Annotated in this window: 57 protein-coding genes (1 of these 57 only partly in view); 35 read left to right on the top strand and 22 right to left on the bottom strand. The window is 42.7% G+C overall.

All coding sequences use genetic code 11. From position 1 onward, the window contains the following. A partial coding sequence (locus BUB08_RS17325; RefSeq protein ID WP_175550036.1) for a transposase occupies positions 1-554 on the bottom strand: 554 nt, incomplete at its 3' end. Positions 555-641: 87 nt separating this feature from the next. Between BUB08_RS17325 and BUB08_RS17330 the strand changes: the two genes are divergently transcribed. From BUB08_RS17330 to BUB08_RS17340, 3 genes are all read left to right on the top strand, one after another. Further along, complete coding sequence (locus tag BUB08_RS17330) at positions 642-1,469, top strand: ATP-binding protein (RefSeq protein ID WP_073003184.1); 828 nt, start codon at positions 642-644, stop codon at positions 1,467-1,469. A 106-nt stretch (positions 1,470-1,575) separates the two neighbouring features. Beyond that, positions 1,576-2,544 (top strand): ATP-binding response regulator, encoded by a 969-nt coding sequence (locus BUB08_RS20395; protein WP_073003185.1) that lies wholly within the window; start codon positions 1,576-1,578, stop codon positions 2,542-2,544. 33 nt (positions 2,545-2,577) lie between these two features. Then, positions 2,578-2,772: a hypothetical protein gene (locus BUB08_RS17340; RefSeq protein ID WP_073003186.1), complete on the top strand. Its 195-nt coding sequence runs from the start codon at positions 2,578-2,580 to the stop codon at positions 2,770-2,772. Between the two features lie 39 nt (positions 2,773-2,811). Here BUB08_RS17340 and BUB08_RS17345 read toward each other — a convergent pair whose 3' ends face one another. Then, positions 2,812-4,395, bottom strand: a complete 1,584-nt coding sequence (locus BUB08_RS17345) for a hypothetical protein (RefSeq protein ID WP_073003187.1) — start codon at positions 4,393-4,395, stop codon at positions 2,812-2,814. A gap of 226 nt (positions 4,396-4,621) precedes the next feature. Here BUB08_RS17345 and BUB08_RS17350 point away from each other — a divergent pair, with 226 nt between their 5' ends. Together BUB08_RS17350 and BUB08_RS17355 are read left to right on the top strand one after the other, a co-directional pair. Beyond that, positions 4,622-5,005, top strand: a complete 384-nt coding sequence (locus BUB08_RS17350) for a co-chaperone GroES (protein WP_073003188.1) — start codon at positions 4,622-4,624, stop codon at positions 5,003-5,005. A 76-nt stretch (positions 5,006-5,081) separates the two neighbouring features. Next, positions 5,082-6,560, top strand: coding sequence for a hypothetical protein (locus BUB08_RS17355; RefSeq protein WP_073003189.1), 1,479 nt, complete (start codon positions 5,082-5,084; stop codon positions 6,558-6,560). A 25-nt stretch (positions 6,561-6,585) separates the two neighbouring features. Here BUB08_RS17355 and BUB08_RS17360 read toward each other — a convergent pair whose 3' ends face one another. Next, complete coding sequence (locus BUB08_RS17360; RefSeq protein WP_073003260.1) at positions 6,586-7,875, bottom strand: aminotransferase class I/II-fold pyridoxal phosphate-dependent enzyme; 1,290 nt, start codon at positions 7,873-7,875, stop codon at positions 6,586-6,588. A gap of 220 nt (positions 7,876-8,095) precedes the next feature. Between BUB08_RS17360 and BUB08_RS17365 the strand changes: the two genes are divergently transcribed. Beyond that, positions 8,096-9,328, top strand: a complete 1,233-nt coding sequence (locus BUB08_RS17365) for a PQQ-binding-like beta-propeller repeat protein (RefSeq protein ID WP_073003190.1) — start codon at positions 8,096-8,098, stop codon at positions 9,326-9,328. A 2-nt stretch (positions 9,329-9,330) separates the two neighbouring features. On the opposite strand, the gene BUB08_RS17370 is transcribed toward BUB08_RS17365, so the two are convergent. Further along, entirely contained in the window at positions 9,331-9,753 is a 423-nt protein-coding gene (locus BUB08_RS17370; protein ID WP_073003191.1) for a hypothetical protein, read from the bottom strand. Between the two features lie 101 nt (positions 9,754-9,854). On the opposite strand from BUB08_RS17370, the gene BUB08_RS17375 reads away from it, so the two are divergent. Continuing rightward, positions 9,855-10,466 (top strand): HAD family hydrolase, encoded by a 612-nt coding sequence (locus tag BUB08_RS17375; RefSeq protein ID WP_083570840.1) that lies wholly within the window; start codon positions 9,855-9,857, stop codon positions 10,464-10,466. A 26-nt stretch (positions 10,467-10,492) separates the two neighbouring features. Then, a complete protein-coding gene (locus BUB08_RS17380) occupies positions 10,493-11,548 on the top strand; it encodes an endonuclease/exonuclease/phosphatase family protein (protein WP_139249781.1) in 1,056 nt (351 codons plus the stop codon). 1 nt (position 11,549) lies between these two features. Here BUB08_RS17380 and BUB08_RS17385 read toward each other — a convergent pair whose 3' ends face one another. Together BUB08_RS17385 and BUB08_RS17390 are read right to left on the bottom strand one after the other, a co-directional pair. Then, entirely contained in the window at positions 11,550-13,196 is a 1,647-nt protein-coding gene (locus BUB08_RS17385; RefSeq protein ID WP_073003192.1) for a hypothetical protein, read from the bottom strand. Positions 13,197-13,220: 24 nt separating this feature from the next. After that, complete coding sequence (locus BUB08_RS17390) at positions 13,221-13,934, bottom strand: hypothetical protein (RefSeq protein ID WP_073003193.1); 714 nt, start codon at positions 13,932-13,934, stop codon at positions 13,221-13,223. 271 nt (positions 13,935-14,205) lie between these two features. Here BUB08_RS17390 and uvrB point away from each other — a divergent pair, with 271 nt between their 5' ends. The 3 genes from uvrB (at position 14,206) to smpB (ending at position 17,376) form a co-directional block, all read left to right on the top strand. Then, positions 14,206-16,239 carry an excinuclease ABC subunit UvrB gene (uvrB, locus tag BUB08_RS17395; protein ID WP_073003194.1) on the top strand — a complete coding sequence of 678 codons (2,034 nt, stop codon included), beginning with the start codon at positions 14,206-14,208 and terminating at the stop codon, positions 16,237-16,239. Positions 16,240-16,274: 35 nt separating this feature from the next. Then, positions 16,275-16,844 carry a Yip1 family protein gene (locus BUB08_RS17400; RefSeq protein ID WP_073003195.1) on the top strand — a complete coding sequence of 190 codons (570 nt, stop codon included), beginning with the start codon at positions 16,275-16,277 and terminating at the stop codon, positions 16,842-16,844. 73 nt (positions 16,845-16,917) lie between these two features. Continuing rightward, positions 16,918-17,376, top strand: coding sequence for an SsrA-binding protein SmpB (smpB, locus tag BUB08_RS17405; RefSeq protein WP_073003196.1), 459 nt, complete (start codon positions 16,918-16,920; stop codon positions 17,374-17,376). A gap of 20 nt (positions 17,377-17,396) precedes the next feature. On the opposite strand, the gene BUB08_RS17410 is transcribed toward smpB, so the two are convergent. After that, positions 17,397-18,119: a 3'-5' exonuclease gene (locus tag BUB08_RS17410; protein WP_073003197.1), complete on the bottom strand. Its 723-nt coding sequence runs from the start codon at positions 18,117-18,119 to the stop codon at positions 17,397-17,399. Beyond that, on the bottom strand, positions 18,120-18,734 hold the full coding sequence (udk, locus tag BUB08_RS17415; protein ID WP_073003198.1) for a uridine kinase: 615 nt from the start codon (positions 18,732-18,734) through the stop codon (positions 18,120-18,122). Between the two features lie 116 nt (positions 18,735-18,850). Here udk and BUB08_RS17420 point away from each other — a divergent pair, with 116 nt between their 5' ends. From BUB08_RS17420 to BUB08_RS17455, 8 genes are all read left to right on the top strand, one after another. Beyond that, positions 18,851-19,150: a Dabb family protein gene (locus BUB08_RS17420; protein WP_073003199.1), complete on the top strand. Its 300-nt coding sequence runs from the start codon at positions 18,851-18,853 to the stop codon at positions 19,148-19,150. Positions 19,151-19,220: 70 nt separating this feature from the next. After that, a complete protein-coding gene (locus BUB08_RS17425) occupies positions 19,221-20,204 on the top strand; it encodes a type I phosphomannose isomerase catalytic subunit (RefSeq protein ID WP_073003200.1) in 984 nt (327 codons plus the stop codon). A gap of 54 nt (positions 20,205-20,258) precedes the next feature. Next, entirely contained in the window at positions 20,259-20,858 is a 600-nt protein-coding gene (yihA, locus tag BUB08_RS17430) for a ribosome biogenesis GTP-binding protein YihA/YsxC (protein WP_073003201.1), read from the top strand. A 104-nt stretch (positions 20,859-20,962) separates the two neighbouring features. After that, on the top strand, positions 20,963-21,904 hold the full coding sequence (locus BUB08_RS17435; RefSeq protein WP_073003263.1) for a ribose-phosphate pyrophosphokinase: 942 nt from the start codon (positions 20,963-20,965) through the stop codon (positions 21,902-21,904). A 172-nt stretch (positions 21,905-22,076) separates the two neighbouring features. Further along, positions 22,077-22,703 (top strand): 50S ribosomal protein L25/general stress protein Ctc, encoded by a 627-nt coding sequence (locus BUB08_RS17440; RefSeq protein ID WP_073003202.1) that lies wholly within the window; start codon positions 22,077-22,079, stop codon positions 22,701-22,703. A gap of 12 nt (positions 22,704-22,715) precedes the next feature. After that, positions 22,716-23,282, top strand: coding sequence for an aminoacyl-tRNA hydrolase (gene pth / locus BUB08_RS17445; RefSeq protein WP_073003203.1), 567 nt, complete (start codon positions 22,716-22,718; stop codon positions 23,280-23,282). 1 nt (position 23,283) lies between these two features. Continuing rightward, complete coding sequence (locus tag BUB08_RS17450) at positions 23,284-23,661, top strand: RNA-binding S4 domain-containing protein (RefSeq protein WP_073003204.1); 378 nt, start codon at positions 23,284-23,286, stop codon at positions 23,659-23,661. A gap of 48 nt (positions 23,662-23,709) precedes the next feature. Then, a complete protein-coding gene (locus tag BUB08_RS17455; RefSeq protein WP_073003205.1) occupies positions 23,710-24,249 on the top strand; it encodes a DUF4924 family protein in 540 nt (179 codons plus the stop codon). On the opposite strand, the gene BUB08_RS17460 is transcribed toward BUB08_RS17455, so the two are convergent. The 6 genes from BUB08_RS17460 to BUB08_RS17485 all read right to left on the bottom strand — a co-directional run bounded on the left by BUB08_RS17460 (position 24,238) and on the right by BUB08_RS17485 (position 30,306). Beyond that, a complete protein-coding gene (locus tag BUB08_RS17460; RefSeq protein WP_073003206.1) occupies positions 24,238-24,663 on the bottom strand; it encodes a thiol-disulfide oxidoreductase DCC family protein in 426 nt (141 codons plus the stop codon). The genes BUB08_RS17455 and BUB08_RS17460 overlap by 12 nt on opposite strands. Positions 24,664-24,669: 6 nt before the next feature. Further along, complete coding sequence (locus tag BUB08_RS17465) at positions 24,670-25,575, bottom strand: mechanosensitive ion channel family protein (protein ID WP_073003207.1); 906 nt, start codon at positions 25,573-25,575, stop codon at positions 24,670-24,672. 36 nt (positions 25,576-25,611) lie between these two features. Then, positions 25,612-26,529 (bottom strand): NAD-dependent epimerase/dehydratase family protein, encoded by a 918-nt coding sequence (locus tag BUB08_RS17470; RefSeq protein WP_073003208.1) that lies wholly within the window; start codon positions 26,527-26,529, stop codon positions 25,612-25,614. 11 nt (positions 26,530-26,540) lie between these two features. After that, a complete protein-coding gene (gene corA / locus BUB08_RS17475; protein WP_073003209.1) occupies positions 26,541-27,605 on the bottom strand; it encodes a magnesium/cobalt transporter CorA in 1,065 nt (354 codons plus the stop codon). Then, positions 27,605-29,824 (bottom strand): APC family permease, encoded by a 2,220-nt coding sequence (locus BUB08_RS17480; RefSeq protein ID WP_073003210.1) that lies wholly within the window; start codon positions 29,822-29,824, stop codon positions 27,605-27,607. Before BUB08_RS17480 ends, corA begins: the two co-directional genes overlap by 1 nt. 131 nt (positions 29,825-29,955) lie before the next feature. After that, the gene (locus BUB08_RS17485; RefSeq protein ID WP_073003211.1) at positions 29,956-30,306 is read right to left on the bottom strand and encodes a thermonuclease family protein; all 351 of its coding nucleotides are present in this window, start codon (positions 30,304-30,306) and stop codon (positions 29,956-29,958) included. 72 nt (positions 30,307-30,378) lie between these two features. On the opposite strand from BUB08_RS17485, the gene BUB08_RS17490 reads away from it, so the two are divergent. From BUB08_RS17490 to BUB08_RS17500, 3 genes are all read left to right on the top strand, one after another. Then, the gene (locus tag BUB08_RS17490; RefSeq protein WP_073003212.1) at positions 30,379-30,693 is read left to right on the top strand and encodes a sll1863 family stress response protein; all 315 of its coding nucleotides are present in this window, start codon (positions 30,379-30,381) and stop codon (positions 30,691-30,693) included. A gap of 233 nt (positions 30,694-30,926) precedes the next feature. Continuing rightward, a complete protein-coding gene (locus BUB08_RS17495) occupies positions 30,927-32,231 on the top strand; it encodes a putative DNA modification/repair radical SAM protein (protein WP_073003213.1) in 1,305 nt (434 codons plus the stop codon). A 65-nt stretch (positions 32,232-32,296) separates the two neighbouring features. Beyond that, positions 32,297-33,472 carry a DUF5009 domain-containing protein gene (locus BUB08_RS17500; protein ID WP_217651648.1) on the top strand — a complete coding sequence of 392 codons (1,176 nt, stop codon included), beginning with the start codon at positions 32,297-32,299 and terminating at the stop codon, positions 33,470-33,472. A gap of 228 nt (positions 33,473-33,700) precedes the next feature. Here BUB08_RS17500 and BUB08_RS17505 read toward each other — a convergent pair whose 3' ends face one another. After that, a complete protein-coding gene (locus BUB08_RS17505; RefSeq protein ID WP_073003214.1) occupies positions 33,701-34,570 on the bottom strand; it encodes a PIG-L deacetylase family protein in 870 nt (289 codons plus the stop codon). A gap of 249 nt (positions 34,571-34,819) precedes the next feature. Here BUB08_RS17505 and BUB08_RS17510 point away from each other — a divergent pair, with 249 nt between their 5' ends. The 5 genes from BUB08_RS17510 to BUB08_RS17530 all read left to right on the top strand — a co-directional run bounded on the left by BUB08_RS17510 (position 34,820) and on the right by BUB08_RS17530 (position 45,214). Continuing rightward, a complete protein-coding gene (locus BUB08_RS17510; RefSeq protein WP_073003215.1) occupies positions 34,820-38,020 on the top strand; it encodes a SusC/RagA family TonB-linked outer membrane protein in 3,201 nt (1,066 codons plus the stop codon). A gap of 21 nt (positions 38,021-38,041) precedes the next feature. Further along, positions 38,042-39,574 carry a RagB/SusD family nutrient uptake outer membrane protein gene (locus BUB08_RS17515; protein WP_073003216.1) on the top strand — a complete coding sequence of 511 codons (1,533 nt, stop codon included), beginning with the start codon at positions 38,042-38,044 and terminating at the stop codon, positions 39,572-39,574. A 39-nt stretch (positions 39,575-39,613) separates the two neighbouring features. Beyond that, positions 39,614-40,537, top strand: coding sequence for a choice-of-anchor J domain-containing protein (locus BUB08_RS17520; protein ID WP_073003217.1), 924 nt, complete (start codon positions 39,614-39,616; stop codon positions 40,535-40,537). Positions 40,538-40,675: 138 nt separating this feature from the next. Next, positions 40,676-43,756, top strand: coding sequence for a SusC/RagA family TonB-linked outer membrane protein (locus BUB08_RS17525; protein WP_073003218.1), 3,081 nt, complete (start codon positions 40,676-40,678; stop codon positions 43,754-43,756). 9 nt (positions 43,757-43,765) lie between these two features. Beyond that, positions 43,766-45,214, top strand: coding sequence for a RagB/SusD family nutrient uptake outer membrane protein (locus BUB08_RS17530; protein WP_073003219.1), 1,449 nt, complete (start codon positions 43,766-43,768; stop codon positions 45,212-45,214). Between the two features lie 6 nt (positions 45,215-45,220). Here BUB08_RS17530 and BUB08_RS17535 read toward each other — a convergent pair whose 3' ends face one another. Beyond that, positions 45,221-45,889, bottom strand: a complete 669-nt coding sequence (locus BUB08_RS17535) for a hypothetical protein (RefSeq protein WP_073003220.1) — start codon at positions 45,887-45,889, stop codon at positions 45,221-45,223. A 162-nt stretch (positions 45,890-46,051) separates the two neighbouring features. Further along, positions 46,052-46,918: an enoyl-ACP reductase FabI gene (locus BUB08_RS17540; RefSeq protein ID WP_073003221.1), complete on the bottom strand. Its 867-nt coding sequence runs from the start codon at positions 46,916-46,918 to the stop codon at positions 46,052-46,054. A 415-nt stretch (positions 46,919-47,333) separates the two neighbouring features. On the opposite strand from BUB08_RS17540, the gene BUB08_RS17545 reads away from it, so the two are divergent. The 8 genes from BUB08_RS17545 (at position 47,334) to BUB08_RS17580 (ending at position 54,150) form a co-directional block, all read left to right on the top strand. Continuing rightward, positions 47,334-48,650, top strand: coding sequence for an ACT domain-containing protein (locus BUB08_RS17545; RefSeq protein WP_073003222.1), 1,317 nt, complete (start codon positions 47,334-47,336; stop codon positions 48,648-48,650). An 18-nt stretch (positions 48,651-48,668) separates the two neighbouring features. Continuing rightward, on the top strand, positions 48,669-49,973 hold the full coding sequence (locus BUB08_RS17550; RefSeq protein WP_073003223.1) for an O-acetylhomoserine aminocarboxypropyltransferase/cysteine synthase family protein: 1,305 nt from the start codon (positions 48,669-48,671) through the stop codon (positions 49,971-49,973). A gap of 82 nt (positions 49,974-50,055) precedes the next feature. After that, positions 50,056-50,973, top strand: coding sequence for a homoserine O-acetyltransferase MetA (gene metA / locus BUB08_RS17555; protein WP_073003224.1), 918 nt, complete (start codon positions 50,056-50,058; stop codon positions 50,971-50,973). A gap of 127 nt (positions 50,974-51,100) precedes the next feature. Next, positions 51,101-51,748 carry an isoprenoid biosynthesis glyoxalase ElbB gene (elbB, locus tag BUB08_RS17560; RefSeq protein WP_245820219.1) on the top strand — a complete coding sequence of 216 codons (648 nt, stop codon included), beginning with the start codon at positions 51,101-51,103 and terminating at the stop codon, positions 51,746-51,748. A gap of 11 nt (positions 51,749-51,759) precedes the next feature. Next, entirely contained in the window at positions 51,760-52,443 is a 684-nt protein-coding gene (locus BUB08_RS17565) for a TatD family hydrolase (RefSeq protein WP_073003226.1), read from the top strand. Between the two features lie 51 nt (positions 52,444-52,494). Next, positions 52,495-53,229 (top strand): tRNA threonylcarbamoyladenosine dehydratase, encoded by a 735-nt coding sequence (locus BUB08_RS17570; protein ID WP_073003227.1) that lies wholly within the window; start codon positions 52,495-52,497, stop codon positions 53,227-53,229. A 404-nt stretch (positions 53,230-53,633) separates the two neighbouring features. Then, complete coding sequence (locus tag BUB08_RS17575; protein ID WP_073003228.1) at positions 53,634-53,945, top strand: RNA recognition motif domain-containing protein; 312 nt, start codon at positions 53,634-53,636, stop codon at positions 53,943-53,945. Positions 53,946-53,955: 10 nt separating this feature from the next. Beyond that, positions 53,956-54,150, top strand: coding sequence for a cold-shock protein (locus BUB08_RS17580; RefSeq protein ID WP_073003229.1), 195 nt, complete (start codon positions 53,956-53,958; stop codon positions 54,148-54,150). 289 nt (positions 54,151-54,439) lie between these two features. Here BUB08_RS17580 and aqpZ read toward each other — a convergent pair whose 3' ends face one another. From aqpZ to BUB08_RS17605, 5 genes are all read right to left on the bottom strand, one after another. Then, positions 54,440-55,120 (bottom strand): aquaporin Z, encoded by a 681-nt coding sequence (gene aqpZ, locus BUB08_RS17585; protein ID WP_073003230.1) that lies wholly within the window; start codon positions 55,118-55,120, stop codon positions 54,440-54,442. 455 nt (positions 55,121-55,575) lie between these two features. After that, positions 55,576-55,764 carry a hypothetical protein gene (locus BUB08_RS17590; protein ID WP_217651649.1) on the bottom strand — a complete coding sequence of 63 codons (189 nt, stop codon included), beginning with the start codon at positions 55,762-55,764 and terminating at the stop codon, positions 55,576-55,578. Positions 55,765-56,083: 319 nt separating this feature from the next. Continuing rightward, a complete protein-coding gene (locus BUB08_RS17595; protein ID WP_139249782.1) occupies positions 56,084-56,467 on the bottom strand; it encodes a hypothetical protein in 384 nt (127 codons plus the stop codon). Positions 56,468-56,636: 169 nt separating this feature from the next. Beyond that, positions 56,637-57,032 (bottom strand): RidA family protein, encoded by a 396-nt coding sequence (locus BUB08_RS17600; RefSeq protein ID WP_073003232.1) that lies wholly within the window; start codon positions 57,030-57,032, stop codon positions 56,637-56,639. Positions 57,033-57,089: 57 nt separating this feature from the next. Continuing rightward, on the bottom strand, positions 57,090-57,432 hold the 3' portion of the coding sequence (locus BUB08_RS17605; protein ID WP_073003233.1) for an aminopeptidase P family protein. It continues 1,436 nt past the right edge of the window; 343 of the gene's 1,779 nt are visible here — the last part of the coding sequence; its start codon lies off the right edge, out of view; its stop codon occupies positions 57,090-57,092.

Genomic DNA, 57,432 nt, shown 5'->3' on the forward strand with positions numbered 1-57,432 from the left:
TATACTGCACGGCTTACCACTCGGCCTTCATCCCTGACTTTATAATGCATCGCATCGAGCCAAACAATCGGATACAACGATTCAAGCGGACGACTCTGCCAGGCTTTGACCTGTGGAATAACCCGGTCGGTTATCTCACTTAATGTAGAATGGGAGATTTCTACATCATACATCTCTTTAACATGATTAGAGATGTCCCGAAAGCTCATCCCCAGCCCATATAATCCAATGATTTTAGGGGCAAGGTTATCCGCCAGTACAGTCTCTCTCTTTTTTACAAGTTGTGGTTCAAAACTACTGTTGCGATCTTGCGGGGTGGTTATCTCAATTTCTCCCGAGTCGGTTTTGAGCGTTTTACTTTTCTTCCCATTACGTTTGTTGCCTGATAATCGTTCAAAATCATCCAAATGGGTACTCATCTCTGCTTCAAGGGCACTTTCGATAAACTCTTTTAACAAGGGCGCAAATACGCCATCTTTACCTGTTAGGGATTGTCCACTGCGTAACTGCTCAAGGGCTTTGTCACGCATCGCTTTAAATTCTTTACTTTCCATAATTACTCTGTCTTGCAAAATTAATACTGTTGGACAGAGTTCATTTTACAGTCTCTTAATCCGTTGGCGTACAAACGTCATATCTCCATGAAAACGAATAATGTGGATTATTTTCTGATTGCCGACTACCAGCGACTGAAACAGGTTCTGTTAAATCTGATAAACAATGCGATTAAGTACAATAAACCCAATGGTTTTGTTGAAACAACATGCGACCTAATCAGTAATGTTGCCGATGGTAGTGGCGATTGGGTGCGAATTAATATTACAGATTCAGGTAAAGGAATTGCTGAGGAAAATCTCTACAAAGTATTCGAACCTTTTGAGCGGGTTGGGGCCGAAATTACTGAAATTGAAGGATCGGGGTTGGGGCTTTCTATTGTTAAAAAACTGGTAGATGCAATGGGCGGAAAAGTGGGCGTGGCAAGCGAATTAGGAAAAGGAACTACATTCTGGCTGGAGCTGCCGCTTGCAGATAATCCTGCCAACCAAATTCAGCAGCATGAGTTCATTTCCGGAAAAATAAATGCGCCATCGCAAAAAGTGGGGAATTTGTTATATATAGAAGATAATTCTTCCAATATCGATCTGATGGTGCAGGTTTTGGAAGAATATCGGCCCTCTGTGAACCTGATAACCAACATGTATGGCAAAAACACAGTTCAGTTTGCCAAAGACTATTCGCCATTTCTCATATTGCTCGATCTTAATCTTCCCGATATTCATGGATATGAAATTGTGAAATTGCTGAAAGCAGATATGAAAACCAAAGATATTCCGGTAGTTATTGTGAGCGCAGATGCTATGGAAAAACAAGTGAAAAGGCTGATGGATGAAGGCGTTCAGGGGTATCTTACAAAACCGGTTGATATTGAACAGCTTCTTGATATTATTGATAAGAACCTTAATGTTTAGTGCCATAAGTATAATGAAACAGGCATGTGAAATAGTTGCACAGAAGGAGTGCAAAAATGAATCCGTGTTTTAAGCTACTAAATTGAATTCTAATAACCCAGAAAGGATGAAAAGTTTAGCGATAGAAAAAGCCAAAGTGTTAATTGTTGATGACCAGCAAGATAATATCGATGTTCTTAGCGGATTGCTCGAAATGAAGGGCTATTTTAATATCAAAACAACAACAGATTCCCGCCTCACAATAGAACTGTGTAAAACATTCTGCCCTGATATTATTCTGTTGGATTTAATGATGCCGTATTTCGACGGATTTCAGATAATGGAACAGCTAAAGGAGTGTATCGCTCCCGACGATTTTTTGCCTATTCTGGTGCTTACGGCAGACGTTTCGCAGGAGGCCAGGCAAAAAGCGCTGAATAGTGGCGCAAAAGATTTTGTTACGAAACCCTTCGATTTTCTTGAAGTGGATTTGAGAATTAGAAATTTACTGGAAACGCGGTTTTTGTACCTGCTGAAAAAAAATCAAAATAAGATATTGGAAGAAGAGGTGAAAAAACGTACTCTCGAACTTGAAAAAGCAAACAATGAATTAAAGCAGCTGGATGAAGCCAAATCAGATTTTTTAAACCTCATTAGCCACGAAATTAATACTCCGCTAAACGGTATTCTCGGGTTTATCAGTATTTTAAAAAGCGAACTGAAGGCAAGTCGACTTGTGGAAATGCTGAAATACCTCGAGGTTTCTGCCAGGCGGCTCGAACGTTTTGCCTGGGTGAGTTTGAATATTACCCGGTTAAAAACTCAAAATCTGGTAATTTACAGAGATAAAACCATCGGCAACCATTTCGTGAATCATGTGAAAAATAAATATGCAGAGCAGTTTCACGAAAAAGAAGTTTCCCTGAAGTGTATCGATGGATCATGCGAATCCAGAATATATGGCGACGTTGTTCTTACCGAATTTTGTTTCGACAGCATTGTGAAAAATGCGATACAATATTCGCCTAAAGGAGGAGAAATTACCATCGAAATTAAAAATGACGATCGTACTGCACAGTGTATTTTTTCTGACTAGGGAGCGGGATTTTCAGAAAAGGCGGTGTCCGGAATGCACAATCCTTTTTCCCCGGGCGAAGAACATGTTGATAAAAACAAGGGACTCGACCTTGTGTTGGTTGGACTTATAATGAAAGCGCACAAAGGGAAAATTGAAGTCAGTAATAACGCCCACGGAGCAATTGTAACGCTCACTTTTCCGTGCCCAAAGTATCAGAATATCCCGGTTAAGGAAATTGAGGGTTGAATGTAGTCGGGAAACGCGCTCGTGAAAACCGGGCGGTTTTTATTTTGTCGGAGAAATAGACCAGAGCAGCCCGCCTTTTATTCCGAATGAGTCGTATAAATCTCCTGAATCGAATCCAAACGAAACGTTGGCAGAGAAGTTACGTGGCAACTGTCGAAAAAATTCCAACAAAAAGTAATTTTGATTTTTACCTTCTTTGAAATAGTAGTTGGGGCGTTCGTTAAATCCGCTGGTGTAAAACCCGCTGTATGTTCCAAAGTTTTTGGTGAATGTAGCTTTTGCCCGGTACTTTAGTTTGGCACTGATTGTTCCCGACGCGGTAAAATGATGGCTTTGAAGACGATTGTTCCCAATTTTTCGGTAAGTCATATCGTCAATATTCTTGAAATATGAAATCTGCTTGTCTGAGTGCATAAGCGGGAAGCCCCAAAAATGTTCGTCATAAAAATGCCCCAATTTGTATAAGCCGTGATTGAAATAATTGTCGCGCCCAAACTCCGGATGACCCTGGTTTACTAATTCTACAAGGTAGGGGTAGAATTCCTCCCATGAGTTGATTTCAACATCAAGTCCGAATTTGTCTTTAAGAAAAGCCGAATAGTCATCAATATTTTTATAGCTTTTTAAGTGAAGTCCGGGACCACTCTGGTGCTTGGTGTAACCGTATTGGTACGAAAATTTTTCAATCCAGTTCTCCTTTTTCAGTTGTACTGCCAGGTGGATGAGCTTGTCTTTTGACCTGAACCACCCCGAAAAATCGGTAAAAGGGTCGTGTTTCGACAAACTAACAATTAGATCTTTTGTTTCCAGTTCCACGCCAATTTCGCTGAACGCAACGTGTTCTCCCGGGGTATTCACTCCTTCTCCGGGCATGAATTCTCCGACTTTTTCCGACGACTGTGCAGAAAACGTACTTAGCCAGTCCACCGGAATTTTAGTGCCGTCGCTCATGGTTCCACCAAAAAGAACAGAGTGGTTAAATCCCGCAAAAATATTCACCGGCAAATTACCTGATTTCAAATACAAATTTTTAAAATGATACCACGGGTTGGTAATTCCAGGCGCTTCCCGGTGGTCATTCAATTTCCCCAGGAGAAAAGCTCCCCTGAATTGAACGTAGTTTTTTGTGAAAGGTACCGGCGTGTAGTTGAAGAACCCGAGTGAAAATGCTGGCATTGGCCTGATGTTTTTGAAGTTTAAAAACACCGGTTCGCTTTCCTGCCCGGGAAGATAGTCGAGATTTTTCTTTCCGGCGATAACCGAGAAGTTTTGATACTTTGCTTCTGCGTAAATCTGCCCTGCTGTAACGTGTTTCAGAGTGTTGTCCATCCATAAATCCACTCCTGCCGATAGCGAAAGCTTGTTTTGCCAGGTCCGTTTAAAAACCGAATTTGTTCTTCCCAATATTTGTCCGTGGCCAAATTGGTCAATTCTGCCAAACTGGTTGGTGTGAATCCATAGCGGAACCAGTTCGTCTGAAGAGTAAACGGCAACTCCCTGCATTTCAATTTTTAAACTGTCGTTCTGGGCCGCCAACTGAAATGATATTCCATTGAACACTAGTAGAATTAGGAGTAATGAAAACCTGTTGTTTTTCCTGAAAGTATGAGGAGTTTTAAGCATTCAAAAAAGTTTTTGTAAAAGTAAACAAATAGTGTTGGGAATCAATTGTGATGAGCGACCCAAAATAATTTGTCAGGAGAAGGCCTTAATTTTCTTTTTTTGTGTGCACATGGCAGCGTAAAATTTTTAGTGTATAGTTTGCTGGTTCGACCGGTTGAAGTTGCTCTGTTGTGTTGAGTAAACAAGTAGGAAAGTGTTATCTTTGCCCATTAAAAGAAAAATTGACATGTCGTTGGTAATTGAAGAAAAAGACCTCGAAAAATTCATTATGGTAGGCGACCGGGTATTGGTTAAGCCTAAAACTCCGTCGAGTAAAACCAAAACCGGATTGTATTTGCCGCCAACTGTTCAGGAAAGCGAAAAAATTCAAAGCGGCTACATTGCAAAAGTCGGCCCGGGCTACCCAATTCCTGCAATTTCAGAAGAAGATGAAGCCTGGAAACAAAAGCAGGATGATGTGAAATACGTGCCGTTGCAGGCGCAGGTGGGAGATTTGGCCGTGTACCTGAACAAAAGCGGTTACGAAATCGAATTCAATAACGAGAAATATATTATTCTGCCACACTCAGCGATTTTAATGATAATTCGCGACGAAAGTCTGATGGTGTAAGGTGTTGTTACATAGTTTAAAAAACGTATTCAGCTTTTGTTTTTCCTAAAGGAGACCTATCTAATAACAGAAACGAATGAAGATTGGACGAACTTTATATTTTGCTGCTGCTTTAATTCTTGTTGTGCTTTCATTTTTTCTTTATTCTTCAAGGTATTACCCTCTGTTAAGTTCTGACGATGCCTTAAATGTTTTGATGACATACTATTACAGGCTTCCACACGATATTTATTGCTGGGGACAGGATCGAGGCGGAACGTTGATTCCTTTAATCAGTCAGGTGTTTCATAGGTGGTTGGGGTTTTCGCCCATTGTTTCGGTTTCTTTTTCAAACTACTTGGTGTTAATTTTGGGATACTGGGGGTTTTCAAGCCTTTTAAAAAATAGTTACACAAAATTATTGTTTGCCATAGTATGGTTTTTTCCACCGATCCGGTTTGTTGATTTAACAAGATTCCCTATTGGTGTTCAATACAGTCTGATCGGATTTTCAATTTATCTGATAAACAAGGTCAGGTTCAACCAACGAAATAGAATATTCAGTCATGTTTTAATGGTGTTAGTTGTTTTGATTCTGTGTATTTCTGTTTGGGTATCAGATTTATCTTTGGTTTCCATTACTTTGTTAATATTTACGCTTTTCTTTTTCCGTTATCGAGAAATCGGAAAATTAAGTATTCCTAAGTCGGTATTGTTTTATATAGTTGGAGGTGTTGCAGGAGTTTTTTTTATGCTGCGATTTGCCAAAAGGCATGCAACCGGTGTAACCGGAAATTATCTGGGAATTAACACGTGGGCTGAATTTTGGCAGGCGGTGGAGACGCTTGTTAATGAATTTCTTAGTGTCTATACATTTCAGAATGACGACATAATTTTTAGTATATATGCATGGTTCGTAATGATTAGTCTCTTGTTTTTGGCCTTTTGTGTGTTAAGAAGTTCATCTTTTGTTGTTCCTGAAAGAATACGTCCGTGGCTTGCCTTTTTTATTCTTGATTTTGTTGTCGTTTTGGGAGGAATGGCGTTTTCGAAATGGGTTCTTTTAAACGGTATGGGAAGATGGTACTTCGTTTCAAGTTACATATCATTGTCGTTAGTAGTGCTTATTTTACTCGATAATAATTCCATGAAGGATTTCAGAAATCGGGCTGTCCATGGAGTTATAGCGCTAACAATACTACTGGGAGCAGTAAGTACCCCTCATTATTTGAAGTTTGTACGACCCAAAACGCTGAAATCGAAAGTTGATATCAAAAGAGAATTTCTTACTTTGGGCGAGATTGGCATAATTGGGGAATTTTGGAATTCATACATTTCTGCCTGCCCAAATCCTTCAATATTAAAAGCAACGGCACACGACAAAAGTGTAGTAAGAAACAAGGAATTAGTGAATGAAGTGTTTGCCCAACCTGAAATTTACGTCATTAGAGATATGTGGATGAAATCATTCCCTGATTCCCTGAAACAGTTTGGGCATACCCTAGTGAGAGATGGAGAGCCTTTTAAAATGGCTGGGTGTGATGTTTGCAAATATGCTGATGTTGAACGAGATTAAAAATCCCGTTCAACATAATATTATTTTAGCAGCACTCTTCGCACGCTTTGTAAATTCCTTCAAATAAATCTTTGACATCCGATGCGGCAACTGCCGAGTAGGCCAGCCTCAAAAGACCATTCAGACTAATTATGCCAATGCTGTACTTTTCAATGAGCACCTGCCGTACTTTTTCACTGTCCAGCTCGTCGTTTAATCTGATACACATAAAATAACCGGAATTGAAAGGAAGCGGCTTAAAATACTTCTGGTACTTTTCGTCTTTTACTGCTTCTTTTACTGCGTTGTATCGTTGCTGCAGAATTTGATGTTTTTCCTGCTTTTGAATTGGATATTCGTCGCTGTTGTAGGCGGCAAACATCAGGGATTGAGAAATATTTGCTGCGTTGGAGATGTTACCGCGGATGGCACCGGCGGTTTTAGATTCAAGTGCTCCGTACAATTCAGCGTCTCCGCCTTTTATTGCGTACGAAATAAAACCAACGCGGAATCCCCAAACATAATCTTCTTTGGTAGAACCGTCCAGCTTAACTGCCAACACATTTTCGTGCAGGTTAGCCAGTGCTGTAAAAATACTTTCGCGCGCGATGCCTTCTTCGTAAACCAGCCCAAAATATGCATCATCGCTAATGCAAACAATTTTATTTCCTTTTTCTGCCGCTTTGCCGATTATCGAAACAATGGCAGCAGCCTCTTTTTCTGTGGGCGTGTATCCTGTCGGGTTATTGGGGAAGTTCAGAATCAGAATTTTTTTTCCAATTTCACCTTTATTCAGCGTGGTTTCAAAGGCGTCCAAATCGAATTGTTCGTTCTTAAACAGGTTGAATTTCACCAGGCTGGCACCGTAGCCATTGGCCAGGGTGAGGTTGTAATTTCCCCAGAAAAGATCCGGAACAATTACTTCGTCGCCTGCATCGGCAAAAAGGTAGCCAGCCATACTAACTCCGTGGGTAAGGGCGTTGGTAACCACAGGCAAACTTATCTGTGTTTCTCCCAGCGATGGGTTTTTCTCATAAATCATACTTTTCCACTTCGAACGCAAATCCGGGCGCCCGAAACTCGGGGCATACGGAAATATCAACGACGGATCAAGATTTACTTTTGAGGCAATGGTTTCAAGGCGCATCGGAGTGCCGTCATCTTCAGTGGCTGCCCCAATTGTTGCATTAATACGCGTGCCTTTTGCTTCGGCAGTTTGGCCAAGGATTCCTTTCTTCGGAAAGAAAATATTTTTGCCTCTTTCGGAGAGCATTTCGTAAACTGCCGGATTTTTTTTCCTGATAATTTGATTGAGTTCTTCAGCTTGTGGATTCATATCTTTATTTTTCCTGTTCTGTTCAGAATTGAATGAAAATTTGCGATGCAAGATAAGAAACAACCCTTTATCAAGCGACAGTTCGATGACAAATTGAAGAAATTTTTGATGAATTTGTAACATATTTAATCAGATGGCCCGAGAATGAAAAAAAATGTAACTATTGAATCGTAACCCGAAATCGCGTATTTTAGCTTTTGAAACCAAAAATCAATCTAAAATGAAAACCTTGAATTTCTCCGTTTTTGCAATTTTTGTTGGTGTGTCCCTGTTGTTGTTTTCCTGTTCAATCGAAAAAAAATCCGAATGGCCCGGGTGGCGTGGTGTTAACCGCGACGGCGTGGTGCATAATTTTCAGTCCCCTGAAGAGTGGCCGGCGGAATTAACAAAAGTGTGGGAACAAAACGTTGGCCTGTGCGATGCTTCATCGGTGATGGCCGACGGGCGGATTTTTCTGCACGTAAAACAGGGCGGTAATGAGGTTACTTTATGTCTCGATGCGGATACCGGAGTTGAAATATGGCGAACCATAAACAATGCTTCTCCTGAAGTTACCGGCGGAGCGGCTCCTCACCCGGGGTCCAGAAGTACTCCCTACATTTCCGGAAAATACATTTACACGCTGGGTGTTGGTGGTGCTTTAAATTGCCTCAATATTGAGAATGGCGATGTTGTTTGGAAAAATGAAGAATACACGGAAGTTCCCGCCTTTTTTGTAAGCATGTCGCCAATAGTTGTTGACAATAAATGTATCGTCCATCTTGGCGGGCACGACTCGGGTATCATCGTTGCTTTTGATGCCCAAACCGGCGAAAAAAACTGGACAATTAAAGGAGAGCCGGCTACCTATTCTTCTCCGGTTTTAATGGAAGTTGGCAGCGAGCAGGTGTTGGCCGTTCAGAGTGAAACTGATTTGCTGGGTGTTTCGCTCGACGGTGATTTGCTGTGGAAGATTCCAACTCCCGGAGAACGCAGGTTTTACAACTCGTCAACTCCGGTTGTTGACGGTCAGAACATTTTTATTGCAGGGCAGGGGATTGGAACAAGATCGGTTAAAATTGAGAAGTTGGGTGATAAATACACTTGGACTGAAAACTGGTACAACCCTGATTTTGGCGTTTCGTTTAACACGCCTGTTTTGAAAGAGGGATTTTTGTACGGACACGAAGCCCGGCTTGGAAAAGCGTTTTGCCTTAATGCTGCAACAGGAGAGGTGGCCTGGGCAGATACCGTTTCGCACAATCGTTTTACGTCCACCCTCGATTTGGGTAACGAAATACTTTCGTTAACGGCCAATGGAAAACTGCTTGTTTTTGAACCAACTCCCTACAAGTATTCAGAAAAGGCAGCTTACAAAGTCTCCTCTACAAATACCTACGCACACCCACTGGTTTCGGGCAACAGAATTTACACAAAAGATAAAGAAACATTTACCTGCTGGGAGGTTTTATAAAATTACAGGCTTTTTAATGCGCCTACAATTACAAAGAACCCTGCAAGTCCTGCCAAAGCGGTGAGGATAATAAACAGATTCTTGCCTTTTTTGTCTTTCAATTCCAGAAGAAAAGCAGGAATTGCAAGTAACCCGGTAGTAAGAAAAGCAATGTATGCCGGAAGCAGCCTGGCAACGAAAGGAATTCCTTCCATGGTTTCTTCTTCCATTTCTTCGCTGATTATTTCGGCCGGAGTTAAAAAATCATGGGCTGAAAAACTGCCGCTCAGCAACGAATACAGCGAAAATATTCCCAAAAAGAAGAAAATAACCGGCCCCAGCAGGCGAAAAGTTTTTTTGTGTTCTACCCACCCGTAAACGCTGGCAATAATCGCTGCAAAAACAAACCATTGGGGAATGGTATATAAAATTGTGTCCTGGCTCATTGTAAATTAATTTAGAACAAAGTTGGCGAAAATTCCTTAATCCCGAAAGCTTTGTGGCAAAAGGGTTTTATTTTTACTTTTGTTGCCTGTTTAATAAAATTATGGTGAAAAAACTTGAAATTAATCCCGCGGCAAAAGCACTCATTTTCGATTTAGACGGAACCCTTGCCGACACAATGCCTGTACATTTTTGGGCGTATAAAAATATTTTAGTCGATTATGGCATCGATTTTACTCCGGAGTTGTTCGCTGCCATGGCAGGTGTTCCTGCAGTACAAACAATTCAGTTGCTGAATGAAAAGTTTGGCACCCGAATGAACCCCGAGAAGATTGGGCATTTAAAAGAGGCTGAATACGAGAAAAATATGCACAAAATGAAGCCGATTCAGCCGGTAGTGGATTTGGCAAAACAGTACTACGGGAAATTACCCATGGCGGTTGGTACAGGCGGTTACAAGCGCTTGGCATGGAAAACTATGGAAATTATCGGGCTCGATAAATATTTTGAAATTTTGGTTCCAAGCGAAGATGTGAAACACCCGAAACCTCACCCCGAAACGTTTTTGAAATGTGCTGAACTGTTGGGCGTTCAACCCGGGGTCTGCCAGGTTTTTGAAGACGGAGAGCTTGGTATTCAGGCGGCCAATGCTGCCGGCATGATGTCCACTTTGGTGACAGATTTTTACGAAGTAACAATTGGCGAAGAGATATGAAACAGGCAGGTGAAAATATTTTTGGTATGAAAAAGGTTTGCCCGACAGGAAAAATGATTGCCGGGAAAACACATCTTTCTGTACTGGTAATTGCACTTTTCCTTTTTGTTTCATGCAGCAGTTGGAAAAATGCCGCTTACCGGAACATGACCGTGGTTTTCTACAACGTGGAAAACCTGTTCGATGTAGAAAATGAGCCCGGGAAAAGCGACGGAGAGTTTACTCCTGACGGACAAAAAAACTGGGATGAAACCAGGTACCAGAAAAAGCTGAGCGATATTTCTAACGTCATTAGCGGAATTAACGAGGGCGACTTGCCTGAGATTGTTGGGCTTTGTGAAGTGGAAAATGAAAAAGTGGTTCGCGATTTAGTGCAGACCGGGCTTTTGGCAAAAGGAAATTATGAGGTGGTTCACCATGAAAGTCCTGATTTTAGAGGCATAGATTGTGCTTTGGCTTATCGCCCTGAGGAATTTAAAGTGCTAAGCCATTCTGCTGTTCCCGTAAGTTTTGAAGACGATCCAAATCCTGCTACTCGCGATATTTTGTATGTAAAAGGCCGGACTCGTAACCGCGAGGAGTTTCATGTTTTCGTAAATCATTGGCCTTCTCGTATCGGCGGAGTTGACAAAACCGAACCCAAACGCGTTGCCGTAGCTCGTGTTTTAAAATCGAAAATTGATTCGGTGATGTCGAGAAACGCAAAGGCTCACATAATTGTAATGGGCGACATGAACGATGACCCCGATAAAAAAAGTTTGTCCGAAGTGTTAGGTGCCAATGCTCCTTCAACTCCGGATGCCGTACTGGTTAATTTGATGTTCCCGGATTTCAATAATGGAAAAGGAACATACAACTACCGTGGAAACTGGAATATGCTCGACAATATGATTGTCTCTCCGGGACTTCTGGATTCCAAAGGCTTTCGTTGTGTCGAAGAAAAAGGGCACATTTTTCACGAAGAGTGGATGGAACACAGAAGTCGCAATAAGGAGATGTCTCCCAATCGAACCTACGGAGGACCCAATTATTACGGAGGGGTAAGCGACCATTTCCCGGTATATTTCAGGCTGAGAAGGTAGTTTACCATCCCAGGTCGTCGCATACGCTCTGGCTGAATTTGTGGTCTACATAAATTCTTATCCGTCCGTCGTCTATCCGTTCCGAGTGAATGTCGGAACCGCTGGGGTGCACATAGTTGCCATTTTCGTCAAATTCGGTAACTAAAGTGGAATATTCCCATTCGTTTTCCCAAAGCAAGCGGTATTCGTATTCCTGCCCCGGAAGCCCCAGCAGGTCAACTACGCCACCAGTCATGTCAGCTCCCTGCCACGGGCCTTCAGCTCCTTTAATTTTGTATTCTCCGCTATAGGTGGGAGCAACTGCAATGGTTGGGCTATCCGGACAAAATGCTCTTAACACAATCTGATATTCGGTGTAACCTTCGTTCGGAGTTACCTGCACTTCGTAAGTGCCCGAGCAAAAATCCGAAATTTCCAGTGGTGCAATGGGCTGAAATGCGGGGTTGTTATTTCTGAAAACCAGTTTAACTGCCTTTTGTGGAGTGTTTTCAACTGCGAATGTTTCAGGAAAATTTCCTTTAAAACTAACTGTTGTTAAGAGTTTATTTTCGTTGTCGTAAACGTCGGCATCTATGGAGAAGCTTGAAATTGCTTCCGAACGGAAAGTTATCCGGCTACCCATTGGGCACAGAGGTTCGGTGGACGCTTTTGCAACGGTGTAACTGAAGCCGAGCGCGGAATAAACGTTTTTTGTCCCGGTGAAGTTCCACCTGTCGGTAGAAAATACGGCAAACCCAAACAGGTCGGGAGCTGGCATTCCCAGATAGGTGCAGCGCGAAATAATAACTCCGCCATTCAGGTCGGCCACTTCTTTGCCTGCAACAACCAGTTTCGTAAGACGGCCTGTTTCAAGCTTGTGAAACAAAGCACTTACCGGTTGCCCATTGATATCAAGAACATCGGTAACCGGGGAATAGCTGGTGAATTTATTAACGGTTAACTTGAGGAAATTTGCCTGGTCGGCGTTGTATATTTCCAACAGTTCTTCAGAAGAATTAAACAACGGTTTTCCTGTTTTATCCCTGAATTTCAGAAAGCTCGCTATTGAAATTTCATATTCGATACGAACTAATTGTTCAACCTGGGCAGATTTTAACTGCTGGTTGTTTTGTGCTGAAATAATAATGGATGTGCCATCATCGCCAATCCCGATGTCGCCGCCATACTCTGATTCCTCTTCGTCTTCGGTTTTTACCAACTCCAGTTCAATGGTCTTTTTCCCGGTGCTTTTGTACTGGATTCCCTGACTGACACTGTTGTATCCTTCGGCCTGAACGTTGATGGCAAATTGCAACGGCGAATTTTCAGAAACGGAAACATTGGGATCTACTGTCACTTCCAGTTGTCCCTGCGCAGTAGAAAAATCAGTTTTCTTTTCTCCGGTGAATGTAACAATGTCGTTGCCGTTCATTCCCGAGAAACTGATGGTAGCCGGGGCAGTCAGCAGCGAACCGTCTTTCGCATCTTTTAGTTTTACCGAAATGCGCGTGTCAAAAAAGTTAAAGTCCAGCACCAGCAAATTAATGTCTTCGCCGGTTTCCTTGTCTTTTAACGGATTATCGAGGTAGCTGGCACATCCTGAAATGGAAGCAAAAGCTGTTATTATTAATAACCCTCTCAGTATTGTTTTTAATCCTTTGTTGTTCATTTTGCGTTTGTTTTGATGTTCAAGTTAAAAAAGTCGGATGGCAACTGCAAGTTTTACCACCGGATAATATTTGTAAGCTGAGAACTGTTTTTCGAGACGTTGTTGCTGACCGTGAACAGGATTGGCTGTGGGTTCGAGCAATCCGGATGCTTCAATGTTTAGTTTTGGCGGGCCAATGTAGTAGAGACCGGTTTCGAAATTGTAGGTTACCATTTTCCTTTTTCCAATAAATCGTCTGAACCCGATACCTGCATAAGGCGAGACTTTTGTTTCCGGTTCAAAACGGATGTTGAAATCACCTACTTTCGAAGCCGGAATAGTAATATCTCCGTATTCCATATCGCTATTAGCCGCACCTTTGAGGCGCGGTTGAAAATTGTTGAAAATAACGCCGCCGGTCAGATAAAGGGAGTTGGTGTAAAAGTAGTCGCCCATCAGAAAAATGCCGCCGGTTTTGTAGTTAAAATCGGCATCGTATGAAATGTCATTTTCTTCAAACTCATAATTGTAGTTCAGACTGAGCGATTCGACTCCGGTTTTCAGAGTCAGCCTTTTCCCCAGAATGTACCTCACGTTAAAACCCAGCCCGTTGGTGGTGGCCTGGCCTCCGATGTAGAGACCCTTCGCTTCTGTGTTCAGACTCTGGTCTGCTGCCTCAACATCTTGTGCCGATATGCGGTTGGCAAAAAAAGCACATACAATAATGGCAATTGGGAGAATTCTTTTTTTGTAGTTCATGAAAGCGTTATTTGTCAAAGTTAAATTCAAAGCAAATTTATGATTAAATAGAATATCAAAATGGGTGATTTTACTAAAAAAGTATTTGTCCTTTTTAATTTCAGCATTTGAGTTGTGCGTTTGTCAGAAAAATGGAAGAGGAAGAATCGGAAAATTCGACCTGAATGTATTTGCTGAGAATGAAATATTGGCTCAATAAATTTATTATTAAACAGATGAATGTGTTTTTGCAGAATTTCTTTTTTCTGAAACTCTTCGTTAGTTTTGTAGCATGCAATTGAAAGTAGTTTCAGATTACCAACCCACCGGAGATCAGCCCGAAGCAATCAGGCAACTGACCGAAGGGCTGGATAACGGCGAACGTTTTCAAACCCTGCTGGGGGTTACCGGATCGGGAAAAACATTTACCATGGCCAACGTTATCGAAAAAGTACAGCGGCCAACATTAATTCTTAGCCATAACAAAACCCTGGCTGCCCAGTTGTACAGCGAAATGAAACAGTTTTTCCCGGATAATGCGGTGGAATATTTCGTGTCGTATTACGATTATTATCAGCCGGAAGCCTACCTGCCTACTACTGATACATACATTGAAAAAGACCTCTCCATTAACGAGGATATCGAAAAACTCCGGTTGAGCGCCACTTCGTCGCTGCTTTCTGGGCGGCGCGATGTGATTGTGGTTTCGTCTGTTTCGTGCCTTTACGGAATCGGAAATCCTGAAGATTTTCATGCCAACATAACAGAAATGAAGGTGGGGCAGAAGGTTGCCCGAAATGCCATGTTGCGGCAACTGGTAGATGCATTGTACTCGCGCAGCGAAGCGGAATTTCAACGGGGCAATTTCAGAGTGAAAGGCGACACCGTGGATATTTATCCTGCCTATGCAGATACGGCAATTCGCGTGGTTTTTTGGGGAGACGAAATTGAAGAGATTTCCAGCTTCGATCCACAGACCGGACATACAATCCAGCAGATGGATGAGGTGGTAATTTACCCGGCAAATATATTTGTAACTACCAAATCGCGGATGCAATCTGCCATTCATCAAATTCAGGACGATTTGATGGCGCAGGTGGATTATTTTAAAGAAATCGGAAAGCGACAGGAAGCAAAACGAATTCTGGAGCGTGTGGAATACGACATGGAGATGATGCGCGAGCTGGGGTACTGCCCCGGAATAGAAAACTACTCGAGGTACTTTGATGGACGAAAACCCGGTACCCGGCCGTTCTGCCTGCTCGATTATTTCCCTGATGATTTTTTGACCATAATCGATGAAAGCCACGTTACCATTCCACAAATCAGGGCGATGTACGGTGGCGACAATTCCCGCAAAGTAACGCTTGTTGAATACGGGTTCAGGCTCCCGGCGGCCATCGACAATCGTCCTTTAAAATTTGAAGAGTTCGAAAACCTGGTGAATCAGTTGGTTTATGTAAGTGCCACGCCGTCTGATTATGAGCTGGATAAAAGCGAAGGTGTTGTGGTGGAACAGATCATTCGTCCTACCGGATTACTTGACCCCATAATTGATGTGCGCCCCAGCACCAACCAGATTGACGATTTGATGCACGAAATTCATTTGCGTACCCAAAAGAATGAAAGGGTGTTGGTTACTACGCTCACCAAACGTATGGCTGAAGAATTGTCGAAGTATTTGCTGAATATGGGAGTGAAAACCAGGTACATTCATTCCGATGTTGATACAATGGAACGGGTGGAAATTATGGAGCAGTTGCGAAAAGGGGAATTCGATGTGCTGGTGGGGATTAACCTGCTGCGAGAAGGATTGGATTTACCCGAAGTTTCGCTGGTGGCGATTCTCGATGCAGATAAAGAAGGTTTTTTGCGTTCGGAACGTTCGTTGACACAGACGGCAGGGCGCGCCGCCCGAAACCTGAACGGAATGGTAATCATGTATGCCGACAAAATTACAGACTCCATGCAGCGCACCATCGATGCTACCAACTACCGCCGCGAAAAACAGATGAAATACAACCAAGAGCACAATATTACACCAAGGCAAATTGTTAAACCTACCCGCGATATTATCGGGCACGAGTTTAGGGGAGGAAAGCGGCCAGACGCATACGGAAACGCTTCGACCCCCGATGTGGCTGCCGATCCGGTGGTTCAGTACATGAGTATAAGCGGACTTGAGAAAGCTATTGAGAAATTGAAGAAGCAGATGAAGGCCGCAGCAAAAGAACTCGATTTTATTGAAGCCGCCCAGTTGCGGGATGAAATGTTTGCGTTGGAACGTTTAATGAAAGAAAAGAAAGATCAGGCACTCAACGAATAATGTTTATTTTTGTGCCGGAAATTGATAAGTAGAAAATGAAAGATTATTTTAATCAGTTATACGCTACAGTTAAGGAAGTAATTATTGCCCCCGGGAAATTTTGGGAACGCCGAAAAGAAGAGGGAAGCGAAAGCTCCCGGCCTTTTTCAAATTATTTTTTGCCGTTGCTGGCCATTGTTTTTTTTGCAGTATTTGCAAGTGAGTTAATGCGCGGCTCCAGGTTTTACATCACTTACCCGCTAATGAGGGCTTTCAGAGAAGTTCTTTTGTTTTTGCTGCAATATGTTATTTCGGCATTTCTTACCAACGAGTTGATTAAGCCTTTTGGTGGTAAAAAGAATATTGCAATCGTCAGGCAACTGGTTATTTATTCGCTGACCCCATTTATGCTGGTCTCATTAATTACAGGAGTTTTTCCGTTTTTGTATGTAATTGATATTTTGGGACTGTACGGTTTCTTTATTTTCTGGGCAGGAATAAAAGTTTTTCTGGAGTTTCCCGAGCGAAAGCTTCCCAGCTTTTTTCTGGTAGCTGTATTGGCAAATTTTTTCGTGTTTAGCTTTTTAAGTATTTTTCTATCGAAATTAATGGCTGCTTTTTTATAAGTTGTCGAAAGACAGCATGTTTGGCAGTTCTGGTTTTTAATTCGAAACAAGCAACATTTAACAGTAACAACAAGTGGCACATCCAAAAGCAAATATCAATATAAAGAATAAAAAGGCAACGTTTGAGTATGAACTGATAGAGCGGTTTGTTGCCGGGATGCAGTTGGTGGGTACCGAAATCAAATCCATCCGTAACGGCAAAGTTAACATGAACGATTCCTATTGTCAGTTTTATAACGGAGAGTTGTATGCAAAAAACATTCATATTTCGGAGTACGAGCTGGGAACATGCAACAACCACCAGGCCAGGCGCGACCGGAAATTGCTGCTTACGAAAAGAGAACTGCAAAAGCTGGATCGAAAACTGAAAGAATCGGGATTAACCGTTGTGCCTACCCGGCTTTTTGTTACAGACAGAGGGTTGGCAAAACTGGAGATTGCCCTGGCCCGGGGTAAAAAAGTGTACGACAAACGCGAAAGCCTTAAGCAAAAAGATACCAAACGCGAAATAGACCGGATGATGAAATTTTAGGCTGAACGCAGTGTCTGGCTTTATGCTACTTCCATGTTTTCGATGGGAATAATTTTGTCTCCTTTGTATTTTAGAAGTAAGTTGGCAACTGCTAGCGTGTCTTTTTCGCAGTATCGTACAATTCTGTCAATGTCCTTTTTCTCCCAGTACATTTCGGCTACCTGGCTGCCGTCAATATCATCTTTCGGTGTCGGAATATTAAACAATTCGCATAGCAACGACAGCGAAGTGTAGTGTTTGTAATCACCAAATTTCCATAACTGCAGCGTGTCAATCAACAGGTCTTTCACTTCCCAGGGTTTCGCCCCGGCAATGTCGAGGATTTTCGGCAACCGAACATTGTTTACCAACGCCCGGCGTGCAATGTAAGGGAAATCAAACTCCTGCCCGTTATGCGCACAAAGCCTGCGTTTCCCTTTTTTCGAGAACAGATTCAGCGCATTAAAAAAGTTCTGAATCAGTTTTTTCTCGTCCTCGTCGTAAAACGATTTTACCCTAAAAAACAGCTCTCCGTGCTTTTGAAGAACGTATCCCGCCGAAATGCAGACAATTCTTCCAAACTCAGCATAAATTCCCGCTCTGTCGTAAAGCACTTCCGCAGGCTCGTCGTTGTTAATCTGAAACTGCATTTTGTGTTCCCACAATTGCTGCCATTTTTCGTTTAAATCGTTGTACTCCGGAGCTTGCGGCACCGTTTCAATATCAAGAAAAAGCACTTCTTCGATGTTCAGATTTTTTAGCATCTACCAGGGTTTTAAAGTGTGGTTGATATGATTGGTTAAAATATTAATAGCCACCTGGTTCATTCCTCCCTGTGGAATAATGATGTCGGCAAATCGTTTGGTCGGTTCAATAAACTGCAAGTGGCTGGGTCTTACTGTTTTTTCGTAGCGGTCGAGTACCTGATTTACATTGCGCCCACGCTCGTTCAGGTCGCGCCTGATTACGCGCGAAAGACGAAGGTCAGAATCGCAATCGACATAAACTTTAATGTCCATCAATTCGCGTAGTTTTTTGTTGGTGAGGCATAAAATGCCCTCCACAATCAGCACTTCGCGGGGGTCAACATGGCGGGTTTCCGGTTGTCGCGTGCAAGAAATAAAAGAATACACCGGCTCTTCCACCGTGGTTCCGTTGGCGAGTTTTTTTACGTGGTCAATCAACAGATCAAACTCAACCGAGTCGGGGTGATCGAAGTTTTTTGCACGGCGTTCTTCCAGGCTCAAATCTCCGTTGTCGTAATAGTAAGAGTCCTGAGACAGAAGCGCTACTTCGTTCTCAGAAAACTGTTCAATTATCTTTTTTACCACCGTTGTTTTTCCGGAACCGGTTCCCCCGGCAATCCCAATTATCAGCATTTCTCCCTTTTAGTTTATTGTTAATATTGGTTGAATTTCACTTTTTTGCATGAATACCTGCATCTAAATCACTAATTTCGCCGCCGGAAAGCGAAGGTACAAAAATTCATTTTTTTATGGTAAACCACATAGTACTTTTTAAACTGAAAGAATATCCGGCAGCCGAAAAAAAAGCGATTATTGCCGAATTGAAAGAAATGCTCGAAGGACTTCAGGGGAAAATAGCCGAATTGAAATTTATTGAGGTTGGTGCTAACTATGAAGTGGAAGCAAAAAGCTATGATATTGCTCTTGTAACTCATTTCGAAAGCATTGAAGGTTTGGATGTTTATCGGGTACACCCGGAACATCTGAAAGTAACGGAAAGAATGAAACAAGTTGTTTCGGAACGAGCAGCGGTTGATTACTTTTTTTAGTATCGAAAATTTTGGAAGTTGGCTGCCGCTACAGAGCCAATTAATAAATAATTCATAATTAATATATAATATGCCTGGATTGTATCCATTGAAGTTCAAACCCATTTTTCTTGAAAAGATATGGGGAGGAAACCGGATGAAGTCAGCATTGGGAAAAGACTACGGAACTTTGCCCAATTGCGGTGAAAGTTGGGAATTGTCAGCAGTTGAAGGAAGCGTTTCTGAAGTGAGCAACGGCTTTTTAGCCGGAAATAGCTTAACTGAACTTGTGGAGATCTACATGGGAGAGCTTGTGGGTGACAAAATTTACAAAAAGTACGGCATAGAGTTTCCGTTGCTGTTTAAGTTTATCGATGCTCAGGACAATTTGTCTATTCAGGTACATCCCAACGACGAGCTGGCGGCCGAACGTCATAACGCTTACGGAAAAACCGAAATGTGGTATGTGATAGATGCAGAGAAAGGCGCATTGATAAATTCGGGATTTAACAGGCAATTAACCCGCGACCAATACCTCGATTACCTTAAAAACGGGAAACTCCCCGAAATTTTGCATTACGATAAAACAATGCCTGGCGATGTTTTCTTTATTCCGGCAGGCAGGGTTCACGCCATTTGCAAAGGCGTTTTGTTGGCAGAGATTCAACAAACTTCTGACGTTACTTACCGGATTTACGACTACGACCGGAAAGACGCCAACGGAAATGTTCGCGAACTGCATAATGATTTGGCGCTGGATGCTATCGATTTTTCTTACCTCGACGATTACAAAACAAAATATACAGTAACGGAAAACCAGTCATCGGAAATGGTAAGTTGCGATTATTTTACCACCAACCTGCTTAAGTTTTCCAAGGAAATCGACAAAGACTATAATTCGGTCGATTCGTTTATTGTGTACATGAATCTGGACGGACGGTTTGCCATTGAATTTGAAGGAGGGGAAGAGATTGTTGAAAAAGGAGAAACAGTACTTGTGCCGGCCAGTTTGGAAACATTTAACCTGAAGCCTTTAACCCAGGAAGTTACTGCGTTGGAGGTTTACATTAAATAGTTCTTTTTCTATATTATAAATTTTGCGAAATTTGCTCCCCGGAAATTAGCCCTTATGGAGATAAAAGATGCCCGCTTTATTGTTAGCAACACCAATGTTGGAAAGTGCCCGCCACCTGATAAGCCGGAATATGCTTTCATCGGACGTTCAAACGTGGGGAAATCGTCGTTGATAAACATGTTGACGTCCCGAAAATCGTTGGCGAAAATTTCGGGGAAACCGGGAAAAACACGTTTGATAAACCATTTTCTGATAAATGAAGAATGGTATCTTGTGGATTTGCCGGGGTATGGGTACGCAAAAATTGGCAAAAAAGAACGGGAAAAGTGGGAGCAGTTTATCAGAACGTACATTCTGAAGCGCGAGAATCTTTATAATTTGTTTGTGTTAATTGATTCACGCCATAATCCACAACCCATCGATCTTGAATTTATGGAATGGTTGGGGTTAAAACAGATTCCGTTTTCCATCATTTTCACAAAAGCAGACAAGCTGAAACCGGAAGAACTGGAAGCAAATATTAACAGCTATCAGAATAAAATGCTGGAAATATGGGACGAAATGCCACCCTGGTTTATCTCTTCGGCTACGAAGGGCGACGGGCGCAATGAAATATTACAGTATATTGATAATATTAATATTACAAGCAGATAGCTGTGATCCGAAAAAAGAGATTTAATACATTATTTCATAGTAAAAGTAGGGGGAATGCTTTAACTTTGCAGCATCTCCACAATGAAAATAAAAACAACATACCAATGGGAAGTAAAAATCATCCGTTAAAAATTTTTACGGGAAGGGCTACCCGGCACCTTACAGAAAAAATATGTGACAGTCTGGATGTCGATTTGGGGTTATCGTCATGCCCCGTTTTTGCCGATGGCGAGTTTGAACCCTGCTACGAAGAAACCATTCGCGGGTCTCATGTATTTATTGTGCAATCGACGCCGCCGCCTGCCGAGAACCTTTTGGAATTGCTGCTGATGGTTGACGCTGCCAAACGTGCTAGCGCTTCGCATGTGGTTGCCGTAATTCCTTATTTCGGCTTTGCCCGGCAAGACAGGAAAGACAAACCACGCGTTTCTATCGGAGCTAAATTAATGGCTGATTTGCTTTCTGCCGCTGGTGTCGACCGTGTGATAACAATGGATTTACATGCCGATCAGATTCAGGGATTTTTCGATGTTCCTGTAGATCATTTGTTTGCATCAGCCTTGTTTATTCCGTTCATTAGTAAAATGGGGCTCGACAATATTACTATTGCATCGCCGGATGTGGGTGGTACTAAACGCGCCAATACTTATGCACGCATGTTGCAGACTGATATGGTTATCTGCCACAAAACAAGAGCAAAAGCAAATGTGGTAAATAACATGACTGTGATTGGCGATGTAAAAGGGAAAGATGTAATTATTGTTGACGACATGATTGACACCGCAGGGACCATTACCAAAGCGGCTAACCTGATGAAAAAAGAAGGAGCCAAAAGTGTACGCGCATTTGCAGCACATGGTGTTTTGTCCGGTCCGGCAATCGAACGTATCGAACGTTCAGTGTTGGAAGAAGTGTATTTTACCGATTCGTTACTTCCGAAAACAGGAAGCAGCAAAATCAAATACGTTTCCATTGCCGACGCATTGGGCGAAGCCATCCGGAGAGTATATAAAAATCAATCTATAAGTTCGTTATATTACAGGTAATTTGTATCTTTGCACCGCTTTTTCCGAAAAGCAGGAGCATTTAGGGTGTGCTTAATCCGTATTTGTTTCATTATTATCAAGTTGGATTTGTACACTTTTAATTATGCATGCTGTTTGTCCCGATAAAAAGGGAAGGGCTGAGTACCATAATTATTAACGTAAAAATTTAAAAATGAAATTATTAACAGTTGAAGGGCATAAAAGAGAAGCCCTTGGAAAAAAAGACGCAAAAAAATTGCGGGAAGAAAAGTTGGTTCCTGGGGTATTGTATGGAAATGATGAAGTAGTTCATCTGTCTGTTCCGTTCGCCTCTTTAAGGCCGCTTATTTACACACCGAATGTTTACCTGATTGACCTTGAAGTTGACGGAAAAACATACACAGCAATGATTCAGGATGTACAGTGGCATCCGGTTGAAGAAGAGATTCTGCACATCGATTTCCTGAAAATTGATGCTGACAGGCCTGTGAAAATTGCTGTTCCGGTTAAATTTGTTGGTATGGCAAAAGGAGCCAAAGCCGGTGGTAAATTAAAAGTGAATATGCGTAAACTGCGCGTAAAAGCACTTGCAGATAATTTACCCGACGCTATTGAAGTTGATATTACCAAGTTGGCAATTGGCGACAGCATAAAAGTTGGCCAACTTCAGAAAGAAAATCTGGAATTCCTCGACAACAAGTCAAACCTGATTGTAGGTGTTGTTTCTACAAGGGCAGCAAAATCAGTTACTGCACTAGATGACGACGACGAAGAGGGAGAAGAAGGAGCTTCTGAATCAGAAGAATCCTCAGAACAATAAAAATGAATTCGTGTGAAGTATTTAATTACAGGGCTGGGAAACATAGGCCCGGAATATAAAAATACACGTCACAACATTGGATTTGAAATATTGGACGCTCTGGCAGGGGCGTCCAATATTGCTTTTAGCGATAAGCGTTATGGATTTGTGAGCGAGTATAAATTTAAAGGACGCACGTTTGTGTTGCTTAAACCAACCACGTATGTGAATTTAAGTGGCCGCGCCGTAAATTATTGGTTACAGAAAGAAAACATCCCCGTTGAGAACTTGCTTGTAGTTGTTGACGACTTGGCACTGCCTTTTGGATCGTTACGATTGAAAGCGAAAGGAAATCACGGAGGACACAACGGACTGCGGAATATCTCCGAGGTTCTTGGCAGGAGTGACTATGCGCGGTTACGTTTTGGAATCGGCCATCATTTTCATCCTGGCTTTCAGGTTGATTTTGTATTGAGCGAGTGGACCCGCGAAGAGAAGGAAGAACTGCCGGAAAAAATTGACACTTGCGCCGAAATTATCCGGAGTTTTGGAACGATTGGAGTGGAGCGAACCATGAACTTTTTCAACAAAAAGAAGTAACATGGCCGAAAGTGTCAGGATAGATAAATGGTTGTGGGCAGTAAGGGTATTCAAAACCCGGAGTCAGGCCACCGAGGCCTGCAAAAAAGGGCGGGTAGTAATTGAAGATCTGCCGGTGAAACCGTCGCGCGAGGTGCATCCCGGCGAGGTGGTGAAAGTGCGAAAACCACCCCTGACAATAAGTTTGAAAGTATTAGCCGTGGCAGATAAACGGATGTCGGCAAAACTGGCTGTTGATTTTGTAGAAGATGTGACACCGCCCGAAGAACTTGAAGTTTTGGAAATGCAAAAGCAGATGAACTGGATTTCGCGCGACAGGGGAGCAGGACGCCCAACCAAAAGAGAGCGCCGAAAACTCGACGATTTTTTTGATTTTTAGTAGAAGAGAAATCTTCTTCTATTGTGTTGAATTAAAATATTTTGAATTATGCTGGTTGCAAAGCACAAACGCAAGGAAAACATAGCCGAATACATTTTGTATCTCTATCAGATTGAAGACTTAATCCGGGCCTTTGGTCTCGATACAAATGCAATTAATGAAAATCTGGTTGCCCGTTACAATGTGGAAGGAGAAACCGCAAAAGAGATTTCTGAATGGTACAGAAACCTGGTAGTGATGCTGGAAAAAGAAGGCAAACAGGAAAAAGGGCATTTGCAGTTTTTAATTAATCAGGTGAACGATTTAAATGAGTTTCATCTGCGTTTGATGCAGACCCAGGCGGCACCAATGTATGCTCCCGTTTTTCAGGCAGTGGCAGGATTGGTGAACGAATTGCGCCAGAAAAACCCGGCAGCAGAAAGCGATGTTCAGGTGGCAATAGACGGTATTTACGGATATCTGCTGTTGAAAATCCAGAACAAAAATATTACTCCCGAAACAGAGGACGCCGTAAAGCGAATGAGCCAGTGGCTTTCGCAGTTGTCGAAGCTTTTCAAAGATTTTGAAGCGGGCGATTTAGAGATGTAACTCGTTTTTGCCGGGGAAAAACTCTCGTTCCGAAGCAGTCGGAATTCTACAAACATTTTTCTTTCCAAACCAATGATATCGGTTCCGGGCAATCCGGCGATAGACAGTGTTTCGCAGGTTTTGGGGAATAATTTGGAATGCTGCGAGCCATTTCCATGGAGCAGGTAGCAGCCTCACTATTTTTAGAGCAGCGTCCGATTCATAAAATACTTTCCCGTTATAAATGAGAACGACCGAATCAACATCATTTGGGATTTTTAGTTTCTGTTTGATTTTCATCCCTGCTTCAGACTGGAGCGCCACAAAACGAAACTGTTTCTGCTTATCTCTTTTCAGAATAAAATTAACCGTGCCGTTGCATAAATTACAAACGCCATCGAAGAGTACAAGCGGATTTTGAATCGTTTTTTGCACGTTGGTTTATTGTCCGGTATTTCCTTCGCCACGCGTATAAAAACGGGTGGTTGGGTAAGCAAATTGAATGTCGCTGTGGGTGCGGAACTGCGTTAAAATATCCTGCCAGATTTCATTTTCGGTTCCTCGGCGTTTGCGGGGGTTGCACAGGTAGCGAATTGTTAGTTGAACACCAAACTCTTTTATGGAAGTGTAAACATACGGTGTGAGGTGTGTGTAATGGATCATGAAACTTTTGCTGGCCTCAAAAATTTCGCGTTCGGCAGCCCGGTCAATGTTTTCTGCGTGTTGATTGATAATGCTCTGAAGAATGCTTTTTGCCTTCTCCCAGTTGCTTTCAAACGTAACTCGAATGGGCATTTCGTTCCAAATGTAGTTAAATCCGGTACTGTAGTTTATCTGGGGTTCGGTAAACACTTTCCCGTTGGGCAGGTGAATAATACGTCCGGTGCTCTGGTCTGCTTCCACCCAGTTTCCGATTTCGAGAATGGTAAACTGAAAAAGGCGGATGTCAATCACATCGCCGGCATGCTTGCCAATCTGAATTCGGTCGCCAACAATAAACGGATGCCTGAAAACAATAAAGAACCAACCGGCGAGGTTCGTCAACGGCTCTTTTAGAGCAATTGCCAGTCCGGCAGAAAAAAGGCCCAGAAAAGCACCAAACTGACGGAATGCCTGCACCCAGACACTTCCGACCAGAACCAGACCTAAAAATGGAAAAATGAAAGACAGAGAACGTTTCCATTGGTAGCGGGTTTTTGCGCTTTTTGTTTGTCGCCACACAATGCGCAACATCAATATCTTTAAAAGGTAGAGAAACAAAATAATACCCATCGAAAGAATAATCTTCGCAAGGATGTCCGGAGATAATCCGGTTGTTTCGGCCAGATAGTCGTGAATTTTGTTCATTCGGTTTCTTTTGAAAGGAGATTATTAACTTCTTAATTACATCGAATTAATTATCTGTTTTATTGCTTCGCTTGCAGAAGTCGGTTTCATATTGAAAACCATTTCAAACTTAGAGCTGTCAAATTCGTAGTCGCGGTCGTACTGGTAAAGCATTTCTTTTGTTTCGCGCATAATGGGGTTGAAAACACCAAGTAGTGTTAACAGCGATTTTGACACTACCATGGTTTTTGGCTTCGCGTTTAGCTCGCGGGCTGCCAATTCAACCCATTGTTGCATGGTTTGGGCAGGGGCAGTTGGCAAGTGCCAGACCTGTCCGTATGCATTTTCTGAATTTCCGAGCAGTGCTGTTGCTTTGGCTGCATCAGGGGTGTAAGTGTAGTTGTGTTTGTATTTGACCGAACAGAGGCAAATGGCTTTTTTGCCGGCTTTCAGGTTTTTTACAACGGCTTCGTTAAAAAGGCTGTTGCCAATACCCGGGCCATAGAAATCAGCAGCCCGCGCAATAAGCGCATTCAACTGGCTGGTTTCGGTTTCGTGCATTAACATTTCTGCTACCTGAGCCCTTACTTTTCCTTTTTCTGAACCCGGATTTATTTTGGTCTCTTCCACCATAGGGCACAATTCGGCAGAATCGTATAGGTACATATTGTCGAAGAAGACCAGTTTGCAATGGTGCTTTTTACACGCCGAAATTGCGTTCTGCATAATAACCGGCCACTGTTGTTGCCACGTTTTTGCGCGGTATGGCAGCCCCGCTGTCAGGTAGGCCACTTCGGCTCCGTTAACTGCCTTGTCAACTGTTTCCGGGTCGTTTAAATCCCCAGGGAATAATTCATCACTTTCATTTATTTTTTTCGGGTTTCTCCCTACTAACCTCACGCTCGGGGTGTAGTTTTTTAGTGCTCTGGCCAGCTCTTTTCCGATTGCCCCTCCGGCTCCCAAAATTACCTGCATCTTTTAAATTTTTAAAACCAATCCTTTTTTCTGAAATAGTACAACATTGTTGCTGCAATAATAGCCATTACGGCAAGCATAACAAAATACGCGTATTTGAAATGTAATTCGGGGAGGTTATCGAAGTTGGTACCATACACTCCGGCAATAAAAGTCAGCGGAATAAAAATAGAAGCAAAAATGGTGAGTACTTTCATAACTTCGTTGGTGCGGTTGCCAACGTTAGAGTGGTAAATATTCAGATAATCGTTGGCCATGTTGTGATAAATCTCAACCGCTTCCATAACCTGTGTGGCAAGGTCGTTCAAATCTTTTAAAAATTTGATGGTTTTTTTCTGAATGAGTTTTGATTCTGTTTTGTTGAGCAGAAGCATTATTTCTTTAAGCGGGAAAACAGATTTTCGAATAAATCCTACGTTGGTTTTCATCCGGTAAATTTCTTCGAGCGTTGATTTTTGTGCATTGTTCAACACTTCTTTTTCCATCTCTTCCATGGACGCACCAACACCTTCAACACAATGAATGTACCCGTCAATCAGCGTGTCGATGAGGGCGTACGCCAGATAATCGGCGCCCGAGTACCGGATGCGCCCTTTGTTTTGTCGTATTCTTTCGCGCACCGGTTCAAAATAGTGCGCTGTTTTCTCCTGAAAAGTTATAACGGTGTTTTCTCCCAGTATGATTGACACCTGGTCTCCGGAAACCCTTCTGGTGTCTTCGTGGTATTGTAATATTTTCAAAAAGAAGGTAAGGTTGGTAGGGTTCTCGGTTACTTTCGGCCGCTGGTCAGTGTTCATAATATCTTCCAGCTCCAATGGGTGAATTGAAAACCGTTCGCCTGCCTTTGCAATTAATTCGGTGTTTTGCAACCCGTAAATGTTTATCCACAACACGGCTTCCTCCGGGAGCTCCACAGGTATTTCGGCAACGGTGCTCACCTGCTTTTCTTCCAGATGATCCCGGTTGTAAATCATCAGGTGAATCTCTGACTTTTCCATTTTGGGATTCCCGATAAAAATCAGGGACCCCGGTGTGGCGCCGTGCGATTCTTTTCTGTTTTTTATGAAGCGTGCCATTATTCTATGGTTTTCTGGTCTTTTGAGTGAACAAACAAAATGGTGCCCAACTCATCGTATCCATCAAATACCTTTTCTTTTTCCTTTTTAATGCGTTCTTCGCGAATGCCAATGAGCGTCAGTCCGGCATTGGACGAATGGTTGTTAATAATTGCCTTAGTGGAAACTTCCGGTTGCTGGGTCAGCAGCTTAATGTTTTTTCCTGAAATAGGGAGCCTTCCCGAAATAACCAGCTCTTCCATCGCCTTTTTGGTGCTCTGAACTTCTTCCGGCCTGCAAATATTGAAAATTTGGATGTGCCCTTTTCTCCAGTCGGGGTGCCCCGAAATGATGAACCCGAGGAAAATCATCAGGTTGGCATTTTCTGTATCCAGCGAATTAATCCAGATGTGAATTCCTTTTTTATACTGAATTTCGCGGCTGCCGCTGCTTAAAATGCAAATGTCGAAATCGCCGGAATTGACCAGCGCAAAATTGTCTATGATTTCTTCCAGATTAGTAGGATTATCTTTGTCGTATTCAAAAATAACCATGTTGTTTTCCATGCCTGCAATGCCCGGAATCTGAATAGCCTGTGCAATGGCCGAAGTGTTCGATGGCGAAATCAGCGTGTCAATATACACGTGGTTCTCGATGTTGTTAACATGGTCAATCAGCTTTTTATGTTCCAGCCGAGCCTGTTCTGCTGTGCTTTTTGAATAGTAACCCACAATGTGGTGAAGATAAGTTCCAAACCCGTATTTGTACGAAATCCAGTTGAGCAGCCGGAATGCCTTGTCGCGTTTAAACGAGTCTTTTGATATGCAGATGGCACTCGGCCGCCACTCTTTTTGTGCTTTTTTACTTTGTTTTTTCTGAATAAGCACCTGCAGGTTTCGGTTAAGCTGAAACAGTGCATTGGCAAAAATAGATGCAAAGCCTTTGCGCGTTTTGTGGTAGTGGTCAACATAAAGGTAGATTACCGTTATTAGCATAAAAGCCAACACAGCGTAGAGTGTGCTTATTTTGAACATAACCCACACCGCCACTGCAAATCCGGTAAGCGAAATGTACCAGCGACTTTTGAACGACGGCCGGTACGACGGTGAAGAACCGAAGTGGTTGAGTACCGAAATGAGGCAAAGCGAACCGTAGGTAACCATAAAAAACATTGAGATAATGGAGGCCACCGCGTTTACATCGCCCAGCGCCACAAAAATAAATGCAATAATCGATGTAATCAATGATGCGTTTACCGGCTCGTTATCGCCAATCCTTCCTTTTGCCAGCCACGAATTTACCTTTTTCGACGGGAATGCTTTGTCTAGCGCCAGAGCCTGCAAGGTGCGCGGAGCAACCATTACCGAGCCAAGCGCCGATGAAATGGTGGACGCAGCCAACCCCAGCGGAATTACAATTGCACCTCCCAGCGCAATGCGGGACATGATTAGCTGTTCCTGCAAAAGATCCTGAACAGAGGCCGATTGAGCCAGTTTGTACACAACAAAAAAGTAGATTATCATTCCGCTAAACGTAGCCAGTGTTGTTCCCATGGGAATAGAAACCGATGGTCGCTTCAAATCGCCCGAAAGCCCTACTCCTGCAGTCATGCCTGTAAATGCCGGGAAAATTATGGCAAATACAACGAAAAAATCCTGCTTGTTTCTAAACTGGGCATTTGCCAGGTTAAATGTTGAAGCCTCTGCTTGTCCGGTTTTTCCCAGGAAAAACATTACCAATGAAACAAGTAAAACGGCCACTACAAAATAGAGTGCTTTTACTCCAAGGTTGGCTCCCTTTTTTATGATGAGTATAGCCAGCCCGGCCATTACCGGCAAACTGATGGCTTGCCGGGGAAGCACAAACCCCAGGGTGTCGGAAATGTATTTGAAAAAAAACTCAAATGCTTCGGTAAAAGCAATTACATAAAAAGCAACGCTTATTGCCTGCGAAAAGAAGAGCGCAATTCCAATGGTGGCCCCAATGTTCAGCCCAAAAGAACGGGAGATGATGAAATATTCACCTCCTCCTTCCACCCGCTTGTTGGTGGCAATTTCGGAAATGGCCAGGGCGGTGGGGATGGTCACCAGGTGCCCCAGCAAAATAATCAGGATAACTCCCCAGAATCCCAAGGTTCCAACTGCGTAACCAAAGCGCAAAAATAAGATTGCGCCCAGAATGGTTGAAATTGCAGTAAAAAAGACCGGAGCAGTGCCAAACTTTTTAGTTTCAATGGTCATATTCAGAACAAGTTATTTTTTCGAAAGATAGAAAATGAAACCCGAAAATGTATATGCTTCGGAAAATATAACCTTCAATTTTTTGCAGATTTTATCTAAAAGGGTAGTGTCCTGTTTCTGGTATGACTTCCCTAATATTTTACTTTTAGGGCATGTCCTTCTTTTACCAGTTCTTCGTTTAAAGTTATATCGCTATCTGCCAGAAAGATGGTTCCGATGTAGCGCCCGTACTTCCCTGTGTTTTTTTCGGTTTCAATAACTATTTTGTTGTCGTTGTCTGCCAGTCTTTTTTCGACGTATTGCTTTGCCGCCATTCCGCGTTTATGCTCTTCTGAGTCTTTTTTTACGCTGAAAATTTCAGGTGTGTTAATGTCTGCCAGCCTGATGCGCTGGTGGGTGGTTATTTTAAATCCCAGGTCAATTGTGATGTCGAGCGTGTCGCCGTCTACTACATAATCTACAGTGGCTTTGTATTGATACATGCGTTTAAAATTTAATGGTTTATCTTTACAATTTACTACTTTTGAGTTGAATAGAAACTAAAAATCAGAAAAATGAACCGGGAAGAATTTAAAGAAAAAGCCAAAAAAAGTATTGACGAGCTCTTTGCCAAAATCGATGAGTTGGAGTCGAAAAAAGGTGAAATTAAAGAGAAATCGAAGGCGAAATTCAACGAAATAATGGAAGAGATAAAGGAAATTGAGGCCGAGCTTGAGGCCAGGTTTCGCCAAATGGAAGAGTCGGGAGACGGCAAATGGGCCGAAGCAAAAGAAGCATTTTCTAAAAGCGCTGAGTCGTTTAAAGAAGCATTTCAGCACCTGGCATCGTTGTTTAAAAATCAGTCGGGTAATTCAAAAGAAGCAAATTAGTATTGGTCCGCTGCTCGTTTGGTTTTTCAGGCGAATGGTTTTACGTAATGAAATGGCAGGCGTAAAAATCAGCCGACAGTTTTCCCGGTAAGCTGTTCGGATTTGCCTTGTTTTTCAATATCCTGTTTCTCTTTTGTTAATGTTTTCGGTTACAGATTGAAAGTTTTTTTTTGTTTTGTTTTGACCCAAAAGTGTGCTGATGCAATTAATTTTTTGGTTACTTTTAATGAGTAATGGACAATGAAAAAATACAGCAAAAGCTTAGTATTCTTGCTGATGCGGCCAAGTACGATGTGTCGTGTGCCTCCAGCGGAAGCAACCGTCGAAATGCATCAAAAGGAATAGGTAGCGGCGTGTCTTGCGGAATTTGCCACAGTTTTACGGAAGACGGGCGGTGCATCAGTCTGTTTAAAATTTTGATGACCAACCACTGTATTTTTGATTGTGCCTATTGTGTGAACCGGCGCAGCAACGATCGGCCGCGCGCAACATTTACCGTTCAGGAGATTGTGGATCTTACAATCGGGTTTTATCGGCGCAATTTTATCGAAGGGTTGTTCCTGAGTTCGGGAGTAATTAAAAGTCCGGATTACACAATGGAACGAATGGTGCAGGTTGCCCGGAAACTGCGCGAGGAAGAAAATTATTACGGTTACATTCATTTGAAAGCCATTCCCGGTGCCAGCGATGAGCTGGTAAATCAGGCAGGGCGTTTTGCTGACAGGCTGAGTGTAAATATCGAAATTCCTACCGAGCCCAATCTGAAGAAACTGGCGCCCGAGAAAAATTTTCAGGGAATTATGAATCCCATGGAACAGATACGCAACGAAATTGCAATGAGCAAAGAGGAGCGAAGAAAGTACAGAACGGCGCCTCTGTTTGCTCCGGCAGGACAGAGTACCCAGTTGATTGTGGGAGCCACGCCCGAAACCGATCGTCAAATCATTTTGCTGTCGTCCAATCTTTATCAAACTCAAAAATTAAAGCGAGTCTATTTTTCGGGGTACATCCCGGTAAATGTTTACGATCAACGGTTGCCGGCCATGAACAAACCGCCGTTGGTGCGCGAAAACCGGCTGTATCAGAGCGACTGGCTCATGCGTTTTTATCGCTTTAAAGCTGAAGAAATACTTACAGAAGAACAGCCTTTTCTGGATTTGGAAGTGGATCCGAAGCTGGGTTACGCGTTACGAAATCTACATCTTTTCCCGATTGATGTAAATACTGCTGACTATGAAATGATTTTGCGAATTCCCGGAGTTGGGGTGCAGTCGGCACAACGGATTATTCAGGCACGGCGCCACCGAAAGCTGACTTTTTATCATTTGAAGAAGATAGGCGTTGTGTTAAAACGGGCGAAGTATTTTATTAAAACCAACGAACTGCCCGCCGGACTGAAAACCGACCTGCCTCCCGAAAACCTGAAACGGATGTTGCTCTCGGGCAGTGCTGCCAGGCGTCGAAAAGCCATGGATACACAACTTAGTCTTTTTGAAATACAGAAACCTGCGCTGCCGCAAACGCAATGGCAGCATTAGCAGCCAAAGGAAGATTAGTCCTTTTGAAATCTATATTTTCAACACAAATTTAAAACTGCAAACCATTGAAAAGAATTCTTACTATTGATATTATGCGGGGCCTCACGCTCTTTTTGATGCTTTTTGTGAACGACTTGTACATGAAAAATGTGCCCTGGTGGCTGGGACACACCGAGGCCGGTTTTGATGGAATGGGGCTGGCAGACTGGGTGTTCCCCGGTTTTTTGTTTATGGTGGGCATGGCAATTCCGTTTGCCGTACAAAGCCGAATTAAAAAAGGAAATTCTACATGGCAGGTGCTGCAACATATTTTTTCGCGCACCGTTAGTTTGCTGATTATTGGTGTCTTGATGTTGAATGCTTCGAGATTGAACCCGGAACTGGCCGGAATTAGTAAAAATCTGTGGGCATTATTAATGTATATTTCCGTGTTTTTAGTTTGGAACTTGTATCGAAATATTTCCCGAAAAGCAATTTTTATATTGAAAGGGCTGGGGATTGCCGGGCTGCTGTTTCTTGCTGTAATTTTCAGAAGCGGGACTGCAGAAAGTCCGGGCTGGCTGGTCACCGGCTGGTGGGGGATTTTAGGGCTGATTGGTTGGGGCTACTTGTCTGCGGCATTGGTGTACCTGGTGGCGAAAGAGGGCCTTTTGAAAACCGGTTTGTTTTGGATGTTGTTTTTTGCTTTGAATGTGCTTTCTCAACTGAAAACGCTTTCAATATTAGAATTCCTGCGTCCTGCTTTGGGTATTTTACTTGAAGGTAGCACGCCACTGCTTGTCGTTTCCGGATTGTTTTTCAGCCTTATTTTGAGGAAAACAGGCGCTGAAAAATGGAAGCAATTTTCGACTATTGGCCTAGTGCTTGGCGTTTTATGTGTGCTGCTCGGATTTGTTTTACGCAACTGGTTTATTATTTCAAAAATAAAGGGCACTCCCAGTTGGGGTTTAATTTGTACCGGCATTAGTATTCTGCTTTTTGTGCTACTTTTTTTAGTGCTCGATGTATGGGGAAAAACCAGGTGGAGCAGCGTTTTTAAACCCGCCGGGCAAAATTCGCTGACCACCTACCTGGCCCCAAATATTATTTACTATTCGGTTTGGATGAGCAGTTTTCCGTTGTTTTTTTATAAGTACCTGGAAAACCCGGTGTTGGTAATTACCGGTTCGGTGGTTTGGGCGCTGGCCATGATTGGTTTTTCAGCACTGCTCTCAAGAATTGGAATCAGGCTGAAGTTGTGATTTTTTAGATCGACAGGGCTGGTGCTCCTGATTATTAGTCAATTTTATCAATGCTTCTAAACACAAACATAGAATTCGATTTAACCAGATCGAATTCTATGTTTAGTGTTTTTTCACGATTATGTTTCATCAGAATTAACAATAAAAACTGAATCATAATTTGACGATACTTCTGTGGTAGTCCCGATTCGATGTCGACGCTTCCCGGGCAAATTTCCCGAAAAGCAGTTAATCGAAAAATGGAAACAGTTTTGCCAACTCTTCGTCAGAAGGCCTTCTGCCGTATTCGCAAATCTCGAAAGCCTCTGCTGCGGTAATTTTCGATGCCTTTTCTTTGCCGTACCATTTAATTAGTGACTGTTCTACCTTTTCTGAAATGCTTGGTTTGCGCCATTCTTTTAACAGCTCTAAACGCGCATCTTCTGAATCGGGCACCTGGTCTAGCTTTCCGTTGGTCCACGGAAGCCATTCAAACATTTGTGACTCGTGCGCCGCAATACCGTATATTTTCTGGTTAAACTCTTCTGAAATATCAACCGAAATATCGGGCTGAAAAGGATATGGTTTCTGAAAACGGTCTTCTACATATAAAAATACCGGGTTCTTTTTTAATGGTGGCACATCCGACGCAACATTCGGAACAATTACCATGTAGGCAGCGTCCTGAACAATAATGGCAGTATTCCGGTGGTCGGGGTGGTAGTCGTTGGGGCGCGGCCCCATAACAATATCAGCATTCCATTTTCTGATTAGCCTGATTACTTCGAACCTGTTTTCCAGCGTTGGCATCAATTCTCCGTCGTGGTTATCCAGTACAACGTATTTTACGCCAAACCGTTTTCCGGCTTCCTGTGCCTCGGCGCGCCTGATGCGTGCCAGCGCTCCGCCTCCCTTTTCGTGATGACCCGCATCGCCGTTAGTAAGCGACACAAACAGAACATTGTGCCCTGCTTTTGCATATTTAATGGCGGTTCCTCCTGCGCGAATATCTGCATCATCGGGATGTGCTCCGATGACGACCACATTTAAAGGTTGCCCGGCATAAACACAAAAACTGAAGAAGAGGGTTACAAGAAGGGACGTGGCTAGCTTTTTCATAGGGAAATTGAATTTTTGTTTAGTTACATAAAATACGTTTTTCGTAAAGGTAGCAGAAATATCTCATCAATATGAAAACCCGTTTTTGAAATTTTTATTTAACAATATTTTATGTTAACTGTATCTTTAATGAAATGCAAATTGTTACTTAAAAACACCTGAAAAATTGTAAAAATAAGTTAACGAGCTATAATTTTTATAAATTCGCCGCCCAGAAGAGTGAGTGATTAATTATTTAAAATTTGATTTATGAAGAAAATTGCGCTAATGCTGTTTGGCATTGCTATGCTTGGCATGCTCTCAGTTGAGGCACAGGTGCGGCGTATTACCGGTACTGTAACAAGTGCCGACGACGGAAACCCGATACCTGGGGTCTCAATAATGGTAGAAGGAACTACGCTTGGAACCATAACAAACATTGATGGTTTTTATCAGGTTGATGTTCCGGATGACGCTGGAAAATTGGTTTTTTCTTTCGTCGGAATGACTTCTCAAAAGGTTGAAATTACTTCAGGTACAATTGATGTTGTCCTTCAACAGGAACTTGTAGGCCTTGATGAAGTAATGGTTGTGGCTTACGGTACCCAAACCAAAAAGTCGTTAACAGGCTCTCAGTCTGCTATTAAAGGTGAAGAACTCCAGAAAATCCAGGTGTCAAATATTTCAAGAGCTTTGGAAGGTTCAGTTGCAGGTGTTCAGACAACCAGCAGTTCAGGCCAGCCTGGAGAAGGAGCGAAAGTTCGAATTAGGGGAATGGGCTCGTTGTCTGCAAGCAGTTCTCCATTGTACGTTGTTGATGGAATTCCATACGAAGGAAACATTAACAACATTAGTCAGGTTGATATTGAATCAATGACAGTGTTGAAAGATGCTTCTGCTACTGCAATTTATGGGGCACGTGCTGCAAACGGTGTAATTCTTATTACAACTAAAAGAGGAACATCTGGCAAACCACGTATTGTAGTTGACAGTAAAATTGGTATTAACTCAAAAGCATACGAAGGGTACGATGTAATGACTGACCCCGCAGAATATTATGAAACATTCTGGGAAGGGTTGAGAAACGATCGTTTATATAAAGGTAATTTATCTTTTATCGAAGCAGGATATTACGCAAGTAACCGGTTGATAAAATATGATAATCCTACCACCGGTGCAGCTGAATGGATGCTGGGATACAACAATTATGACGTTCCTAACAACCAGGTTGTTGACCCGCTGACCGGAAAAGTTAATCCCAATGCCAACCTGCTTTATAGGGAAGATTGGGAAGATCTGACTTTCGATCCCGGAATTCGTCAGGAACATTCAATCAGCATGAGTGGAGTATCTTCAGGTACAAACTACTTTATGTCTTTTAACTATTTGGATGACCAGGGATACAGTCCAAACAGCGGGTTTGAACGTTACACCACACGGTTGAAACTGGCTCAGGACGTAACTAAATGGTTGAAAGTTCATGGGAACATGTCTTACGTGAAAACCAACACCATGAACCCGACTTCGGCTGGTAGCAGCTCGGCTAACATTTTTTATGTTGCACAGGTAGTTGCTCCTATTTATCCTATTTATCAGCATAACCTTGATGGTTCGCTTAGATTGGATAAAAACGGAAACAAACAGTATGACTTTGGCGACGATAAGGATATGAAAAGGCCGATGATGCCTCTTGCAAACCCTGCAGGAACTCAGGTGCTGAATACTGAAGAAACTGGGCTAGACCGGATAAATTTCACCGGCGGGGCTACACTTTCAATTACTAAAGATTTGGATTTGATTATGAACCTGGGTATTGATAATGCACAAACAAACGGTACCCGAATTGATAACAACCAGATTGGCCAGTATGCAGAAACCGGCGGTTATATTTCTAAAAGCAGCAGTCGGACCCGTACAATTAACACAAACCAGATTCTGTCATTCAATAAAAAGCTTGGCGAAGAGCATTCGTTGACAGCCAAAGCAGGTCATGAATACTATGAGTGGGATTACAGCGCCAGCTACGGCGGTAAACAAAATTTCCTGTTCCCCGAGATTACTGAAATGGACTGGGCTGTTGTTATGAGTTCAGTTGGTTCGTATGCTTACGATTATACTCTGGAAAGTTATTTTGGACACGTAAACTACGGCTTCCGCGAAAAATACTACCTGGACGGAAGTATCCGTTACGACGGATCTTCAAGGTTCCATCCCGATAACCGTTGGGGAACGTTCTGGTCTGTTGGTGGTTCATGGGTAATGAGCGATGAAGACTTCCTGAAAGATCTTTCATTTCTGGATGTACTGAAAATGAGAGTTAGCTACGGTAGTATTGGTAACGATAATCTGGGTGATTACACCACAGCATCGGGCAGTTATTACTACTACGCTTACGAAGACCAGTATAATATTGTAAATAACGACGGAGAAGTAGGTTTGGAATTTGCTTTTAAAGGGAACAAAGACCTTAAATGGGAAAGCAACAATACTTTTACTCTTGGCTTCGATTTCGGTTTTCTCAATACATTTACCGGAAATATCGATTATTTCAACAGAACAAGTTCAGACCTGTTGTTTGTGTTGCCGCAGGCTCCTTCTTCAGGTATCCCGGAAATTCCTTTTAATATTGGTAAATTATCCAATAAAGGTGTTGAATTGCAGTTGAACACAAAACTGATAAGCACCAAAGATTTTTCATGGGATGTAACGCTTAACGCTACCCACTACAAAACAACCATCGACGAGTTGCCCGATATGTACAAAGAAGAAGGGCTTACACGAGGTGCATACCAGAAATGGGACGAAGGCAGTTCTCCTTATTTATTCTACATGCGCAGATATGCCGGAGTTGATTCTGAAACAGGCCAAGGTCTTTGGTACATGGACGTGACAGACGACGAAGGAAAGGTAACAGGCGAAACAACAACAGCTGTTTGGTCGGATGCAACACGTTATAAAACAGATAAAGATGCAACTCCTGACTTGTTCGGAGGTATCTCTACAACTGCTCAGTTTAAAGGTTTCGATTTGAGTGTTCAGACTTCTTTCCAAATTGGCGGATACGTTTATGATGGTGTTTACGGTGGTTTTATGCACTCCGGCGATGCAAGCAGTGTTGGTCAGAACTGGCACAGAGACATTCTAAAAAGATGGACTCCATCGAATACTAACACAAGCGTTCCTAGAATTGACAGGTATGTTGACGCAAACAATATTAGCGACAGATTCCTTACCAAAGCAGACTATTTTTCTTTGAGAAATATTGTTTTAGGTTACACGCTTCCTTCATACATCACAAAAGAATGGAGCATTGAAGCTTTGCGGTTTTATGTTGCAGCCGATAACTTGCTGTTTATGTCAAGAAGACAGGGATTTGACCCCAGAATGTACTTTAGTGGCGTAACAACTTCTACTGATATGAATTACTCGCCAATTAAAACCATTTCGGCAGGGTTGAATCTGACGTTCTAAATTTTTTAAAGAGAAAATGTTATGAAGAGAATTTATAAATATTTGATATTCATCGTTTCAGGCGCGCTTGTTTTAACTACTTCCTGTAGCGATGAACTGAATACAGAGCCAAAAGGCACTGTATCTCAATCACAGATAACCAAACTTGCAGAATCGGATCCGGCTGCTCTTGCATTGGTAATTGAACCAATGATTGCCGGTATGTACGGGCACCTGGTTACTTTTAACTCAATGGGGTTGAGTGACGCTCAGGTTAAGCACGACGACCACGGGATAAAAAGTATTTTCCATATTGCCGATATGATGGGAGAAGATGTTGTTCAAACATCGTCTTCGTACAACTGGTATTACCACGATTATTTGCTGGAACTGCGCGATAAAGACTACACACATCCTTATTTTGTATGGCAATATTTGTATCGTTCTATTAAACTGGCTAACGACATTCTTGCAAAAATTCCGGAAGATGCCGAAGACAGCCAGATGAAAGCTTTCCGCGGACAGGCACTCGCTACACGCGCATACAGCTATCACTACCTGGTTCAGTTTTTTCAGAAAACGTACGTTGGCCACGAAGATGATCCCGGTGTTCCGATTGTTACTGAAGTTGAAAGCGAAGAAGGAACTCCCCGTAAGTCAATGCGCGAAGTTTACACCCTGATGGTGAAAGACCTTACCGACGCAATTAAACTTTTGGACGGATACAGCAGAGCGACCAAAGGCTTTATCGACCAGTCGGTTGCCTACGGATTTTTAGCTCGTGTTTATTTAAGCATGGAAAACTGGGAAGCTGCAGCAGATGCTGCCAGCAAAGCCAGAAGCGGATACCCGATTATGACCGGGGAACAGTACCTCGCCGGATTCAAGTACATTTCAAACCCTGAATGGATGTTTGGCTCAATTGTAACTTCAGATCTGGATATCGTAAAAACAGGTATTTGCAACCACAACTCGTTCTTCTCAAGTTTTAGTTATGGTTATGCTTCTCTTACAGGGATGTTCAAAGCAATCGACCGCAGGTTGTATGATCACATGAGTGACACTGACTCCAGAAAACTGGCGTACCAGTCTCCCGACGGAACTACATTTCCTGACGGTGGATACAACGGTGTGGAATTGGCCGCTTATGTAAATGGTAAATTCGGCGCCAGCGACGATGGTGCAGACAATACTCAGGATTTGGTTTACATGAGAGCTTCAGAAATGTTGCTGATTGAAGCAGAAGCCCGTGCAGAAATGAATCAGCCCGGCGAAGCTGCAGCCCTTTTGAAAGAACTCATGGAAAATCGTGATCCCAATTACACTGTGCCTACTTCAAATTTGTTGGAAGAAATCAGGCAGCAACGGAGAATTGAACTGTGGGGTGAAATCGGAATCGCACTGTTCGACATTAAACGTTTGAAACTGGGTATTAACAGAGATTACCCGGGCTCAAACCATCCTGAGGATGCAAAACTCGTTGTGCCCGCAGAAGACTGGAAATTTACTTATATGTTGCCAACCAAGGAAATTGACAACAACCCTGATGTTGGTCCTGAAGACAATAATCCTTGATTTCTTTTGCAAATTTTACATTTAATAAACTGAGATATTATGAAGAATTATATAAAACTATTCATTTTGATGTTAGCCGGGACAACCGCATTTTCTTCCTGCCAGGAAGAACTTGTGAACCCGGATGACTATCGTATTGAATACGATGAAACAAAAGCGCCGGAACTTAGCGAAGTAAGTATTGTGAAAGTTAGCGCCGAATATGCAGTGTTGACTGCAAATGCTGATACTGCTGCCATAGACCGGGGATTCCTGCTTTCTGAAAGCGAAACAGACTTTTCGTCGGCAGAAGTTATTTCCGTAACAAAAGATGCAAATGTGGTTGAAGTTGAAGAAGACGGCACATACACGCTGGTTGCTTCAAGTCTGCAGGGGCAAAAAGCATATTATTTTAAAGCTTTTGCAACCAATTATGAAGGCGGAACCACAGTAAGCGAAGTTCAGTCGTTTACTACCAGAGAAGGTGTTACTGCATACGAAATTAGCATTGCCTCAAACTCTGCTGAAGAGTGGGCTGCTGCCGGCTTCGAGTCAATTGACAAAGATGGCGACGGAAACGGATGGGCGATGACTGATTATGATGAAGAAGGAACTCAAAAAGCATTTGTTTCTTATTCATGGTTAAATGCACCGCTTACTCCGGAAAACTACCTCGTATTTCCTGAATTGACACTCGAAGGAGTTGATGGTATGATAACTGTAAATGTTAAGGCTGGCGATGCTTCTTATTCTGCAGAAACTTTTAAAGTTGTAGCATCTGATTCTCCGATTACCGAAGAAAATTGTAGAGAAGCTGAAGTGCTTTCTACAAACACTTTGTCTGATGGTGATGAGTTTTCTGCAGCAGTTGCTGTTCCTTCAAAATTTGAAGGTAAAAAAGTTTACATCGCATTGGTTCACACAGAATGTACAGATAATTATGCGATTTTCTTTTTAGGCGCAAAATTGACTTACGCCAAGTAAAAGATTATAAAACATACAAAAGAGGCTGTTCACATCGGACAGCCTTTTTTGTGTTTGGCGGGGTGTCTCTCGCATACTGTTTTTTTTACTAATTTAGCACCCCGGTTGATAAGAGAAAGTGTACCTAACTTCTAATTCATGAGAAATATAATACTGACGTTTCTTTTCGTTGCCCTCAGTATAAGTGTAGCTAACGCCCAGATAAAAAGAATTTCTGGTTCTGTTACTACTTCAGGCACGGGAGTCCCGGTATCAGGTGTATCGGTTGTTGTTAAAGGAACTACACTCGGAACAGTTACAAATCAGGATGGTTATTACCAGCTAAATCTTTCGGGCGACTCGCCGGTTCTTGTTTTTTCATACATTGGAATGAAAACGCGGGAACTCCCTGTTGAAGGCTCAATTCTGGATGTGGCGATGATTCCCGACAATGTTGACGTTGATGAGGTGGTGGTTGTTGCGTATGGAACAACGGTAAAAAATCAGTTTACCGGCTCGGTAAGTTCCATCGACGGCGCCCGGCTCGAACAATTTCAAACAGCAAATTTTACAAAAGCACTTCAGGGGCTATCGGCAGGAGTGCTGGCCACCAGCGGAAGCGGCCAACCCGGAGAAGATGCTGATATTCGAATCAGGGGCTTTAGCACGTTTGGCGATGCCAGCCCGCTGGTCGTGCTAGATGGTTTTCCGTACGACGGCAGCCTCAGCGCTCTCCCTCTTTCTGAAATTGAGTCTGTCTCCATTCTGAAAGATGCTTCGGCCACTGTTCTTTATGGTTCAAGAGCTGCCAACGGCGTAATTATTATTACCACAAAATCCGGTACAAAAGGGCCTTCAAAACTTGATTTGAAAGTTAGTTACGGAATTTCGAACCGCGCAATCCCGGATTACGACAAGGTTACGGTGCCGGAGTATTACGAATTGCAATGGGAGGGAATCAGAAACGCATTGGTTGCCGGAGGAACAAACCCGGATGATGCCAACTCCATGGCCAGCCAACAACTCATTTCGGTGCTGGGAGGTTATAACGCATATAATGTACCCGCCGGCGAAGTGGTGGACGAGAATGGCGCAATTAATCCGGATGCTGAGTTGTTGTGGAACGATAGCTGGCAGGACCAGTTGTTTGTTACCGGCCAGCGAAAAGAGGTTACGATTAATTCCAGCGGTGGTACTGATAAAACCACTTATTTTCTTTCTGGAGGTATGCTGGATGAAGGTGGGATAATTAGTGCGTCGAATCTGAAAAGGTTTTCCGCGCGGGCAAATATTAAAACGCAAATAAGAAGTTGGATAAACGCCGGCATCAATTTATCCGGTTCGCTTTCGGAGCAGAACTACCCCGTTTCTTCGGGCTCTTCGTACCTTAATTCATTTATGTTTTCAGGATTGATAGCCCCCATTTACCCGGTCTATTTGTATAACGAAAAAGGCGAAGTTCAAACCGATGCAGAAGGAAATAAACTTTTTGATTTTGGAACCGGCTTTGACAGAGCCCGGGCTTTTGCATCCAATCTGAATCCGCTGGGAACAATAACGCACGACAAACGTGAGTATAAAAAAGATGTGTTCACGTTGCGCTCGTTCATCAATTTCGAGCTTGCCGAAGGGCTTTCTTTTAACGCTTCAGTCGGTGCAGATTATTTTGCCTACTCCGGATTGACCCACCAAAATATGAAATACGGCGACGGGCAAAACTTTAACGGACGTTCTGCCAGGCAAACCAACCGCATGTTTTCATACACAGCCAATCAACTTTTACGGTATGTAACCGGTTTTGGCGGGCACTCTGTCAACGCAATGGCCGGGCACGAAAGTTACAGTTACAAATTGAATACACTTGCTGCAACCCGCTCCGGCTTTCCTTTTCCCGAACTTGTTGAGCTGGATGCTGCTGCCATCCCCGAGAAATCAGGTTCTTCAGAAGATAATTATCGGCTGGAAAGTTATTTGGTAAAGGTTGAATATGATTACGATAAGCGGTTTTTTGCAAGTTTTAACATGCGTGCCGATGGGAATTCGCGGTTTGCCGAAAATGCCAGGTGGGGAAGTTTCTGGGGAATGGGATTATCGTGGATTATTTCGCACGAAGAATTTTTGCAGGATTTTACAGCTCTAAATCTGTTGCGGATAAAAGCGAGTTACGGAGAGCAGGGGAACGATAAAGTTGGGTCGTATTACGGTTACCAGGGGCTTTATAAAACCGGGGTGAATAATATTGATTTTCCGGGAATACTGGCCAGCAGGCTGCCTACTCCGGTACTTACCTGGGAATCTCTTAATTCGCTGAATATGGGAGTTGAGGCAGAATTCCTGAATCGGTATTCAATAAATTTTGAATATTATATCCGGAACAACAGCGATTTGCTGTTTGAAAAACCGCTCCCTCCGTCAACCGGGTTTACTTCTATTGATGCTAATATTGCAGAACTGTCAAACGTGGGTTTTGATTTGGAGTTGGGTGGTTTAATTCTGAATGCCAAAAATGTGGTATGGAACCTGGATTTAAATTTGGGCCATTTCAAAAACAAAATTAAAGAGTTGCCGCAGAAATCTATTATTAGTGGCAATAAACTGTGGCAGGAAGGCGCTTCTATTTACGATTTTTGGGTGGAAGAGTTTGCCGGTGTTGATTCGGAAACGGGTAAAACATTGTGGCGCTACACTGATGCAGATACGGGCGAAAAAGGGGTGACCACTTCCTATTCCAAAGCAACCAGGTATTATGCAGGTTCTGCTATTCCCGATCTTTTTGGTGGCATTAACAATACGATTAAAATTTTCGATTTTGACCTGTCTGTTTTGCTTAGTTTCGGAATTGGTGGAAAAGTAATGGACTCCGGGTATCAGTGGCTGATGCACTCGGGACAATACGGTTACAGTTTTCATCGCGATATTTTAGATAGGTGGACTCCCGAAAACAGTCAGGCAATCATTCCTGCAATAGACGGGGATTCCTACACAAACAGGCGCTCTTCCCGCTTCCTGACTGATGCCAGCTACTTCAATCTGAAAAATATTTCGTTGGGATATAATTTTCCTGAAGCTGTGATTTCGAAGCTAAACCTGGCGGGTATTAAACTGAAATTCACTGCAGATAATTTGGCACTGGCTACTGCACGAAAAGGGCTCGATCCTCAGTTTTCGTTAGACGGTTCATACGGAAAAGTGTATGTGCCAATTCGTACTTTGTCGGTTGGAGTTGACGTTCAATTTTAAAACGAAAAAATGAAAAAGTTATTCAACTTAATACTAATAATTGCTGTCTTTGCAACTTCGTGTTCCGATGAGTTTCTGGAAACAATTCCAACCAACGAAATTTCAGATCAGGCAGTTTTTCAGTCGGTAGAAGGGGCACAAACAGTTATCGATGGCGTTTTGCGAGATATGCGAAGCCAGCATGGCAATGAAGATCAGCATGATCAATTCGGGGTGAAAGCCATTGATTTGTGTGTGGATTTGATGGGGGAAGACATGGTAGTTGAGAAGTATCATTGGTTTGGGGCAGACTACCGTTTTGAAAACCGAACAGAAAATGATCAGCGGCCGCTCTACGCCTGGACTCTTTTCTACCGGATTATTTACAATGCAAACGAAGTGATTAATCACATTGATGACGTAGCATCTGACAGTGAAACCCTGAAAGCTGACTTAAAAGCACAGGCGTTGACTTTAAGAGCTTACTCCTACTTTCAGTTGGTTCAGCTTTTTCAGCATACCTACTCCGGTCATGAGGATGAACCCGGAGTGCCGTTGTACACGAATGCAACAACCGAAGGAAATCCGCGTAGCACAGTGTCTGAAGTTTACACCCGAATTACCACAGATTTGTCTGAAGCGGTGAGATTGTTCGAAGAAAGTGGGCTTCAGCAAAAACATATTTCACGTCCTGCTCTGTCTGTCGCCCGGGGGCTTGCTGCACGCGTTGCTCTGGTGATGGAAGATTGGCAGGCGGCGGCAGATATGGCATCGAAGGCGCGGGACGGGTTTTCGCTAATGACTGCCGCTGAGTTCAGCACCGGGTTTGATAATTATACGCAGCAGAACTGGATGTGGGGAATGGAAGTGAATAGCGAACAATCTACAACTTATGCGTCGTGGTTTTCGCATGTTGACTGGACCATCGGAGGTTATTGCGGCTACGGGTTGAGTCCGAAGTCGTTTAGCCTTGAATTGTTTAACAGGATGGATAACAGTGATGTGCGTAAGGAGTTGGTGGATACGTCTTTCATCGAGTCCGGTCGGTTGATTCCATATAAATTTGCTGCGGGTAACGACAAAGGTTTTGATGCTGATTTGGTACTGATGCGGCCGGAAGAAATGCTGCTCATCGAAGCCGAAGCACGCGCGCGAATAAAAGATTTCACAAATGCCGGGAAACTGTTGAAAGAACTTCGCGACAAACGATTTGATGAACCTGTCTCAACTTCCTGGCCGGAAGAAACGCTGTTGAGCGAGATCCTTTTGGAAAGGCGAATCGAGCTTTGGGGCGAAGGTTTCAGAGGGTTTGATTTGAAACGGCTGAAGTTGGGGGTTAACCGAACTAACAGCAACCACAATCCGGTAGTTGCAAAAGTGATGAGCCTTCCGGCAGAATCAGAAGAGTTTATTTACCAGATTCCGCAAAGCGAGATAGATGCCAATTCAAATATTGGAGAAGAAGATCAGAATCTTTGATCTCTTTTACTGCGTTTTTGATGGCTGGTCATCTTTCTGCCATTTCTTTTGCAGCTCTTCCAACTCCCGCTGGTGCTTTTTAATCAGCTCTTCCCACTCTTTCCGGTGTTCTTCATTTTTAAATCCGGGAAAGCCGAAATTGTCCTCGTTAAATTGATAGAATTGCTGGTTAAGCCGCTCGCTGAAATCTTTAAAGAATTCCTCGTCGATTCCCGGAGGAAATTTGTCGTTTGGCCCAACACCGAAATCAAAAAATAGCGAATCAAATTGATACGGGAACGGGGCTGCAAACAGCGAGTCTGAAAAAGGTGTCAGATTATTTCCCCGGTTTTTACCGTCAAACGGGGAGAAGCGGAATCCGAAAGAAAATGGTTCGCGCGGAAATGCTTTGTTGTCAAGCAGAGAATCGCCCCAAAATTCGTTCATAAATCGCTCAATGCCCGGAAAATTGAAGCGGGGAGACAGGCTGTCTCCGGGAAATCCGAAATGAAAGGTTGTATCTACCGACCAATGGTGTACATACGTAGAATCGTACTGAATCAGGTTTCCCTGGTCATCGTATTTCTTGTTGACAATAACCTGTTCGTCGGGGTTTTTCTGATCTTTTTGTTGCTGTGCTTTTGCTCCGGATACAGCAAATGCAAAAACGATTGAAATAAAAATAAACTTCTTCATGGCTACATTTTTTCTTCAAAATTAAAGAATTGAAGTATAAATAAGTTTGAAGAAATTTTAAAAAATTTTAAAGTTTGGGGAGAGCCAGAAAAAAGCTGGAAATTTTGCCGGAAGAATATCAGCTTCTGATTTTAAGAAGATTGTATCCTTCCGGCAAAAGTACTAATCGAATAAATGTTTGTCTTCAGCCGGACCGCATTTGCAGTCTTCGTGAAGCCCTTTTTCATATTGTTGCAAAGCGCGCACGCTCATTCCCATGTTGGAGAAGCCTCCGTCGTTGTATAAATTCTGCATGGTTACACGTCGTGTAAGATCAGAAAACAGGGTGATGCAATAGTCGGCACAATCGTCGGCTGTGGCATTTCCCAGTGGCGACATCCGCTCTGCAAAATCGAGCAGGCGATCGAAGCCTTTTACACCACTTCCGGCAGTAGTAACTGTTGGCGATTGCGAAACAGTATTAATACGTACATTTCTTTCTCTACCGTAAATGTATCCGAAACTGCGTGCAATGGATTCCAAAAGTGCTTTTGCGTCGGCCATGTCGTTGTAGCCGTAAAAAGTACGCTGTGCTGCAACATACGTAAGCGCAACCACTGAGCCCCATTCGTTAATGGCGTCGAGTTGTCGTGCCGTTTGCAGTACCTTGTGAAAAGATATTGCAGATACGTCGAGCGTTTTGTCCAGGTAATTGTAATCCAGATCGCTGTAATGTCTACCTTTTCTTACGTTAGGCGACATACCGATGGAGTGAAGAACGAAGTCGATTTTTCCTCCCAAAGCTTCCATCGATTTATTAAACAGGTTTTTCAACTCTTCTACGTTGGTGGCGTCGGCAGCAATGGCAACGGTGTTCAGTTTCTCAGCAAGTTTCTGAGTTTCGCCCATGCGCATTGCAACTGCTGTGTTGGATAACGTTAACGTGGCTCCTTCTTCATGGGCTCGTTCTGCAACCTTCCACGCAATGGAATCGGGGTTTAATGCTCCAAAAATAATTCCCTTCTTCCCTTTCAGTAAATTGTAACTCATGGTGTTTTTTTATGAATTTTGAGGTGCAAAGTTAATTCAGTTTAAATAAAACTAAAAAGTAGAGGACTTTTTCCACTTAAATATGCTCTTTCTTAACCATTCGATTCAAATATTGTTCGCGTTTAGTCAAAAAATTCAATATTATTTTTATCTAAACTGATTCCAAATAAGTTTTGTTTTTTGAAAAAACGCTTTATATTTGTCGCAAACAAAATCGGTAAATAAATGAATTCATTGATTCAACATACTTCACAAAATGTTCCGGGAAACCTTTCCGGAAAACGTGGATTCATGTTACCGTCATTTTTCATGTTTATGCGCTAGCCTTCTTTCGGTGGTTTTCCCATTGACTGGAGGCATACAGATTTTAGCGATAACAAATTCATAGTTTTTACATTTTTCTTTTTTATTTAATATGTCGGATAAAGTTATTCGATTGGGCGGCGGCCATGCAGGGTCTGTTGCATCAATTCAAAATTTAGTTTGGTATTCTGAAAAACAAAACGGCAAAAAATTCATCGTCGTTTCTGCGGTTCCTGAGATTTTATGTTTAGTGCAATCAGCAGTTTCGGAAGCTTTTAGTGCGGACGTAACAAAGGTTTATGACGAGCTGGCCGGAATATATCTGACGCTGACCGGGAATAATCCTTCTGAAGCTTATGGGGAGCTGGCCACGCAGTTGGCCGGAATACTTAAAGGAATAGGACTTATTGGTGATTATTCCGCTGCATTGAAGGATCAGGTTTTGAGCTTCAGCGAGAAGTTAACTGCAGAAATATTTCAGGTTCAGTTTGAGAAATGTGGTATAATTGCCAAAATTTTGCAGCCCGAACAATTGGGGCTGGAAGTTACTCCCGATTACGGAAATGCCACATTTGTTGCGGTGGGTAAATCGCTAAGTGATCTTGAACCCGGATTTTATCTGGTGCCCGGATCATTTGGAATCACTGCTGAAGGGAAAACAGCCCGCGCTGGAGAAACGGCTGCCGATTACACCGCTGCCTTTTTAACACGCGAATTCGGAATTGAGAAACTGGAACTTTGGGGACTCAATTTCGATTTTCATCGGGCAGATCCGGCAATTGTTTCCGAACCTCCGCGTATTCAGCGGCTCACCTATTCGGAGGCCAGCGAACTGGCATATTTCGACCACTATTCGTTTCACCCGCGAACTGTGGAGCCGCTGGAAGCTGAACACATCCCAATTCATGTTGTTAATACCAGTTCGAAAGATGGCAGCGTAGATACCGTAATTAATACGGAAACTTATGTTGAACCGCAAATTGTGAAAAGTGTGGCCTGTACCGATGATATTTCGTTGTTGCGGCTTAACGGACCCGGAGTGGGGCTGAAACCGGGAATTCTGGCAAAGGTGACTTCCCGGTTAAATAAAGAGGGAATTAACATAAAATCGGTGATTACTTCTCAGATTTCCATTAACCTGATTCTAGAACGGAAATCCGGTGCCAGGGCTTTGGAGTGTATTCGCCAATTGGGATTTTCGGCTGTGCAGGACATTACGGTTATCGACGATGTTTCGCTTGTGGCAGTTGTTGGGCACGGCATGCAACAAAGCTACGGAGTCTCGGCCAAAATTTTTGGTGCGGTTGCCCAGCATAAAATTAATGTAGTTTTAAGCGGCTCAGGTGCTTCCGATTTGGTGAGCTATCTGGTTGTAAAATCTTCTGATAAAGAGAAAAGTGTACGCGAAATTTATAAAGCATTTTTTTAACCCGAAAAATAGATAACAATGACAACAAAAAATTTAAAATTCGAAACTCTGCAACTTCATGCAGGCCAACAACCCGACCCAACCACCAATTCGAGGGCAGTTCCTATTTATCAAACGTCTTCGTATGTATTTAATGATGCCGAACATGCAGCTAACCTGTTTTCGCTGAGCGAGTTTGGGAATATTTATACGCGTATTATGAACCCGACTTCCGATGTGTTTGAACAGCGTGTTGCTGCGCTCGAAGGTGGAGTGGGGGCTCTTGCCGTTGCTTCAGGACATGCGGCGCAGTTTATCGCATTAAACACGCTGCTCGAAGCCGGAGATAATTTTGTAACCTCGCCTTATTTGTACGGAGGCTCTTACAATCAGTTTAAAGTTTCGTTTAAGCGTTTGGGGGTTGAAGCCCGTTTTGCCGACGGTTTAACTGTTGAAGCATTTGAAAAACTGATTGATGAAAATACTAAAGTGCTTTATTTCGAAACCATTGGAAATCCGGGATACGTGGTGCCTGATTTTGAGGCTTTCGGAAAGCTGGCGAAAAAGTATGATATTCCTTTGATTGTTGATAACACTTTTGCCGCAGGAGGCTATTTGTTCCGCCCGATTGAATACGGGGCAAATATTGTTGTGGAATCGGCTACTAAGTGGATTGGCGGTCATGGTACCAGTATTGGCGGCGTAATTGTCGACGGCGGAAATTACAACTGGGGCAACGGTAAGTTCCCGGGTTTTACTGAACCGTCTGACGGATACCACGGACTGAAATTCTGGGATGCATTCAATTTTGACAGTCCGCTGGGAAACATCGGTTTCATTGTAAAAGCCCGTGTGGAAGGCCTGCGTGATTTTGGCCCGGCCATAAGTCCGTTTAACTCTTTTCTGCTGCTGCAGGGACTTGAAACACTTTCGTTGAGAATGGAGCGGCATGTTGAAAATGCACTGGCGCTGGCTAAATGGCTGGAGCAACATCCAAAGGTGGAAAGTGTAAATTACCCTGGCCTGGAAAGCAGTCCTTCTTATGAAAATGCGAAAAAGTATTTCAAAAAAGGAGCAGGCGGAATGTTGTCATTTAATGTAAAAGGCGATAAAAGTGCGGCCAACAGCGTGGTGAACAATCTTCAGCTCGTTAGTCACCTGGCAAATGTAGGCGATGCAAAAACGTTGATTATTCAGCCGGCAGCCACCACTCATCAGCAACTTTCTGAAGAAGCGCAGAAAGCAGCCGGAGTAGAACCGTCGCAATTGCGGGTAAGCGTAGGAATAGAACATATCGATGATATTATTGCCGACTTTGAACAAGCACTCGGCAAAATTGGTTAATCCAGCATAAGAATAAAAGCGCAGTGGGGGAAAGCAACATTCTCTCACTGCCTGTTTTTGAATTTTTTAAACAGAAGAAAAAATGCCAGTAAACGTTTCCGATAAATTGCCTGCTATTAAAATTCTTGAAGAGGAGAATATTTTTGTGATGGATGAGTCACGAGCAGAGCAGCAGGACATCAGGCCCCTAAGAATAATAATACTTAATTTGATGCCGCTGAAAGTGACAACAGAAACCGATTTGTTACGATTGCTATCCAATTCGCCTCTACAAATTGAAATTGAATTCATGAAAATAAAGGGGCACAAATCGAAAAATACTTCGTCGGAGCACATGAAGCAGTTTTATAAGAATTTTGATGAACTGAACAGTAAAAAGTACGACGGGATGATTATTACCGGCGCACCTGTTGAATTGCTGCCGTTTGAGGAGGTTACTTACTGGAACGAAATAAAAGAGATACTGGACTGGGCGCAGCGTAACGTTTATTCTACAATGTTTATTTGCTGGGCCGCACAAGCCGGCCTTTATCATTACTACGGAATTCCGAAATACGAGCTTCCGCAAAAAATGTTTGGTGTATTTGAACATACGCATTCCAACTCCCATCTGCCTATTCTTCGCGGGTTCGACGACGTATTTTTTATGCCGCACTCCCGCCATACAGAAATCAGAACAGCAGATATTGAAAAGGTGGAAGGCCTTGAAATTATTGCGCAGTCTGAAGAAGCCGGTGTTGCCATGGTTAAAGCGAAAAACGGAAGACAGTTGTTTATCACCGGTCATTCTGAGTATTCCCGCAACACGCTTGATACCGAGTACAAACGCGACGTTGCGAAAAAGTTGCCTATTCACATTCCGGTAAACTATTACCCGGGAGACGATCCTTCCAAAACTCCCTGTATGCGTTGGGGATCAACTGCAAATCTGCTGTTCTCCAACTGGCTGAATTACTATGTTTATCAGGAAACGCCTTACAATCTTGAAGAAATTGGCTAACAGATTTTTCAGTTTTCCGGTAAAAATATATTTTTGAAACAAATTGGAACGGAGATGATTTAAGTGAGTTTGAAGACTTAAATTTGCGCAAAGTGAGTAAGTTACCTTTTAAAACTTGATGGAAAAAATGAAAAAAATTGCGGTTGTTTTGGCAGGAAACGGGGTTTACGACGGAGCTGAAATACATGAAGCTACGCTTACATTGCTGGCTATTGCGCGAAATGGGGCAACATACCAGTGTTTTGCCCCGGATGTGGAGCAGGCTCATGTTGTTAATCATCTTACAGGGGAAGAAATGGCTGAAACGCGGAACGTGCTGGTTGAAGCAGCCCGCATTGCCCGTGGAAACATCAAACCGCTCTCCGATTACGACGCCAAAAATTTTGATGCGATTATGTTTCCCGGTGGTTTTGGCGCCGCAAAAAACCTGTGCACATTTGCATTCGACGGAGTTGACTGCACTGTTAATCCTGATGTGGAACAGGCCGTGCGTTCAACGGTAGCCGAGGGAAAACCGGTGGGGGCACTTTGCATTTCCCCGGTATTAATTGCAAAAATTCTGGGAGATGTGAAAGTAACCATCGGACAGGACGAAGCAACCATTCAGGCCATTGAAAATTTGGGCGGCACTCACCAAAAAACTACGCACGGACAAGTGGTCACAGACGATAAATATAAGGTAGTTACCACGCCTTGCTATATGCTGGATGCTACCATCGATCAGATTGCCGACGGAGCAGATAATGTGGTGAAGAAGATTTTAGAAATCATGTAATTTGAAATAAGGTGGTTTCTACTCCTTTTATCGATATTCATACGCACAATAAAAATACAGATCCGGAGACTGTAACTGTATTCAATCTTGAACCGGGTGATCCCATTCATGTTTTTGCGGGAAAGAATTTTTATTCGGTCGGATTGCACCCCTGGAAAATTAAGAGTGAAAAGGATGACGACGAGCGGATGCTGATGATGGAAGATGCGCTTGACCTCGATCATGTGATTTTTGTGGGAGAGTGCGGCCTCGATAAAGTAACCGGAGCGGGTTTCGACGAGCAGATGCGCGCTTTTTCGGCTCAGGCTTTTATGGCTGAAGAGTACGGAGTTCCGCTAATCATTCATTGCGTAAAAGCCTGGAACGAAGTGGTGGAGCTCCACAAAAAGAACAGGCCTTCCGTTCCGTGGATTTTTCATGGCTACAATGGAAGTGTCGAATTAACCCGGCAGCTTTTGGATAAGAATTTTCTGTTTTCTTTTGGTGAAGCGCTTTTTCGCGAGAATGGAAAAGCCATTGAGTCGATAAAACTGTTGCCTCTGGAAAAGATTTTTTTTGAAACGGATATGTGTAAAGGGCCTGTTGAAGATATGTATAAAAGGGGCGCCGAGTTGAAAAATATTCCTGTAGAAAATTTGAAGGAAGCAGTTTGGGAAAACTTTAACCGGATAGAAAACGTGAACTTCAAAATTTAAGTCGATTTTTTTTCCTGAAGAAGGAAACAATAACAGATAAATGTATGGTAAATGAGTTGGCTGGAAAGAACTGAACTTCTGGTTGGTCCGGAGAAACTGGAAGTATTGAAGAACTCCAATGTACTGGTTGTGGGGTTGGGTGGAGTAGGCGCTTATGCCGCTGAAATGATTTGTCGTGCCGGAGTTGGAAAAATGACAATTGCCGACGGCGATGTGGTTGATGAATCGAACCGGAACCGGCAATTGCCTGCCTTAACGAGCACTGTTGGCCAGCCAAAAACTGAGGTTCTGGCGCAACGGTTTCGAGATATCAATCCGGAGATTGAGCTAACTACTGTAAATGATTTTATTCGGGATGAAATAACCATTGAGTTGCTGCAAAGCCAGCCGTTCGACTACGTGGTTGATGCCATCGATACCCTTTCCCCAAAAGTGTTTCTGATAAACCACAGTATTAACATGGGGCTTAACGTGGTAAGCGCGTTGGGTGCCGGTGGAAAATCCGACCCTGCGAAAGTACAAGTGGCCGATATTTCAAAATCGTACAACTGTAAACTGGGAAGAGTGCTGAGAAAGCGTCTGGCGAAACTCGGCATTCGAAAGGGATTTAAAGTAGTCTTTTCTCCGGAGGAAGTTGCCGAGGGGGCAGTGAGGCTGGAAGAAGGACAAAACAAAAAATCAACAGTAGGCACAATTTCATACATGCCGCCTGTTTTTGGTTGCTTCGTGGCCAGTGTTGTCATTAGGGATTTGCTGGATAAAAAGGCGACAACGTTAATTTTGTGATGATCTGATTCCGAACTGGTTGCCGCCTCTTTCCCTTGAAAATAGCGCTGTGCAAAATCTTTTTTTACATTAAAATGCAACTATTGCTTTCTTTTGTTGAATATAAAAGAGTCAAATGTTTGATAATTCCATTTTTAGTTTAACTTTGCGGTGCGAATTAATAGATAATTTAGAATCTTTTAAATTTTCGGTTGTCTGGAAATGAGCAAATTGGTCTTTATTTAGTTGAAATTTTTAGGTATTCTGCAGCCGGGCAAAATTCTCCTTCCTGTTTTTCACCATGATTTTTTTGGTTTCTGAACTTAATCAATTCAATATTCATCTAAATCCGGGAACAAAGCATAGTTTGAGTTTTCGCATTTTGCAGCAGGGGCCTGTTTTATTAATTTAATTTTTAGTTACAAATGAACATTTATGTTGGAAATCTTCCGTACAGTGTAGTTGAGGAAGATTTGAGAGAAATTTTCGAAGAGTATGGCGAAGTATCTGCTGTCAAAATCATTTCTGATAAATTGACCGGACGTAGCAAAGGTTTTGGATTTGTTGAAATGGACGACGATGAAGAAGCTAAAAAAGCCATCGAAGAATTAAACAATGCTGAACTTAGCGGACGTAACATTAAAGTAAACGAATCACGTCCAAGATCAAACGACTCCCGTGGTGGAGGTCATCGCAGAAGCGGCGGTGGTGGTTTTAACAGAAGAGAACGTTACTAACGGTTTTCTTATGCAAGGAAAAGTAAAATGGTACGACGCGGTAAAAGGCTTTGGCTTTATTCAGACTGAAGAAGGCAAAGACATTTTCGTACACCGTACCGGCGTTAAAGACTCACGCTTTGGACTGGAAACAGACCAGGCTGTACAGTTTGAAACAAAGGAAAGCGACCGTGGACCGGTAGCTTTTAATGTGGAAGTTATCTAACTATTATAGTGCTCAGAAGAAAGGGTCTTGTTTTTCAAGACCCTTTTTTGTTTCTTCTTCTTTCCCCTTTTTCTCGAAAAGCACAGGCAAAGTTTTTTTATTTCTCCGGCTCGAAAGTTTTTTCGGGCATGTTTTTCGGTAGATAATGTTGCCGTGTTAATATGTGTTATTTGCCTGAGTATTGGTTTTTATTCCGGCTCCATTCAAAAATAATTTTTGGGATTGGTGCAGGGAATATTTATACCGTCGTTCCGTTTGTTTGTTTTGTTGGGAGGAAAGTATTTTGTTACTACGATTCCTTTTTAATGAAATTGTACACCAGGCCGGCAGCAATCGCTCCCAATACAGGAATCAGGATGAATAGCCATAACTGTGACAACGCCCAGTCTCCTACAAACAAAGCCTGACTAATACTCCTGGCAGGATTTACGGAAGTGTTAGTTACCGGAATACTGATTAGGTGGATTAGAGTTAATGCCAGTCCGATGGCAACTCCGGCGAACCCTTTTGGTGCGTTTTCGTCGGTTGCACCAAGAATAACAATCAGAAACATGAAAGTCATTACAAATTCTGATACGATGGCTGCCAGCATACTGTACCCGCCGGGAGAGTGCTCGCCGTACCCGTTGGCGGCAAAGTTTCCTATTTCATTGCCATTTCCGGTGGCAATAACGTACAATACTGCTGCCGCTGCAATTCCGCCCAAAATCTGGGAAATTACATAAGGAACTATGGTTTTTCCGCTTACTCTGCCGCCTGCCCATAGCCCGATGGTTACTGCAGGGTTTAAGTGCGCTCCCGAGATGTGTCCCAGGGAATAAACAATGGTCAGTACAGTCAGACCAAAGGCAAGTGCAACGCCAAGCAGTCCAATCCCGACATCGGGGAACCCGGCAGCCAAAACCGCACTGCCGCAACCTCCTAATACTAACCAAAATGTACCAATAAATTCAGCTAAATTTTTCTTCATCTTTTTTACCAGTTAAATTCCTACTCGTAAGGCTTTTCGGATATGCCCCGTTTTTTTGAGTGGGTGCTGGACTCCACTTTTCTAATTAAAGTTAGGGAATAGCGTTATTTAAAACAAAATTATTTATGTAATGCTATAACTCAGCTTTTGTATTGTATGTTTCTGTACAACAGTTTGTTCTTGTGTTTTGGTGTTCTTGTGGTAAATGAGAAATATGCCCGCAATATACGAATTCACGAAGAATCAGTATGCTTTTTTGTTAAATAAAATGTTTTAAGATGCGCATGCGTGAGGGTCAGCCCGCCGAGTATTTAGTGTTTTTTTGCTTACAGCATTTAGTGTGAGGATTTGCTGTTTGTTGTTTTTTTTGATTTGTAGATGTGGATTAAGTGAGGAAATTGTTGAATAATTTGAGTCCTTAAATTAATCCGGACTTGAATAGTTGTTGATAAGTGTCATTTTCTAAGGTCTTTTTCAGTCATGTTTTTGTAGTAGATCTTTTCGTCCTTGTCAAATGTCCATACGTTTGATACTTCTCTAACTTCGGGTAATCCTTCGTCTCCCTGCTGTACATTCTGTTTTGTGAGCTTTCTGAATTTGCGGTTAGCAATCTGTTTATTTTTTTTTCTCACTATCAGCTGCACCTACTCCTCTAATTTTATTCTTCTTTCGCGATCTGCTCATCTGTGGATTGTTTTGGGTTTTTACTATGTTTTAGTTAGAAATAATTCGAATGCCTTTTTAACGTAGTGTGAATGTAGTAAAATCAGGTTAAAAATACTTTTAATTTCGATAATGTAGAATCAATCTTTCAGTTGTTTGAGATAAACTTTGTGGCAGTTGTGTTTGTCTGCTTATTAAGGTTTTTGTTAAATGATGAGATGCTGTGTTGAAAATTAAGTTCTTATGTTTTATTTGTATTGCGCAAGGCGTAACGGAAAGTGTTAGGTTTGCGGGGCGCTCTTACTCAAAAAACAGCGTGCCTTTTTGAAAACTGATGTTACTTTTTACTTTAAGGATAGCTTCATCGCGAGAGGCAAAGTCATAACAAAATTTTGTTTCAATATAATACGCTGTTCCTTCAATTTCATAGAGATTGCTTTCTTCACGTGTTATCTCAATTTCATAAACCCCCTCTTCGAACTCTGTTGGAAGTAACAATAGTTCAGGCTCTTCCAGATCCCCGCCCGAAGTCAGAACTTTCATGCCCGTCTCCGGTTCAATTGCTTCATAAAAATTAACAACATCACATTCGTCTCCTGACATTTCGTTGGTATGTGCCTTTTTTGATGAAGTTGAAATAAGTGCGATTCCAATTAACAGGATGAGTATTCTGAATTTGTACATGTAATTTTGTTTAGAGTATTGATTGATAATGTATCGATATGATTTTTTCTTAGCTTTTTTTAAAAGAAACACTCCTTGTTTGTTGAGCAAATACTGTAAAACGTGCTAAGCGCGTAATGCTCTCCGTTTTGTCAGACTGTTTGTTGGCGGCAGTGTGTGCGTTATTTTTTTACTTGGCAGCCCAAATCTCGATTTCAATTTTCAGTTCAGGCAGTCCCAAAGCCGTTATATAAGCAATAGTCATAGAAGGATATTTCTCCCCAAACAGTATTTCCCATTCGTTGTCAAAAAAATCCCAGTCAATTTCTTCGGTAGCCCAAATGTTTACTTTGATGACATTGTCCGGAGTTAGGGTTTGGCTATCCAGCAGTTGTTGAATATTCCTGAAAGTAAGAGTTACTTGTTCGCTCAGTTTTTCGGGAATGTTTCCATTGTTATCTATGCCAATTTGCCCGGAGAAGGTGTATAAATCTGAATTTTTTGGGATTATTGTTACGTGAGAATAATTGCCTACTGGTGGCGGAATATTTTCAGGGTTTAACCGAATTATTTTATTTGTATTCATTGCTTTTCTTTATTTTTTTGGAGGGTTGCTTCTAATTACCAGTCGCTGCTTTTTATACTATTGGTTTTCTGTGAGTTCTTCCAAAAAGCGAACGAGTTCTTCTCGTACCAACGGTTTCAATTCGCTGCGGACTTTATTGTGATAGGCGTTCAGCCAATTGCGCTCTTTCTCGGAAAGAAGGCTGATGTCAATTAAATTGGTGTCAATCGGGCAAAGCGTAAGTGTTTCAAATCCCAGGAAATTGCCGAAAGAAGTTTTTTCTTTTTCCACACAAACAATCATGTTTTCGGTACGAATACCATACTCGCCTTCGCGGTACAGCCCCGGCTCGTTAGACAACACCATTCCGGGTTGCAGGGGAACTTCGTTAAACTCTTGCCTGATGGAAACCGGTCCTTCG

Origin of the sequence: Mariniphaga anaerophila, from assembly GCF_900129025.1 — a bacterium.
In the GTDB taxonomy this organism is placed as follows: domain Bacteria; phylum Bacteroidota; class Bacteroidia; order Bacteroidales; family Prolixibacteraceae; genus Mariniphaga; species Mariniphaga anaerophila.

What these genes read in the sequence shown, in the direction of transcription:
- metA (WP_073003224.1), top strand. Translation starts at nt 50,056, where the DNA reads ATGCCAGTAAACGTTTCCGATAAATTGCCTGCTATTAAAATTCTTGAA.
- BUB08_RS17600 (WP_073003232.1), bottom strand. Translation starts at nt 57,032, where the DNA reads ATGAATACAAATAAAATAATTCGGTTAAACCCTGAAAATATTCCGCCA.
- BUB08_RS17545 (WP_073003222.1), top strand. Translation starts at nt 47,334, where the DNA reads ATGTCGGATAAAGTTATTCGATTGGGCGGCGGCCATGCAGGGTCTGTT.
- BUB08_RS17515 (WP_073003216.1), top strand. Translation starts at nt 38,042, where the DNA reads ATGAAGAGAATTTATAAATATTTGATATTCATCGTTTCAGGCGCGCTT.
- BUB08_RS17440 (WP_073003202.1), top strand. Translation starts at nt 22,077, where the DNA reads ATGAAATTATTAACAGTTGAAGGGCATAAAAGAGAAGCCCTTGGAAAA.
- BUB08_RS17365 (WP_073003190.1), top strand. Translation starts at nt 8,096, where the DNA reads ATGAAAACCTTGAATTTCTCCGTTTTTGCAATTTTTGTTGGTGTGTCC.
- BUB08_RS17540 (WP_073003221.1), bottom strand. Translation starts at nt 46,918, where the DNA reads ATGAGTTACAATTTACTGAAAGGGAAGAAGGGAATTATTTTTGGAGCA.
- BUB08_RS17550 (WP_073003223.1), top strand. Translation starts at nt 48,669, where the DNA reads ATGACAACAAAAAATTTAAAATTCGAAACTCTGCAACTTCATGCAGGC.
- BUB08_RS17490 (WP_073003212.1), top strand. Translation starts at nt 30,379, where the DNA reads ATGAACCGGGAAGAATTTAAAGAAAAAGCCAAAAAAAGTATTGACGAG.
- BUB08_RS17505 (WP_073003214.1), bottom strand. Translation starts at nt 34,570, where the DNA reads ATGAAAAAGCTAGCCACGTCCCTTCTTGTAACCCTCTTCTTCAGTTTT.
- BUB08_RS17495 (WP_073003213.1), top strand. Translation starts at nt 30,927, where the DNA reads ATGGACAATGAAAAAATACAGCAAAAGCTTAGTATTCTTGCTGATGCG.
- BUB08_RS17370 (WP_073003191.1), bottom strand. Translation starts at nt 9,753, where the DNA reads ATGAGCCAGGACACAATTTTATATACCATTCCCCAATGGTTTGTTTTT.
- BUB08_RS17345 (WP_073003187.1), bottom strand. Translation starts at nt 4,395, where the DNA reads ATGCTTAAAACTCCTCATACTTTCAGGAAAAACAACAGGTTTTCATTA.
- elbB (WP_245820219.1), top strand. Translation starts at nt 51,101, where the DNA reads ATGAAAAAAATTGCGGTTGTTTTGGCAGGAAACGGGGTTTACGACGGA.
- yihA (WP_073003201.1), top strand. Translation starts at nt 20,259, where the DNA reads ATGGAGATAAAAGATGCCCGCTTTATTGTTAGCAACACCAATGTTGGA.
- BUB08_RS17390 (WP_073003193.1), bottom strand. Translation starts at nt 13,934, where the DNA reads ATGAACTACAAAAAAAGAATTCTCCCAATTGCCATTATTGTATGTGCT.
- BUB08_RS17480 (WP_073003210.1), bottom strand. Translation starts at nt 29,824, where the DNA reads ATGACCATTGAAACTAAAAAGTTTGGCACTGCTCCGGTCTTTTTTACT.
- BUB08_RS17420 (WP_073003199.1), top strand. Translation starts at nt 18,851, where the DNA reads ATGGTAAACCACATAGTACTTTTTAAACTGAAAGAATATCCGGCAGCC.
- BUB08_RS17530 (WP_073003219.1), top strand. Translation starts at nt 43,766, where the DNA reads ATGAAAAAGTTATTCAACTTAATACTAATAATTGCTGTCTTTGCAACT.
- udk (WP_073003198.1), bottom strand. Translation starts at nt 18,734, where the DNA reads ATGCTGATAATTGGGATTGCCGGGGGAACCGGTTCCGGAAAAACAACG.
- BUB08_RS17380 (WP_139249781.1), top strand. Translation starts at nt 10,493, where the DNA reads ATGAAAAAGGTTTGCCCGACAGGAAAAATGATTGCCGGGAAAACACAT.
- BUB08_RS17595 (WP_139249782.1), bottom strand. Translation starts at nt 56,467, where the DNA reads ATGTACAAATTCAGAATACTCATCCTGTTAATTGGAATCGCACTTATT.
- BUB08_RS17525 (WP_073003218.1), top strand. Translation starts at nt 40,676, where the DNA reads ATGAGAAATATAATACTGACGTTTCTTTTCGTTGCCCTCAGTATAAGT.
- BUB08_RS17580 (WP_073003229.1), top strand. Translation starts at nt 53,956, where the DNA reads ATGCAAGGAAAAGTAAAATGGTACGACGCGGTAAAAGGCTTTGGCTTT.
- aqpZ (WP_073003230.1), bottom strand. Translation starts at nt 55,120, where the DNA reads ATGAAGAAAAATTTAGCTGAATTTATTGGTACATTTTGGTTAGTATTA.
- BUB08_RS17435 (WP_073003263.1), top strand. Translation starts at nt 20,963, where the DNA reads ATGGGAAGTAAAAATCATCCGTTAAAAATTTTTACGGGAAGGGCTACC.
- BUB08_RS17465 (WP_073003207.1), bottom strand. Translation starts at nt 25,575, where the DNA reads ATGAACAAAATTCACGACTATCTGGCCGAAACAACCGGATTATCTCCG.
- uvrB (WP_073003194.1), top strand. Translation starts at nt 14,206, where the DNA reads ATGCAATTGAAAGTAGTTTCAGATTACCAACCCACCGGAGATCAGCCC.
- BUB08_RS17425 (WP_073003200.1), top strand. Translation starts at nt 19,221, where the DNA reads ATGCCTGGATTGTATCCATTGAAGTTCAAACCCATTTTTCTTGAAAAG.
- BUB08_RS17570 (WP_073003227.1), top strand. Translation starts at nt 52,495, where the DNA reads ATGAGTTGGCTGGAAAGAACTGAACTTCTGGTTGGTCCGGAGAAACTG.
- BUB08_RS17375 (WP_083570840.1), top strand. Translation starts at nt 9,855, where the DNA reads ATGGTGAAAAAACTTGAAATTAATCCCGCGGCAAAAGCACTCATTTTC.
- BUB08_RS17485 (WP_073003211.1), bottom strand. Translation starts at nt 30,306, where the DNA reads ATGTATCAATACAAAGCCACTGTAGATTATGTAGTAGACGGCGACACG.
- BUB08_RS17510 (WP_073003215.1), top strand. Translation starts at nt 34,820, where the DNA reads ATGAAGAAAATTGCGCTAATGCTGTTTGGCATTGCTATGCTTGGCATG.
- BUB08_RS17410 (WP_073003197.1), bottom strand. Translation starts at nt 18,119, where the DNA reads ATGCTAAAAAATCTGAACATCGAAGAAGTGCTTTTTCTTGATATTGAA.
- BUB08_RS17470 (WP_073003208.1), bottom strand. Translation starts at nt 26,529, where the DNA reads ATGCAGGTAATTTTGGGAGCCGGAGGGGCAATCGGAAAAGAGCTGGCC.
- BUB08_RS17355 (WP_073003189.1), top strand. Translation starts at nt 5,082, where the DNA reads ATGAAGATTGGACGAACTTTATATTTTGCTGCTGCTTTAATTCTTGTT.
- BUB08_RS17575 (WP_073003228.1), top strand. Translation starts at nt 53,634, where the DNA reads ATGAACATTTATGTTGGAAATCTTCCGTACAGTGTAGTTGAGGAAGAT.
- BUB08_RS20395 (WP_073003185.1), top strand. Translation starts at nt 1,576, where the DNA reads ATGAAAAGTTTAGCGATAGAAAAAGCCAAAGTGTTAATTGTTGATGAC.
- BUB08_RS17330 (WP_073003184.1), top strand. Translation starts at nt 642, where the DNA reads ATGAAAACGAATAATGTGGATTATTTTCTGATTGCCGACTACCAGCGA.
- BUB08_RS17340 (WP_073003186.1), top strand. Translation starts at nt 2,578, where the DNA reads ATGCACAATCCTTTTTCCCCGGGCGAAGAACATGTTGATAAAAACAAG.
- BUB08_RS17385 (WP_073003192.1), bottom strand. Translation starts at nt 13,196, where the DNA reads ATGAACAACAAAGGATTAAAAACAATACTGAGAGGGTTATTAATAATA.
- BUB08_RS17350 (WP_073003188.1), top strand. Translation starts at nt 4,622, where the DNA reads ATGTCGTTGGTAATTGAAGAAAAAGACCTCGAAAAATTCATTATGGTA.
- BUB08_RS17520 (WP_073003217.1), top strand. Translation starts at nt 39,614, where the DNA reads ATGAAGAATTATATAAAACTATTCATTTTGATGTTAGCCGGGACAACC.
- BUB08_RS17450 (WP_073003204.1), top strand. Translation starts at nt 23,284, where the DNA reads ATGGCCGAAAGTGTCAGGATAGATAAATGGTTGTGGGCAGTAAGGGTA.
- BUB08_RS17455 (WP_073003205.1), top strand. Translation starts at nt 23,710, where the DNA reads ATGCTGGTTGCAAAGCACAAACGCAAGGAAAACATAGCCGAATACATT.
- BUB08_RS17400 (WP_073003195.1), top strand. Translation starts at nt 16,275, where the DNA reads ATGAAAGATTATTTTAATCAGTTATACGCTACAGTTAAGGAAGTAATT.
- BUB08_RS17535 (WP_073003220.1), bottom strand. Translation starts at nt 45,889, where the DNA reads ATGAAGAAGTTTATTTTTATTTCAATCGTTTTTGCATTTGCTGTATCC.
- BUB08_RS17360 (WP_073003260.1), bottom strand. Translation starts at nt 7,875, where the DNA reads ATGAATCCACAAGCTGAAGAACTCAATCAAATTATCAGGAAAAAAAAT.
- corA (WP_073003209.1), bottom strand. Translation starts at nt 27,605, where the DNA reads ATGGCACGCTTCATAAAAAACAGAAAAGAATCGCACGGCGCCACACCG.